At 40.4% G+C, this 57,671-nt stretch carries 51 protein-coding genes (2 of these 51 cut by a window edge); 7 read left to right on the top strand and 44 right to left on the bottom strand.

The genetic code is table 11. From position 1 onward, the window contains the following. The 12 genes from AC0VZ9_RS24915 to AC0VZ9_RS24970 all read right to left on the bottom strand — a co-directional run. Window positions 1-202, bottom strand: the beginning of a protein-coding gene (locus tag AC0VZ9_RS24915) for a glycosyltransferase family 2 protein (protein ID WP_475396848.1). It extends 716 nt beyond the left edge of the window; the window shows 202 of its 918 coding nt (coding positions 1-202); the start codon lies at window positions 200-202; the stop codon falls past the left edge of the window. Window positions 203-306: 104 nt separating this feature from the next. Next, on the bottom strand, window positions 307-1,089 hold the full coding sequence (locus tag AC0VZ9_RS24920) for a glycosyltransferase family A protein (RefSeq protein ID WP_475396849.1): 783 nt from the start codon (window positions 1,087-1,089) through the stop codon (window positions 307-309). Between the two features lie 33 nt (window positions 1,090-1,122). Next, window positions 1,123-2,478, bottom strand: a complete 1,356-nt coding sequence (locus tag AC0VZ9_RS24925) for a phenylacetate--CoA ligase family protein (RefSeq protein ID WP_475396850.1) — start codon at window positions 2,476-2,478, stop codon at window positions 1,123-1,125. 64 nt (window positions 2,479-2,542) lie between these two features. After that, entirely contained in the window at window positions 2,543-3,709 is a 1,167-nt protein-coding gene (locus AC0VZ9_RS24930) for a glycosyltransferase family 2 protein (protein ID WP_475396851.1), read from the bottom strand. Window positions 3,710-3,752: 43 nt separating this feature from the next. After that, window positions 3,753-4,376: an acetyltransferase gene (locus AC0VZ9_RS24935; protein ID WP_475396852.1), complete on the bottom strand. Its 624-nt coding sequence runs from the start codon at window positions 4,374-4,376 to the stop codon at window positions 3,753-3,755. After that, the gene (locus tag AC0VZ9_RS24940; RefSeq protein WP_475396853.1) at window positions 4,373-5,017 is read right to left on the bottom strand and encodes a sugar transferase; all 645 of its coding nucleotides are present in this window, start codon (window positions 5,015-5,017) and stop codon (window positions 4,373-4,375) included. The genes AC0VZ9_RS24935 and AC0VZ9_RS24940 overlap by 4 nt, the downstream gene beginning before the upstream one ends. Next, a complete protein-coding gene (locus AC0VZ9_RS24945; RefSeq protein ID WP_475397525.1) occupies window positions 5,017-6,132 on the bottom strand; it encodes a DegT/DnrJ/EryC1/StrS family aminotransferase in 1,116 nt (371 codons plus the stop codon). The genes AC0VZ9_RS24940 and AC0VZ9_RS24945 overlap by 1 nt, the downstream gene beginning before the upstream one ends. Before the next feature lie 749 nt (window positions 6,133-6,881). Then, window positions 6,882-7,766 carry a UTP--glucose-1-phosphate uridylyltransferase GalU gene (gene galU, locus AC0VZ9_RS24950; protein WP_475396854.1) on the bottom strand — a complete coding sequence of 295 codons (885 nt, stop codon included), beginning with the start codon at window positions 7,764-7,766 and terminating at the stop codon, window positions 6,882-6,884. A 15-nt stretch (window positions 7,767-7,781) separates the two neighbouring features. Then, complete coding sequence (locus tag AC0VZ9_RS24955) at window positions 7,782-9,602, bottom strand: polysaccharide biosynthesis protein (protein WP_475396855.1); 1,821 nt, start codon at window positions 9,600-9,602, stop codon at window positions 7,782-7,784. A gap of 319 nt (window positions 9,603-9,921) precedes the next feature. Next, window positions 9,922-10,683, bottom strand: coding sequence for a tyrosine-protein phosphatase (locus tag AC0VZ9_RS24960; RefSeq protein WP_475396856.1), 762 nt, complete (start codon window positions 10,681-10,683; stop codon window positions 9,922-9,924). Window positions 10,684-10,780: 97 nt separating this feature from the next. Beyond that, entirely contained in the window at window positions 10,781-11,452 is a 672-nt protein-coding gene (locus AC0VZ9_RS24965; protein WP_475397526.1) for a CpsD/CapB family tyrosine-protein kinase, read from the bottom strand. Between the two features lie 22 nt (window positions 11,453-11,474). Continuing rightward, a complete protein-coding gene (locus tag AC0VZ9_RS24970) occupies window positions 11,475-12,215 on the bottom strand; it encodes a YveK family protein (protein WP_475396857.1) in 741 nt (246 codons plus the stop codon). A 213-nt stretch (window positions 12,216-12,428) separates the two neighbouring features. Between AC0VZ9_RS24970 and AC0VZ9_RS24975 the strand changes: the two genes are divergently transcribed. Then, on the top strand, window positions 12,429-13,229 hold the full coding sequence (locus AC0VZ9_RS24975) for an SGNH/GDSL hydrolase family protein (RefSeq protein WP_475396858.1): 801 nt from the start codon (window positions 12,429-12,431) through the stop codon (window positions 13,227-13,229). Between the two features lie 48 nt (window positions 13,230-13,277). Here the strand turns inward: AC0VZ9_RS24975 and AC0VZ9_RS24980 are convergent, their stop codons facing one another. The 5 genes from AC0VZ9_RS24980 to AC0VZ9_RS25000 all read right to left on the bottom strand — a co-directional run bounded on the left by AC0VZ9_RS24980 (window position 13,278) and on the right by AC0VZ9_RS25000 (window position 22,421). Further along, window positions 13,278-15,326, bottom strand: coding sequence for a hypothetical protein (locus AC0VZ9_RS24980; RefSeq protein WP_475396859.1), 2,049 nt, complete (start codon window positions 15,324-15,326; stop codon window positions 13,278-13,280). Window positions 15,327-15,508: 182 nt separating this feature from the next. Next, entirely contained in the window at window positions 15,509-17,248 is a 1,740-nt protein-coding gene (locus AC0VZ9_RS24985; RefSeq protein ID WP_475396860.1) for a glycoside hydrolase family 26 protein, read from the bottom strand. A 245-nt stretch (window positions 17,249-17,493) separates the two neighbouring features. Next, a complete protein-coding gene (locus AC0VZ9_RS24990) occupies window positions 17,494-20,571 on the bottom strand; it encodes an Ig-like domain-containing protein (RefSeq protein ID WP_475396861.1) in 3,078 nt (1,025 codons plus the stop codon). Between the two features lie 166 nt (window positions 20,572-20,737). Next, a complete protein-coding gene (locus tag AC0VZ9_RS24995) occupies window positions 20,738-21,391 on the bottom strand; it encodes a class D sortase (protein WP_251174214.1) in 654 nt (217 codons plus the stop codon). A 1-nt stretch (window position 21,392) separates the two neighbouring features. Beyond that, complete coding sequence (locus AC0VZ9_RS25000) at window positions 21,393-22,421, bottom strand: processed acidic surface protein (protein ID WP_475396862.1); 1,029 nt, start codon at window positions 22,419-22,421, stop codon at window positions 21,393-21,395. A gap of 204 nt (window positions 22,422-22,625) precedes the next feature. On the opposite strand from AC0VZ9_RS25000, the gene AC0VZ9_RS25005 reads away from it, so the two are divergent. After that, the gene (locus AC0VZ9_RS25005; RefSeq protein ID WP_374940689.1) at window positions 22,626-22,844 is read left to right on the top strand and encodes an excalibur calcium-binding domain-containing protein; all 219 of its coding nucleotides are present in this window, start codon (window positions 22,626-22,628) and stop codon (window positions 22,842-22,844) included. Window positions 22,845-22,887: 43 nt separating this feature from the next. Here the strand turns inward: AC0VZ9_RS25005 and AC0VZ9_RS25010 are convergent, their stop codons facing one another. Both AC0VZ9_RS25010 and AC0VZ9_RS25015 read right to left on the bottom strand, forming a co-directional pair. Further along, the gene (locus tag AC0VZ9_RS25010; RefSeq protein WP_475396863.1) at window positions 22,888-24,900 is read right to left on the bottom strand and encodes a penicillin-binding transpeptidase domain-containing protein; all 2,013 of its coding nucleotides are present in this window, start codon (window positions 24,898-24,900) and stop codon (window positions 22,888-22,890) included. Between the two features lie 310 nt (window positions 24,901-25,210). Then, on the bottom strand, window positions 25,211-25,432 hold the full coding sequence (locus tag AC0VZ9_RS25015; RefSeq protein ID WP_251174218.1) for a hypothetical protein: 222 nt from the start codon (window positions 25,430-25,432) through the stop codon (window positions 25,211-25,213). Window positions 25,433-26,551: 1,119 nt separating this feature from the next. Between AC0VZ9_RS25015 and AC0VZ9_RS25020 the strand changes: the two genes are divergently transcribed. Both AC0VZ9_RS25020 and AC0VZ9_RS25025 read left to right on the top strand, forming a co-directional pair. Beyond that, window positions 26,552-27,601 (top strand): tetratricopeptide repeat protein, encoded by a 1,050-nt coding sequence (locus tag AC0VZ9_RS25020; protein WP_251174219.1) that lies wholly within the window; start codon window positions 26,552-26,554, stop codon window positions 27,599-27,601. Window positions 27,602-27,612: 11 nt separating this feature from the next. After that, window positions 27,613-28,509, top strand: coding sequence for a hypothetical protein (locus AC0VZ9_RS25025; protein WP_251174220.1), 897 nt, complete (start codon window positions 27,613-27,615; stop codon window positions 28,507-28,509). A 223-nt stretch (window positions 28,510-28,732) separates the two neighbouring features. Here AC0VZ9_RS25025 and AC0VZ9_RS25030 read toward each other — a convergent pair whose 3' ends face one another. The 3 genes from AC0VZ9_RS25030 to AC0VZ9_RS25040 all read right to left on the bottom strand — a co-directional run bounded on the left by AC0VZ9_RS25030 (window position 28,733) and on the right by AC0VZ9_RS25040 (window position 30,405). After that, window positions 28,733-28,963 (bottom strand): hypothetical protein, encoded by a 231-nt coding sequence (locus tag AC0VZ9_RS25030; RefSeq protein ID WP_251174221.1) that lies wholly within the window; start codon window positions 28,961-28,963, stop codon window positions 28,733-28,735. A gap of 46 nt (window positions 28,964-29,009) precedes the next feature. Next, the gene (locus AC0VZ9_RS25035) at window positions 29,010-29,897 is read right to left on the bottom strand and encodes a helix-turn-helix domain-containing protein (protein WP_475396864.1); all 888 of its coding nucleotides are present in this window, start codon (window positions 29,895-29,897) and stop codon (window positions 29,010-29,012) included. A 352-nt stretch (window positions 29,898-30,249) separates the two neighbouring features. Then, window positions 30,250-30,405 carry a YwzD family small protein gene (locus tag AC0VZ9_RS25040; protein ID WP_251174223.1) on the bottom strand — a complete coding sequence of 52 codons (156 nt, stop codon included), beginning with the start codon at window positions 30,403-30,405 and terminating at the stop codon, window positions 30,250-30,252. A gap of 327 nt (window positions 30,406-30,732) precedes the next feature. Between AC0VZ9_RS25040 and AC0VZ9_RS25045 the strand changes: the two genes are divergently transcribed. The 3 genes from AC0VZ9_RS25045 (at window position 30,733) to AC0VZ9_RS25055 (ending at window position 33,214) form a co-directional block, all read left to right on the top strand. Beyond that, entirely contained in the window at window positions 30,733-31,614 is an 882-nt protein-coding gene (locus AC0VZ9_RS25045) for a helix-turn-helix domain-containing protein (RefSeq protein ID WP_475396865.1), read from the top strand. 141 nt (window positions 31,615-31,755) lie between these two features. Then, complete coding sequence (locus AC0VZ9_RS25050; RefSeq protein ID WP_217026283.1) at window positions 31,756-32,817, top strand: C40 family peptidase; 1,062 nt, start codon at window positions 31,756-31,758, stop codon at window positions 32,815-32,817. A gap of 97 nt (window positions 32,818-32,914) precedes the next feature. After that, window positions 32,915-33,214, top strand: coding sequence for a hypothetical protein (locus AC0VZ9_RS25055; RefSeq protein ID WP_252245590.1), 300 nt, complete (start codon window positions 32,915-32,917; stop codon window positions 33,212-33,214). A 40-nt stretch (window positions 33,215-33,254) separates the two neighbouring features. On the opposite strand, the gene AC0VZ9_RS25060 is transcribed toward AC0VZ9_RS25055, so the two are convergent. The 22 genes from AC0VZ9_RS25060 to AC0VZ9_RS25165 all read right to left on the bottom strand — a co-directional run. Then, complete coding sequence (locus AC0VZ9_RS25060) at window positions 33,255-34,469, bottom strand: efflux RND transporter periplasmic adaptor subunit (protein ID WP_475396866.1); 1,215 nt, start codon at window positions 34,467-34,469, stop codon at window positions 33,255-33,257. A gap of 15 nt (window positions 34,470-34,484) precedes the next feature. Continuing rightward, on the bottom strand, window positions 34,485-35,147 hold the full coding sequence (locus AC0VZ9_RS25065) for a hypothetical protein (RefSeq protein ID WP_475396867.1): 663 nt from the start codon (window positions 35,145-35,147) through the stop codon (window positions 34,485-34,487). A gap of 502 nt (window positions 35,148-35,649) precedes the next feature. Further along, window positions 35,650-36,996: a hypothetical protein gene (locus AC0VZ9_RS25070; RefSeq protein ID WP_475396868.1), complete on the bottom strand. Its 1,347-nt coding sequence runs from the start codon at window positions 36,994-36,996 to the stop codon at window positions 35,650-35,652. Window positions 36,997-37,013: 17 nt separating this feature from the next. Next, a complete protein-coding gene (locus tag AC0VZ9_RS25075) occupies window positions 37,014-38,120 on the bottom strand; it encodes a tartrate dehydrogenase (RefSeq protein ID WP_475396869.1) in 1,107 nt (368 codons plus the stop codon). Between the two features lie 11 nt (window positions 38,121-38,131). After that, on the bottom strand, window positions 38,132-38,893 hold the full coding sequence (locus AC0VZ9_RS25080) for a beta-ketoacyl-ACP reductase (RefSeq protein WP_475396870.1): 762 nt from the start codon (window positions 38,891-38,893) through the stop codon (window positions 38,132-38,134). 11 nt (window positions 38,894-38,904) lie between these two features. After that, window positions 38,905-39,867: an NAD(P)H-dependent flavin oxidoreductase gene (locus tag AC0VZ9_RS25085; protein ID WP_475396871.1), complete on the bottom strand. Its 963-nt coding sequence runs from the start codon at window positions 39,865-39,867 to the stop codon at window positions 38,905-38,907. After that, the gene (locus AC0VZ9_RS25090) at window positions 39,864-40,277 is read right to left on the bottom strand and encodes a PaaI family thioesterase (protein ID WP_217026276.1); all 414 of its coding nucleotides are present in this window, start codon (window positions 40,275-40,277) and stop codon (window positions 39,864-39,866) included. Before AC0VZ9_RS25090 ends, AC0VZ9_RS25085 begins: the two co-directional genes overlap by 4 nt. Then, window positions 40,274-41,284 (bottom strand): NAD(P)-dependent oxidoreductase, encoded by a 1,011-nt coding sequence (locus AC0VZ9_RS25095; protein ID WP_217026275.1) that lies wholly within the window; start codon window positions 41,282-41,284, stop codon window positions 40,274-40,276. Before AC0VZ9_RS25095 ends, AC0VZ9_RS25090 begins: the two co-directional genes overlap by 4 nt. A gap of 25 nt (window positions 41,285-41,309) precedes the next feature. Further along, window positions 41,310-42,500 carry a thiolase family protein gene (locus AC0VZ9_RS25100; protein WP_217026274.1) on the bottom strand — a complete coding sequence of 397 codons (1,191 nt, stop codon included), beginning with the start codon at window positions 42,498-42,500 and terminating at the stop codon, window positions 41,310-41,312. A gap of 3 nt (window positions 42,501-42,503) precedes the next feature. Beyond that, window positions 42,504-43,664, bottom strand: a complete 1,161-nt coding sequence (locus AC0VZ9_RS25105; RefSeq protein WP_217026273.1) for an acyl-CoA dehydrogenase family protein — start codon at window positions 43,662-43,664, stop codon at window positions 42,504-42,506. A gap of 13 nt (window positions 43,665-43,677) precedes the next feature. Continuing rightward, window positions 43,678-44,457, bottom strand: a complete 780-nt coding sequence (locus AC0VZ9_RS25110; protein WP_217026272.1) for an enoyl-CoA hydratase/isomerase family protein — start codon at window positions 44,455-44,457, stop codon at window positions 43,678-43,680. An 11-nt stretch (window positions 44,458-44,468) separates the two neighbouring features. Further along, window positions 44,469-45,314: a 3-hydroxyacyl-CoA dehydrogenase gene (locus tag AC0VZ9_RS25115; RefSeq protein ID WP_251264650.1), complete on the bottom strand. Its 846-nt coding sequence runs from the start codon at window positions 45,312-45,314 to the stop codon at window positions 44,469-44,471. Window positions 45,315-45,325: 11 nt separating this feature from the next. Beyond that, window positions 45,326-47,293, bottom strand: coding sequence for a TRAP transporter permease (locus tag AC0VZ9_RS25120; RefSeq protein ID WP_252245601.1), 1,968 nt, complete (start codon window positions 47,291-47,293; stop codon window positions 45,326-45,328). A 32-nt stretch (window positions 47,294-47,325) separates the two neighbouring features. After that, the gene (locus AC0VZ9_RS25125; protein ID WP_033196513.1) at window positions 47,326-48,324 is read right to left on the bottom strand and encodes a TAXI family TRAP transporter solute-binding subunit; all 999 of its coding nucleotides are present in this window, start codon (window positions 48,322-48,324) and stop codon (window positions 47,326-47,328) included. A 13-nt stretch (window positions 48,325-48,337) separates the two neighbouring features. After that, window positions 48,338-48,994 (bottom strand): 3-oxoacid CoA-transferase subunit B, encoded by a 657-nt coding sequence (locus AC0VZ9_RS25130; protein WP_019380733.1) that lies wholly within the window; start codon window positions 48,992-48,994, stop codon window positions 48,338-48,340. Then, window positions 48,981-49,667 carry a CoA transferase subunit A gene (locus tag AC0VZ9_RS25135; protein WP_019380732.1) on the bottom strand — a complete coding sequence of 229 codons (687 nt, stop codon included), beginning with the start codon at window positions 49,665-49,667 and terminating at the stop codon, window positions 48,981-48,983. Before AC0VZ9_RS25135 ends, AC0VZ9_RS25130 begins: the two co-directional genes overlap by 14 nt. Beyond that, on the bottom strand, window positions 49,642-51,060 hold the full coding sequence (locus AC0VZ9_RS25140) for a CoA-binding protein (protein WP_019380731.1): 1,419 nt from the start codon (window positions 51,058-51,060) through the stop codon (window positions 49,642-49,644). Before AC0VZ9_RS25140 ends, AC0VZ9_RS25135 begins: the two co-directional genes overlap by 26 nt. After that, window positions 51,057-53,096 carry a sigma 54-interacting transcriptional regulator gene (locus AC0VZ9_RS25145; RefSeq protein ID WP_217026267.1) on the bottom strand — a complete coding sequence of 680 codons (2,040 nt, stop codon included), beginning with the start codon at window positions 53,094-53,096 and terminating at the stop codon, window positions 51,057-51,059. The genes AC0VZ9_RS25140 and AC0VZ9_RS25145 overlap by 4 nt, the downstream gene beginning before the upstream one ends. 368 nt (window positions 53,097-53,464) lie before the next feature. After that, window positions 53,465-54,727: a PTS ascorbate transporter subunit IIC gene (locus AC0VZ9_RS25150; protein ID WP_009332099.1), complete on the bottom strand. Its 1,263-nt coding sequence runs from the start codon at window positions 54,725-54,727 to the stop codon at window positions 53,465-53,467. Window positions 54,728-54,848: 121 nt separating this feature from the next. Further along, window positions 54,849-55,118 carry a PTS sugar transporter subunit IIB gene (locus tag AC0VZ9_RS25155; RefSeq protein ID WP_475396872.1) on the bottom strand — a complete coding sequence of 90 codons (270 nt, stop codon included), beginning with the start codon at window positions 55,116-55,118 and terminating at the stop codon, window positions 54,849-54,851. A 13-nt stretch (window positions 55,119-55,131) separates the two neighbouring features. Continuing rightward, the gene (locus tag AC0VZ9_RS25160; RefSeq protein ID WP_475396873.1) at window positions 55,132-57,249 is read right to left on the bottom strand and encodes a BglG family transcription antiterminator; all 2,118 of its coding nucleotides are present in this window, start codon (window positions 57,247-57,249) and stop codon (window positions 55,132-55,134) included. A gap of 215 nt (window positions 57,250-57,464) precedes the next feature. Next, window positions 57,465-57,671: the final stretch of a hypothetical protein gene (locus AC0VZ9_RS25165; protein ID WP_475396874.1), read on the bottom strand. It continues 357 nt past the right edge of the window; the window shows 207 of its 564 coding nt (coding positions 358-564); the start codon falls outside the window, past its right edge; the stop codon is at window positions 57,465-57,467.

Raw genomic sequence — 57,671 nt, forward strand, 5'->3', positions numbered from 1 at the left:
ATTTTACACGAGTTTCCTTCTTATACTTTTCCATAGTAGCCTCTGTCTTTTTTCTGTACTCTGTATCAGGATTGTTATCATCCACGACAATAACTTCCAGATTAGTATGTGACTGATTCAAAACTGAATCGATAGCTCTAGTTAAGTACTCAGCCCTTCTATATGTTGGAATAACAATACTAACTTTATCCTTATAATCCAATGATTTCACCCCTTCATTTACTAGCTAAGAAAATTCGTCTGTTTGAATTCAATTTTAAGTACTTCACTAAAATTGATTACTATATTAACAACTTTACCCTAATATTATTCTTTGTACTTTTTTATCCCTTGAACCATATAATCAAATGCCTCACGCAGATTCATTTGATTTTTATACAGTGAATGTTTTCTAATTGCAAATTGGAGAGCTAATATATATGAAAGTTTGGGCATAACTGCACTAAATAAGGCACCTTTATCAATAAAGAATTTTTTATTATATCCAGTAAACCAACTTGATTGATAATTGTAAACGTCAGCAATTTTTTGGGGACATGTATAGACCTTTAATCCCTTTTTTAGACAGTCTGTAAGAAAGATAGTATCTTCCCCAGAACCATACCTCGCACCGCCACCAAATAAAAGTGTAAAGTGAATATTAGACTTTAATATTGCCTCTCGTCTAAATGCGATTCTTACAGCTCCATATTTCAAAGAGTTAAAATATCTCACTCTTTTATTTTCTAATTTTTTAAATCTCTCACCCTTATTATCAATAATTGTTACACCAAATACAATTACATCTGCTTTAGGATTCTTTATAAATTCGTTCAGGATTATATCCTCATAATTATCCACATATACAACATCATCATCAGCCAATACACAAATATCAGCATTTGACCTCATCAATGCATTATTTCTACTTTTTCCAACACCTTTTTCATTAAAGCTATACATTCTAATCAGATTTTTTTTATTTTTAATCTCAGTATAATCATAATAATCACCTTGATTTATAATAATAACATCAGAAACAATATTCATCTTTTCTGCTATAGAGGTGTCCTTTTGATTCATAGTTGAAACTAGTAATTCTAATTTCATTATTTTGTTCCTTTCAATTGTTTAATAAAACTGTTAAAACTTTCGTATAACGTATCTCACTTTCCCGGATCTAGTTTTCTCTAGTTCATCAGTAAGTTCCCAAGTAATTTTCATATCTCCTAAATACTCTTTAGCTACTTTCAATACTTCATTCATTGAATCAGAAACGAAATCATTTGCTGGTTTAACTTTTATATCTAAGTACCCGGGCTTATATTGTATTAGTTGCATCCCCACTACTCCTCTTGCAGGTTTAGCAATATGGCTTAATCTACCGATCTTCCGCCCGCTTAGTGTTAATACATAGTCATCAATTCTTCCAATTAACTCCTTTATATATGTGGTTTTCCATCCACATCCACATTCACTATAACCTAAAATCCCTCTATCGCCTGTTTGATATCTGATAAATGGGGCATTGAATGAATATAAATCTGTTACTACAATTTCTCCCTCTTGACCCTTTTTGGCCAACTTTCCGTTATCATCAATGACTTCAATAATACATCTATCAGCAAATGAGTGATAATGGCCATTACTACATTGAATTGCCACCATTCCAACTTCTCCTAAGCCATAAGTCTGGTACACCGAACAGTTAAAGGCGTTTTCTACCTTTAGCTTATCCTCTTTTGAGAAACCTTCACTGTCAGTTACTATGACTTTTAGATTAGGAGGAATAAAACCCATATCTTGTGTATATTGTGCTAAAAACAACCATGAAGATGCGTATCCTGTTCCTAAGTCAACTTGATAGTTTCTTAGGGCATTAAGATATAGTTCACTAGTATTTTCATCAATATGATAGGCTGATAGTTGAAGTTGGTTATAAACTTTTATAAAATACCAAAAAGGAGGCTTGGTAGCATTTGCTTTTACAACATTAACGCCAGATAACCTAGCTTTTGTAAAGTTTTCAATACCGACTAAGAATTCATACATTTTATCATATAGTGCATACTCGAATTGCATGCTATTTTTATCTCTAAAATAACTAAATGGCATTCCAGTGGAACCACTAGTTGTTCCATTCCATAACTTTTTTACCATATTATTATCTATGAAATGATTTATATCATTTTTCATTATGTTCTTACTAGTTAATGGAATATTTTCCATTTCATTTAGAGTTTTAATATTATATGTTTTTAAGTTCTCTTGATAAAATGGAATATGTTCTTTTATATAAGTTAAAAGAGTATTCAACTTGATTACTTGATCCTTACGATTGTAATTTATAAGCATTTTAGAAACATCTAATTCATTATAATGGTCTTGATATCGACCACTTCTCCTATAAATATTTCTTCTAGTTGCTTCTATATTTGCAAATGCCCTTTTCATAACAAAAGGGGCATTTAAATACACTTTTTTTAGTATACTATTCATACTATTCTTCCTTTTTAGTCAATATATTGAAAGTAACTTCTTTTCTATTCGGGAACTTTAAAGTTTATCTTGTGCTCTCGGCTTTCTCCCAAAATGGCTTTGCCTTCCCAGTAAGTATATTATAGACCCCTGCCCATTGCGCAAGTATTGTTACACAGTAGTAATAAACTAAAGTCAAATATTTATTATTGGATTTAGTAATTACTCTCGCCAAGGCCAAAAGGAAAAACAATACCTGTCCTAGAAATGTAATTTTATAAAACAATGACTCTGGTAGTAGTAGGGCATTAGATATAAAAACTAATAGATGAGAAATCCATAATAAATATCTACATGTTCTATGTCCAAAGTAAAAATAAGAGAACCACTTATATTTAAATACATTTAGTATCCTTACATCCGGTAATATATATTTCAGAATAATTCTATTCATTCTTACTTTTCGACCGAATTCATCTTCAATTACTTCCCCGGCCTTCTCGTATGCTACCGCATCATGATTTGCTATTGCTCTTTTGCCTCGAAGTGCATACATTGGAGGCATTGCACTATCATGACATTCTATAGGGTCAAAGTCATAGTAATCCTTTGTCCTACATGCATATAATGCCCCATTACCAGCAGTTATAGTGTATATTTTCCCCTCTATTTCACGGATAGCTAAATCACTATCCCAGTAACTTGCTTCAGCACTACTTATATCGCTTGAATCTTGATTTATGATAGACAATCTCCCTGAAACATAAGAAATGTCTTCTGATACAAATGCAGCCATTAATTCTTTGACAGATTCCTTATCCATAATAGAGTTAGCATCTGTCATAACAAGATACTCTGTTGTTACAGTCTTTTGTGCTTCATTTTGTGCATTTGTTTTACCCTTACGAGCCTTGACCTCATAGAGTTGCATCTTTCGATCATGGTGTTTTTCTATAAACTGTTTTACGATTTCATTAGTTCTATCAGTACTATTATCTGATGCAATTAAGAATTCTATTTTCTCTTTAGGATAGTTTAACCCAATAATGTTATTAAGTTTTTCTAAAATTACTTTTTCTTCATTATGAGCAACCACCATAACCGTCACCGTAGGTTGATGAGAATAGTCTTTCTCTAGTTGTCGATTTTTATATAATTTTCCAATTATCCTTAAAGATATTGGATAACCAATCATCGCCCACACTATAAGAAATCCACTTATATAAAACAAAATTTCATACAGTAACTCCATTGCATTTTCTCCCTCAAATCATTTATTATGATTCTAACTTTTATTATGATTCTAACTTAGTTACTGGTACTCCAACATAAGTTCCAGACTCACTTATATCCTTAACCACTACAGCTCCTGCACCAATTTTACATTCACTAACAATATTTATATTATTACTTACTACACTGCCGATACCTAACCAAGTCCCTTTTCCAACTTTGACCGTGCCTGCTAAATGTGATCCAGGTGATATATGAACAAAATCCTCAATAAAATTATCATGGTCTATTGTAGAACCAGTATTAATGATGCAGCCCTTTCCTATTTTGGTACAGCAGTTAATAATTGCTCCCGCCATAACAGCTGTACCAATTCCTATATCTACTTGTGAACCTATGACTGCGTTTGGGTGAATTAAAACTGGAATACTAGCCCCAAATTTTTCAAGCATTTCATGAATCCTTTGTCTCGTAGTATTATTACCAATACCGACAAATACTTCGTACTCATCTATATGTGTAACAACATCATCTGAACTCCCGATGACTGTTAATCCCATTAAGGTTTTAATAACTTTGTTGTCATCTAAAAAAACAATGCTCTGCCATCTATTCATTTTCAATGCAATATCAGCAACAACTTTTCCGTGGCCACTAGCACCAATTATTAAAAGTTTGTTTTTCATATTTCCATTCTATCCTTTTTAGTTCCCTTAAAAGGTTCAATTGTAGCAGCAGTTTCTGAATTAATGCCCTCTCTGACGAAAACCTTTTTTATGGTTAAGAAGATTATCTTCCAATCCTCAATGAATCTTACATTGTCCACATACTCTACATCGAGATTAAATTTATCTTCCCAACTAATCGCATTTCTACCACTAACCTGTGCCAAACCAGATAAACCTGGTCTTACTTCATGACGTCGTTTTTGATGATTATTAAACAATGGCAAATATTGTACCAATAGTGGCCTAGGGCCGATTATGGACATATCACCCTTCAAAATATTAAATAGTTCCGGTAGTTCATCAAGAGATGTCGAACGTAGTAACTTACCAAACTTGGTCAACCTAATACTATCAGGAAGTAGATTTCCATTTTCGTCTCTCTCATCCGTCATAGTCCTAAACTTATACATCATAAATACTTTTTCATTTAACCCTGGTCGTTTCTGCTTAAATAGCACAGGGCTACCTAACTTCGTCCTTACAAGTAAAGCAACTATAAAAAATACCGGACAAAGAACAATAATAGCTAATAAAGAAAGTATAAAATCCATTGGCCTTTTTACAAAACTTCTATAAATACCACCTTTGGGATTCTTCATTATTCTAACCACAACCCTTTAATAGTCTTAACGACTCTTTCTAAGTCCTCATCCGTCATCTTCGTATCAGACGGCAAACATACGCCATTCTCAAACAATTTCTCCGATACACCTTCACCAACAAAATCATATTTTTCAAAGAACGGCTGCATATGCATTGGCTTCCATACTGGTCTTGACTCGATGTTCTCAACCTCTAATGCTTCAAATATATCAATAGGCCTTACTTTACCTATCAATCTGATCGAACTTAGCCAGTAATTCGGTTCATCCCAATCATTGCTAGGCATGAATTCAACACCATCAAGGTCACCAAGCTCTCTTTTATAGAACTCAAAAATGTAGTTCTTCTTGGTAACTCTTTGGTCTAACACTTTAAGCTGTCCTCTACCAATTCCTGCAATAACATTACTCATTCGATAATTAAATCCTAATTCACTATGTTGATAATGCCTTGCTGAATCTCGGGATTGAGTGGCCCAAAATCTTACCTTAGCAATTCTCTCTTCATTATTAGAAACAAGCATTCCACCCCCGGAAGTTGTGATAATCTTGTTTCCATTAAAAGAGAAGATGCCATAGTCACCAAAAGTCCCAGTATGCTTACCTTTATAGTAAGTGCCCAATGACTCCGCTGCATCTTCTATAACCGCAACATTATTTTTTTTACATATCTCCATTATCTTATCCATATCAGCTGATAGACCATATAGATGAACAACCAGTACTGCCTTTACTTCTGGATACTTTTCAAAAGCTTCTTCTAATGCTTTTGGGCTCATATTCCAAGTTTCATAATCACTATCGATAAATACAGGAATAGCATTTTGATAGATGATTGGATTTGCAGTAGCTGAGAAAGTAAGCGTTGGACAGAAAACAATATCCCCTTCTCCAACCCCTGCTGCTATAAGGGCTAAATGAATAGCAGCTGTTCCTGAAGACAATGCCGCAGCCGCTTTAGATCCAACCTTATCAGCCAGTTCCTTTTCGAATCCATTTACGTTTTCACCAAGGGGCGCAATCCAGTTTGTATCAAAAGCTTCCTTAACATATTGCATTTCATAACCTTCATCACTCATATGTGGTGAAGAGAGAAATATTCTTTCTTTCACTTTTGTCGACTTCATTTTCTAGTTACCTTCCCTTGTCAAGTTATTATTTTAGTAGATTAGGACTTAATTAGAAGACTACCTCTAGCCAACTACTAAACCACTAAAATTGTTATCTACTTCTGATAGTGAACTCGTATTATCCATTCAATCCACCACGCAAATCCGAAATAAATATTAACTCCATAATCACTCTAAACCGAGTTTCTTCTTATTATAAATACCATTTAATCAATCTACTAATATCACCTTATTTGTAGGAGCTGTACTTAATTGGATTGAATAGGTATAAGAAACTGAGTATCGTAGTTAGGTTGAACGCTAGAAACCTTTCGGGATAAGGGGGCTTCATCCCCATTACTATCAACGATATTCTTGAACACAAACTACATCGAACCCTCTCACATAACTCCAACGCCAGGACAAACATCACCGTCATAATATTTTCCAATATCCCCCCAATCCCCATCACCAGATAAAGTTTTTTTACTTCCTTTACACATACCTTAAATAAGCCTTTTTCCAACCAAAAAACTAGTAATAAAATAACACCCAGGGCATCTAGTCCCCGTCTCACGGTACACTATTGACAACCAATCGTGTCTAAGGCCATCCACCCACATTATATAGCCGAGTTTCTTTGATATAGGCTAGAATACATCGCCTTTGTACAAAACATAAAAACTCTAGATACACCTGATAAAAAAGGCATATCTAGATTTCCCCATAATCTTTTTGAATGTGTTTCTGTATTAACTTTCAATAATTTTTAACTCACTTAGCCTCTCATCCATAAACCGAATTAGTGCATCCTTCAAATCTTCATCTTTCAAAGCCATCTCAATCGTCGTTTTAATAAAGCCAAACTTCTCTCCAACATCATAGCGTACACCTTCAAAGTCATAAGCAAATACACGCTGAATCTGGTTCAGCTTCTGAATCGCATCAGTCAGCTGTACTTCCCCACCGGCACCTAGCTCTTGCTGCTCTAAAAACATGAAAATCTCTGGAGTCAGAATATAACGGCCCATAATAGCCAAGTTTGATGGAGCAGTGCCTTGCTTTGGTTTTTCTACAAAAGTATTCACCTGGTACCTGCGACCACTATGTTCAGAAGGATCAATAATCCCATATCTGTGTGTTTCTTCAAGAGGCACTGTCTGCACCCCGATCACCGAAGAAAGCGTCCTCTCATATTCATCCATAAGCTGTCGCAAGCAAGGGGTGTCACTCTGAACAATATCATCCCCAAGCAACACCGCAAAAGGCTCATCACCAATAAATTTTCTTGCACACCAAACAGCATGGCCAAGCCCTTTAGGTTCCTTTTGTCGAATATAATGAATATCAACTTTAGAAGGCTCTTTTACCTTTTCAAGCAAATCAAACTTTTGCTTTTGAATCAGGTTTTCTTCGAGCTCGAAAGAGAAATCAAAGTGATCCTCTATAGCCCTTTTCCCTTTACCAGTAACGATAATAATATCCTCAATCCCTGATGCCACAGCCTCTTCCACTATATATTGGATAGTCGGCTTATCCACAATCGGTAGCATTTCCTTTGGCATCGCCTTTGTAGCAGGCAAAAATCTTGTCCCTAATCCAGCTGCAGGAATAATCGCTTTCCTTACTTTTTTCATTCTGAATTTTCCCCCTCACTTAGCAATTGAAAGAACTTTATTTTTTCTCCTATTTGCCAAATTCAACACAAACTCACTAATTTCATTAGTAGACATCCCATCAAACTTATCTATCAAATATTGAACCTCATCCTCTTGTTCCAAAACAGCCTTACCAATAAATATCTTCGGAAACACCGCTTCCTTATGAACTTCCTTCTCCCCAAGCAGTTCCTCGTACATCTTTTCCCCTGGGCGTATTCCTGAAAACCGGATCCCTATTTCTTCCTCTTTATATCCTGATAGCGTGATTAAGTTCTTTGCCAAATCAACAATCTTTACTGGTTCTCCCATATCAAGTACAAATATCTCCCCTCCACGAGCAAGAGCACCTGCTTGCATAACTAGTCTTGATGCTTCAGGAATGGTCATAAAATATCTCGTCATATCTGGGTGGGTAACCGTAACTGGTCCGCCAGCCTGAATCTGCTTCTTAAACAGCGGGATTACACTGCCCCGGCTGCCAAGAACATTCCCAAACCTTACGGCTACAAACTTAGTAATACTCTGCTTATCCAGCTCCTGAATAACCATCTCTGCAATACGCTTCGTCGACCCCATCACATTCGTAGGGTTAACAGCTTTATCCGAAGACACCAAAACAAATGTACCAACACAGAAGGTATCAGCAGCTTCCGCAACATTCTTCGTTCCAAGTACATTGTTCTTCACTGCTTCCTTAGGATTGTACTCCATTAAAGGCACATGCTTATGTGCAGCAGCATGATATACAACATCCGGCCTATGTGTTTCCATCACTTCAAAAATCCGATCCCTGTCCTGAATATCCGCAATAACCGGCACAATTTCCATTTCGTTTTTATACTTATTCTTTAACTCCATATCAATCAGGTAAATGGAGTTCTCTCCATGGCCTAAAAGAAGGACCTTCTCTGGTTTGAATTTGCATACCTGCCGGCAGATTTCTGATCCAATTGACCCGCCTGCACCAGTTACTAAAACGGTCTTTCCAGTCAACTTTTCCGAAATACTGTCAATATCCAATTTAACAGGTTCACGCCCCAGCAGGTCTTCTACCTGCACGTCCCTAAATTGATTAACAGACACCTTCCCAAGCATCACATCCTCAATCATTGGCATGATGACTGTTTTGGCTTTTGTTCCGGCACACTCTTCAAATATTCTTTGCATTTCTTTTTTATTTAGAGAAGGGATGGCAATGACAATTTTATCGATATTGAGAGTTTCCACTGTCTTCGAAATATGTTTAGAACCTCCAACAACGGGTAAACCATGTATATGTAATCTATACTTTTTCGGGTCATCATCGATAAATGCAACTGGTTTAATTTCAGTTTCTTGATTTTTGAGGAGCTGCCTCGCAAGCATTGTCCCGGCCGCACCCGCTCCTACGATTAAGGCACGCTTTTGTTCTATAGTTGATTTAATATATCGATCCCGGTAGACACGCCAGGAGAAACGTGAACCTCCTATTAAAAGAACGTGCATCATCCAGGCAAGCATTAAAGCCCGGAAATAAACATCCCCTATTAACAGCTGCTGCATTATTCCTGTCGTCATGATAGATAGAGATACTGCCTTTACAATCGCTACCAGTTCTCCAACACTCGCATATTCCCATGCCTTGTTATAAAGCCTGTAAGCAGATGCAAAGAAATGATGGCTAAGAAGCAGTGTAATAGAGCTAACAAGCAATGTTTCGGACTTAATCCACGCCAACGTTGGGTGAAGCGTCAAAACACTCACATATATAGCTGATAAAACAATCAATGAGTCCAATAAAACCAACAGTGTCAGCCGCTTTTGGTACGTCAAACAAATAGCCCCCTTCTAAAATTTAGTTCATATTACCTATTTCGATTCCATAATTGTCCGTTTTCAGGCAAAAATAAATATCTAATGGGAACACAGGAATGGTCCTGTACTTTCATTAGATATCTAGGATCTAACAATATAATGTAAGCGGATTCCATATGGAAATTTTAAATATTCAAATTGGGGCATTTAACCCCACCTCACACCATGCTAGTGACAACTGTGTGTCTAAGGTGATTTGATTCACCCACAGCATGGCCGAGTGCCTCCATTGATAAAGGCCAGGAGGCATCGCCTAGTTCTATACAACATGCAATGGTTAAAAAATGCCAAGAAACTTTTTGCGTTTAATTCTCTCAGGCAGTTCTTTCATTATATTGCTGTTCTCAACTAGGAGCTCTGCATTCTCTTTAAAAAGATAAACCATATCGGGTCCATATTTAGAATCGACTAAGTCCAATGCTTCAGCCATTTTAAACGTGCGGTTCTTCACATTATGAGCATCAGAGGCGATAAAATGGGTTAAGTTAAACTCTATCAATTGCTCAGAGAACTTTTTAATATTCTTTCCGAAATACCCGCAAAGACTGGAGGCCGTTACCTGGGTTAACGCGCCTTTTTCAACAAATTGATATAATAGATCCGGCTGTTCCATTAACTGCTTATTCCGCTCGGGATGAACAATAATCGGAATCAATCCCTGCAGCTGAATATCAAACAGGAGTTTTTCAGCATATCTCGGCACATGGTTAGAAGGAAATTCAATAAACATATACTGTGATTGACTAAGAGAAAGAATCTCTCCATTACTTAAACCTTCTACTATTTCCCCATAAATTCGAACTTCCTGACCAGGAAGGATTTCCAATGGGATTGATGCCTCTTTCAAACTATTATTTAGATTGTTAACTGCAAAGATAATTTCATCTTTTGTATTATGATAAGACTGGCTATGATGAGGAGTGGCAATGATGGAGGAGATCCCCTCTCTAACCGCTTCTTTCGCCATGTCCAAACTGTCTTCTATTGTTTGGGCACCATCATCTATCCCCGGCAAGATATGACAATGTATGTCAATCATTCCTTCCACTCCTTTCAATATATGACAAAATATCCTTCTTCTGTCATGTTACCATTTTAACTTCAATACGGTAAAGGGTGTAATTTGTCGAATTTTGTTAATTCGCACCGTAATAATAGTAATGCTGTGATTCTTTCATTTTCTTGTTGTTTAATACGACTCCTAATAGTTTCCCTTGAGCTGCTTCTAATAGCTCTTTCGTTTTCACCAATTGGTCTTTTTCCGCTTTCCCGCTGCCTGCTACAAGAATGGTACCCTGGCATTTATTTGATAGAATTTGAGCATCTGTTACTGCTAATACTGGCGGAGTATCAAATAAGATAATGTCGAATTCCTCCAGGGCTGCCTTCATAAAGTAATCCATTGCTTTTGATCCCAGCAGTTCAGATGGATTAGGCGGAATCGGGCCGCTAGGAAGGATGAATAGGTTTTTCATATCAATAGCCTTAACAGATTCCATAAGCGTCATCTGGTTTGTGAGCACACTCGTTAATCCGCTCGTATTCATAAGGTTAAACGTATAATGCACTGTCGGTTTCCGCAGATCAGCATCTACCAGGAGCACCCTTTTGCCTTGCTGGGCAAAGACAACTGCAAGATTGGCTGTTGTAGTTGATTTACCCTCTCCAGGACCTGACGAAGTAACCATTATAGTACGGATCTCTTCATCTACTGAAGAAAATTGAATATTTGTCCGGATAGTACGGTACTGTTCAGAAATCGGAGACTTTGGATCATTCTTTGTAACAAGCTTTCGTTTATGCTCCATCACTTTCTTCTTTTCTCCCTTTTTAAGAACCAACAGTCTCACCTCTTAACCTTGTTTTGCGGTCGGAACGGCTCCCGTTTTCAGCAGTGTCATCCATTTGAGCAATCACACCAAGGACTGGAAGGCCAATCGTTTTTTCAATATCTTCTTCGTTCTTAATTGTATTATCAAGATATTCAAGCAGGAACGCTAATCCTACACCAGCCATTAAGCCAACAACTAAAGCAATGGCGATATTTAAAAGAGGCTGCGGTTTAACTGGAGCCTGATTCTCTCCTACTTCCGCCTTCGCTAGAATGGTTACGTTATTAACGTTCATAATTTCCACGATCTCTTTCTGAAACACTTCTGCTGTAGTATTGGCGATATCAGCTGCTCTTTTTGGATCTCCATCCTGAACAGAAATATTTACGACCTGAGAGTTTTGTTCACTCTGAACGGTAATTTTCTGATTCAACTCGCCAGGTGTCATATTAAGCTTGAGCTCTTCTTTTACTAATTCAAGAATGGCAGCACTCTTAATAATGACATTATATGTATTAATCAGCTGCAGGTTTGCTTGAACTTCACCTGTACTATATAAACTTTGTTCATCTTTTGCCTGGTTCACGAGAATCTGTGTAGAAGATTGATATATTGGTGTTAGAAAAAAATAACTGACTATTCCGCTGATCATGACTGCCAAAATTGTTACTGACAGGATAAGAGTCACTCTTTTTTTCAGTGTATGGAATAGTTCTTTTAGACTAATTGTTTCTTCCATGATATCCTCCTAAGGAAAAATAAATAACAAAACTCAAAATATTATATCATAGCAAGTTGCCATTTTTGTGATTTTTTGTCATAATTTTAATGAAAATGTAACTTTTTTGTTATCACTATTCCTATTTAACTATAAAATGGCATTTTTTGATAGACAAAATTTTCAATTGGGAAATTTTACATTTGTAATATTAATCCTATGCTGGAGGTATTTATGAAGAATTTTTTTATTTTATTGCTGGCCATCTCCTGTGGGGTGGTCCTATACTGGGGCAATTCCCATTGGAAGGAAAGAACTGTCCTTTCTACAGATGCAACTACTCAAGAGACAAAGAAAACTGCAGAACCAGCCGAAGTGGCGGAAGTGACTGACAAAAGAATAGATATAGAGGAATTTCAAAAGATATCAGCTAACTGGCCTGCCGAAGCCAAAAGAAGATTTGAACAAACACTCTTAGAAGGCATCCCTTATAAAATCCTTCTTGCAGGATCTACAGCTTTAGGAAGTAATGAAGATGGATGGGCGTCCTCAGCAAAGAAAAAGCTAGAAGAGACCTTCGGGAAGGGCAGCATTGAGGTTGACATTCAAGTCTTTAACGGCACTTCAATGGAGTTCAGCGATCAGGATAAAGTTTCCGATATAATTGATGCAGAAGCAGATCTTATCGTTTTAGAGCCGTTCACTTTGCAGGATAACAGTTTCGTTCGGATTGAAGACTCCCATGCTCATATTACTAATTGGATTTCAGCAGTAAAAGAAAAAAATCCTGACACCGTGTTCATTCTTCAGCCTCCAAATCCAATTTATGATGCAAACTATTACCTTGTACAGATTGAAGAATTAGAGAAATTCGCTGAAACAAACGGTATTCCTTATCTTAACCACTGGTCTGCATGGCCCTCTACAGATTCAGAGGAAATCATACCGTATCTGAACGAAGAGAATGAAGCTCCTAGTGAGAAAGGTCATGAACTGTGGAGTAAATATGTAACTGACTTTTTTATTAGCAAATAAAGAAAAAATGCAAACCAGCCCAGCCGGTTTGCATTTTTTCTGATTCCCTTACTTCTCCCCTTTATAACTTACCTTCACACGGGCGCTTTCCTTCATCCCTTCACTTTGTACCGTTATATAAACACTGCCTGCTTTTTTGCCAAGCTGGCTGATGCTGATAGCAGCAGATGTTTTTGTCACTTTGCCTGACTTAGCCAAAAGTTTGCCGCCTTTGGAAGCATTATAAACTTTGACAACATCCCCTTTTTTAAGCTTGCTTACGGTAATGACATCTTTTTTAGATTTATTGTTTGTAATTTTCACCTGGCTTGATTTCACTGCATTCGTCTGCTCACCAGTGAAAGATACAGCTGTCCTTTTACTTTCCGTCATACTTGGCGAGGTAACAGTGACGTAGATCTTCCCTGCTTTTTCACCAATCTGATTCACACTGATGGTATCAGCGGATCCTGTGCTCGTTTTTTGGGCAATCAGCTTTCCTTTTGTTGAAGCATTGTATACCTTGATCACATCCCCCTTTTTGATGCCGGAGATGCGAATGGAATCTTTCTTTCCTTTATTATTGGTCACTGTTACTTTACTTGAAGTGAGTCCTGGGGTTTGCATATAAAGCTTAAAGGAATAAGGGATATCAATACTGCCATAATAATTCTTGATCTGCAGATAATAGGTTCCTTTTTTCAGGGAAACCTGCAGTGCTGCATTGCCCTTTACGGCTTCACTTCCATTTGTGTATAGGTCTTTATAAACCTTGCCGGAGCTGTTCTGGATATGTGCATATAACTCCATTCCAGCCTTCTGAGGAATCTGCAGATTTACCAGACCATCCTTTGGTACTGAAAACTTATAGAAGTCGATATCGTTATAATCTTGAAGATTCCCTTTGTAGGTTTGGTTTAAGTTAACCGCTGTTGCGTTTGTTAAATTATTATTAAATTCCTGCTCATAATAATTACTTGATGTATATTTCACCTGAAACTCGTAAGGTTTATCTATTCCATATGAATAATTACTTATTAAAACATAGTAAGTTCCTTTAGGTAATCCAACTTCCCTTGCCACATTACCTTCGATCATTTCACTGTCATCTGTGTAAATTTTTGTGTATATGTTCCCCTTAGTATCCTGTATATGGACATACCATATGGTTCCCGGACTTTGCTTTATAGATAAGGCGACATTTCCTGGCTTTGTAAGGGTAAATTTAAAGAAATCCTTATCATCCGAATTCTGCAGGTTTCCCTTATAGATTTTATTGAGGGTTAATCCGTTTGCAGTTGTAATGGAATTATTAAACTCCTTTTCATAATAATCTGTTGCTGTATATTGAACTTTCATTTGGTAAGGTGTTTCAAAACCATCCGAATAATTTTCAATCTTTACGTAATAGGTGCCTGCCGGAAGCCCTACTTCTGCCGTTTCATATCCGGAGACCATTTCACTGTCATCCGTATAAATATAATTATAGATATTCCCTTTGGTATCCTGTATATGCCCATACCACTCGATACCAGGCTGGTTCTTAATTAATAGCTTAATATTTCCTGGCTTTGTTAGAGTAAATTTGTAAAAATCTTTATCATCATATCTTCTAAGCATTCCAGCATAAATCTTATTTAACTCTATCGCATTTGCTGCTGTAAGAGAATCATTGAACTCTTTTTCATAATAATTGGATTGTGTATATTGAACCTTAAATTCATAATTCACTCCTATTGCACCGGAGTAGTTTTCAATTTTTATGAAGTAGGTGCCCGCCGGCAGGCCAACAGCTCTTGATGCATCTCCGCTCACCATTTCACTGTCATCCGTTATGAACGACTCAAACACCTGGCCTGAACTGTTCATAATCTCTCCATCCCAAGTAGAATTGTGTTTTTGTTTTATTGCCAGTGTAATATTCCCTGGTGCCGAAATGGTAAATTTATAGAAATCCTTCTGGTCATAATCTTTAAGTACACCTTTATAGGTCTGATTAAGATTAATAGCCTTCGCATCTGAAATGGATGCAGCCGCCTTTTCTGTCCCCCACATTAAAAATGCACAACATGCAAGAAGTGCAAAGAGGAAACTTTTCATCGTTTTAGTTGCTATCAAGTGTATCTCTCCTTTAATAAAATTAAGAATATTTTATCCCAAATTACTTATTTTGGATATATTTTATTTCCATTTAACCATAACTTTTTTACTATATCGTGAGAAACAAAAAAAGAGAAAAGGCATTTGCCTCTTCTCTTTTTATTCAATTATGGGCTAGGCGAGTTATATAAACTAAAGACTCAATAATAAATATGCAAATTTCCATCTTTAAATTCATACTTCATATCAAAACCCTTTAGGATTTCCATAAGTGGAAGGCCTGTTATTTCTCTTTTTTCAAAAAAGGCAGCTTTGTCTATCTTCAAAGTCTCCTGCTTTACTTTTAGGCTTTCTCCTTTATAGGCTACTTCAAATGTTTGTTTATTTTCTTCTTTTACATCCATGTCTAGATAATCCCGTACAAACTGAAAATCAACGCATAATTGTCCACCATAATAAAAGAAGAAATCTCTGTACGAATAAGTCTCATTCTTAGCTGGACTCTCCTCTACTTTTGATAAATAACGATTTGTTTTTATATTGTTTGAGTATGCATTGAGAATGCTCTTTTTCTCTGTAATGGCATAATTATTGATTTTCCTTCCTTCAGGCGCATTAACAAGATTATTCACATCAAAGTAGTAAATAAATTTAACACGCGGATATAGTTCAGAAAGGTATTTATACATCCGGGTTATCTTTTCAACAGCGAAGTCGTCATGATGCTTCCCATCTGTCACGGTGTAATTGGTTGCCCCGAATTCACCAATGACAATAGGTTTTTTATGGCTGTAAGTGTTATATACATAGTCCAATAAACGCAGCGGATCTTCAAAATCCGATTTTGCTTCGATATTATCATTATGATAGAAAACGTTATAAATATTGACGCCAACATAGTCGACATATTCATCACCGGGATAGAATTCATCAATCGTTGATTCCGGCATCGTGAAGACATTCCAGAGCATCATGACGTTAGGGGCTTCTTCCTCCATCACTTCATGCACCAATTTCCATTTCTCAATGTATTGCTCGGAATGACCCGAATAAAAGGTCCAGGTTCCGTTCATTTCACTTGCGTAGCGTAAAAGGATCGGGACCTTTAATTCACCAGCATCCTTTGCGAATTGCCTCAAATACTCATCATCCTTCACTTCATCCAGTCCATTATTCGGCTCCCATGCTACCTGCGGGAAGCCGCCTGCCGCGATGACATCTTCAGCCCACTCCTTCGGAAATGGCTTTCCATACCCGACGTATCTGAAATAGGAGGCATGTGTTTTTCCAGTAAGCTTGTTGAATGTGTTCATGCTCGTATTTATATATTCATCCTGCAAAACATAGCCACCCAGGTATATGCCGCTTCTCGGTTCATATTTTTCACCCGGAACATTTTCCTTATGTACAAAAATCGTAGAGCCTAGTTCCTGATCATAAGGCTTTTTGGTTTGCTCCTCAGGACTTTTAATAGAGACAGTGTTCGTTTGCTTATCATAAAAGAAGTCCATTTGAAACCCCAAGTATTTTTCGACAGACTGATCGGGGACATAGATAATACCGTCTATTATTTCATATCCGCACATTTCATCCTTAGCCAAATTGCAATTTTGAATTAATCCATTGTTATAAGTAACACTTCTATCTTTATAACTAATCGTTAGCTTATCTTCATTTTCCTCTGTTTCCACTAACGTGATGGCTTTTAAATCAGGCAGGGATATATAGAGCGAACCATTCTTTTCACCAATAGGATGAAGTAATTTATAATGATTTCCGTCATAAACAACATTGTCAGAATACCCAACAACATTCATTTTTTCACTGTTATGTTTAATTCTATTCCAGATTTCAGCAGGCTCTATAATGATGATTCCAAATAGGCAGATAAGGAAAAACGCAGTCACAACAGAGAGTACTAGCTTTTGTTTCGACATCATATTAAATCCTTTCTTTACAAGTAATTGTCCATAGGACTGTTTTGGGCATATATTTTTATTCTAACAATGTGCCTGATGGACAGCTGTAAAGATTCTGTTAATTTATAGCAAATGTTTGTAAATAGGATGTTTCATTGCTGTTATCATTATTCACAAAGAGTCGTACCGGAAACCTCTTTCAGGGATTTCCCTATCAATGTGTCATAAAAAAAGAGAAAAGGCCGCAGCCTTTCCCCCTCAATTTATTATCGCTTCTTCACAGTTATTTTTGCGGACTTCCCGGTATTGCCTGCCTTATCTTTGGCATAAACATAAAGGATTTTTCCTGTTTTCTGTTTAGCTATCTTTACTGAAAAACTGCCTGATTTAGCGGCTTTAGCAGACCCAATTACCTTAGTGCCAGCTTTTACATATACCGTAGAATAAGCTTCAGCTTTTCCGGTTACTTTTGTTGATGATGATGTCACCTTGTTAACGGAAGGCGTTTTAGGCGGCGTTTTGTCCTTCACCGTGATTTTTGCTGCCTTGCTTGTATTGCCTGCCTTATCCTTTGCCGTTACATATAAAACGGTGCCAGCCTTTTGAGCTGATTTGATTGTGACAGTGAACTTTCCATCTTTAGCTGCTGTAGTTGTACCGAGTATTGTGCTTCCTCTTTTCACAGTAACTCTGGACCCGGCTTCTGCTGTTCCTGTAATTTTTTTATCAGTGTCTTTCATCGAATTTACTTTTGGTGCGGCCGGAGCTGTTTTATCTATTACTGTTACTTTAGCCATTTTGCTTACATTGCCGGCTTTATCTGCCGCTGTCAAACTCAGTACAGTGCCGGCTTTTTGTGCAGATTTCAAGCTTATAGTGAACTTCCCATACTTATCAGCAGTAGCCGAACCGAGTGTACTGCTTCCTTTCTTGACTGTCACTTTTGACCCCGCTTCTGCCTGCCCCGTTACCTTTTTATCATAATCTTTTACAGGGTCAGCCTTTGGCGATGTAGGAGCAGTTTTGTCTATTACCGTAACATTAGTTGCTTTACTCACATTCCCAGCCTTATCAGTGGCGGTAATCGTTAAGACCGTTCCTGCTTTTTCAGCAGCCTTTAATGCTACACTAAACTTTCCGTCTGTTCCTGCTGCAGCCGTGCCAAGAACAGACGAGCCTTTTTTCACTGTCACTGTAGAGCCCGCTTCTGCCTGGCCTGTTACCTTTTTATCATAGTCTCTTACAGGATCTGCTTTAGGTGCTGCAGGAGCAGTTTTATCTAGTACCGTAACCTCGGTCTCAGGACTTTTATTTCCGGAGCTATCTTCCGCCGTCACCGATAAAACTGTTCCTGCCTTTTGCTTTGCTATTGCAGCACTGAAATTCCCGCTGCTGTCAGCAGTTGCAGTACTCAGCAGAGTATTTCCAGCTTTCACTGTTATTTTACTGCCTTCTTCTGCTTTTCCTGTTACAGTGCTATCCTGGTCACTGACCGGATTAACTGTTGGAGCAGCAGGCGGAGTTGTATCCTCTTCCTCACCAACAAAGGTATATGTAATATCCGCCCCTTTGTCCACTGGAATCTCATTTGATGCCTGCGTAACAATGGCACCTCCGCCCCTTAAATTGGTGGATGCTCCTGTATATAGTCTCGGCTGCAGAGCATTAAAAGCCTGCTCACCTTTAAATCCATATTGCCCGTCGTGCTGCTTCAACAAAAGTGCTCCACGGAAATTTGTCATCGTCTTCCCAAATGTAAGTGACGGATCCACATACTTCTTCATGACATTTTCTACTGCCCTATAGTCATTATTGGAATCCTTCAGGATCTCTTTAAAAATGGCATTGCCTTTGTTTGCCTGGAGTTTTACATACTGTCCAAATAAATAGGATAGGGAATAGTTAGCAAGCGTGTCGCCATCATAGTCCCAATACAGGAGTGAGTGTCCTCTGGCAATTGAATTGGAATAGTTGTAATAATCGATTCTGTCAGTCAGCGGCTGCCCTGTGTACACTTGTTCTGCCGCCATGGCCAAGGCTTCATCAAGCCAGATATCCATGCCGTCTTCATCGCCTTCAATAAAGACATTCTGGTTGAAGTTGACCATATGCTGAAATTCGTGAGCCAGCGTTTCATAGGATGCTGAAGGATCTTTTGCTGCACCGGTCCCCATTAGCGGATAGGTATCCACATAGAAGATCTCTGATTGGTTTGAATACTGAATATTATACAGGTCCCCCGGATAGAAATACCCGGCTATATAACCTCCGCTCCCATTAAATCCATCCTGGATATCATAAGCAAGAATATTAACTTTTCCGTCACCATCCACATCCGATTCATTAGCGAAATGGTTTGTAATAATCGGATGAATGCCTGCATCAAACTCTTTGCCAAGGTCTTCAGCCTGCTTTTGTGTCAGCTGGCTATTATTTACCCACACATTCGCTTTTGACCCGGAATAGAGGAGTGTTGCGTTTATTTGATAATCCGCATAGGTGTAAAAATCGTACACCCAGAAATACTTTGATTGGCCCAGCTGATAAGCTGCTCTTTTGCTTTTATAGCTCCCCAGCTGCTTCCCTTTATTTTTCCTCACATCAAAGGGCTTCTTTACATCTAGTCTGTATGCATCTTGCTTAAGCTTTTTATTGGAAGCATACTTGTCATTGTTGATAGAGAACTGCCCAGTGCTTTGATAGGAATCCCCTAAAACGGATTCATTGCTGATGATGGTATATTTGTTCGATGGTCCTTCCTCTTCACCTTTATAAAAAGGATTTTTCACTTTTAACAAGAAGGCATCTGAATAATATTCTGAATAAACACTTTCTGAAACACCCAGACGCATATAAATGTATGGCTGTTCTGCAAAATAGGATTTATCAATATATGACTCCAAATAAGCGCTCTGGATACCGTACAAATCATAGTCCACAGACCCCAGGAACGCAAAGCTGTCATTTTCTTCTTCATAAAATTCAAGGGTGACAATGGAATCTTTTGAATAATACGCAGATGATTGATAATAGAATTCAAGCATCATTCTGGAATCGGTATATTCCAAAACATCTTCAAACCATAAATGATGATATGAATTCCAGCTATCCAGTAATGTACCAGCAAAATCACCAGGTTCCATTAAAGGAAAGTCATCTTTAGTTACAGTCCTAATATCTTTTGTGGCCTCTTGAACCTTTTTGGGAGCCCCCTCCTTATGGATGGTTTCCTTCAGACGGCTGGCTTTGGCCGTATTCTCTTTCTCCACTCCCAAAACTGTGATGGGCTGGACTGCAAGAAGCAATACCAGAAACAAGCATATTACCCTTTTGAACTGACTCATCTCTTTTCCTCCGCTATTCAAATTCCTATCACTCTACTCACTTTTGAAATTAGTAGAATATGTATATTATATAGGGATATTTATCTAATGGTTGTCGAAAATAGTAATACAAAAATTTTTTTCTATAAAAAAAGTCCCCCTTATTAAGGAGACTCTGTTAATCTCTTTACTTCTTGGATATGAGATGGGCAACCAGAATGTATCTTTGTGGTGCATCACCAATAAAATCAAATGGGTAGCAGGTCGTAACCGTCAGCATGGCACGCGGTTTAGGGACAATTACCGTCCTGTCGTCCGCATCCACAATCCGCACTTTATTGACCCGGTACTCAAAGGTTCCGGCCTTTGTCGTTACTTCCAGAATATCTCCTTCGCCTACTTCACCCAGCCTTCTGAAGACCGTATCTCTATGACCGGAAAGGACAGAGTTATCTTTTTCCCCTGGCATTACACTGCCGGCATAATGCCCTACGCCTTTTTCAAGCTCATCTTCATCTGTGCCATGGATAATCGGCAGCACGGATTTGATTTTCGGGATGTACAGCTCACCGATTTCCTCGCCTACTTCCGGCTTATCCGGGTATAAAACTTCCTTTTCTTCTTCCTCTTCCACTTTTCCTGCTGCAGAGACTTCTTTCTTTAGCTCCATTTCTCTTTCAGGCGCATTCATCTTATAAGAGATATACCCTTTTCCAACTTTATAGACGCTTGTCGTAGTAAACCAAAGCCCCAGCACAATTAAGCTTAAACTAAAGAAAAGAAGAAGCAGCCGCTTTCTGTGGCTGACTTCTCTATTCCTTCGGCTTTTCTCTTGCCTCATATTATCTTTCCCTTACTCTGCGGAATAATGTCATGCCGACCATAATCCCGAGCAGTCCAAGAACCCCATATATAAGATTGTTGGAAGCTGTATTTGGGAGCTTTCCGCCTTTTACTGTTTTATTTTCAGAGGAAGGCTTTTTCACCTTTTCCACTTTTTCCGCTGCATTTGTAATATCCTTGCCTGTTTCTTTAATTAAATCTGAATCAAACATTTCACCTGTGATGATGATATCTGCCAGGAAATCGCCTGCCAGATTATAAATACTGATTTTCAGCTTGGCATTGATCAATTCCTTCATATTTACTAATTCAAGAAGAGTCAGGTTCTTTTCAGTACCTTTAGTGATAAGAGTATACTCTGCTTTTACCTGATAAATGGAAAGCAGTTCATCAAAAATTGACAGCAATTCCTCTACTTGTTCTGAACTCAGTTCCCCTGTCTCATCGAACTCTCCAATAGCCATCATCCGATAAGATAATTCCTCCATCCGGGCCATGGTTTCAGGGCTCAAAAGGTCATCCTCTATCGAAATGAGATGATTCTTCAATCTCTCAATCTCTTCATCTGTTAAATCAAATTCAGCTTTAAACACCTCTAATAGTTCCAGAATCATATCTTCATCGACAATCTCATCTGAAGTATAAAAAAATACGCTCTCCTCAAGATCACCGACAAAAATGTAATCCTCCAGTTCTTCACCAAATTCTGCAAGCAAGCTTCTTAAAGACTCCTCATTCAACTCATAATCATCATAGATATATTGAATGTTGCTTAAATCAGCTTTAATTACTTCACCAAGGGACTCACTAAGCTCTTGTACAGAATCATAATCTTCAATAGTTTCATCATACATGGAAAGAACCATTTCAATGTCTTCCTTCGTAACTTCAAAACCCCTGATTGCGCTAATGTCACTTAAATACTGCTTAAATTCTTCCTCAAATTCCGGACTCTGAGCTGAAGCGGCAGGGCTGAACAAACTGAAAATTAAGACTAAAACTGATAGAACAACGCCTAATTTCCTCATAATCTTCCTCATTTCACCATTTTTTCAATACTTCTATATTATATTTCCTGTTCCTATTTTTTACAATAAACAATTTAAGAGATTTAAATTATCATTGATCTGTTATAGAAGATGAATTATATTTATTACATATTTAGGAAAATAGGAGGAGTTATTTTGAGAAAATTGCTTTCAGCCATCATTACCCTATGCCTTTTAGCCTCATTGTCTTTTAGCCCGGCAGCTTCCGCAAAAACTGCCAAAATCAAAACATATAAAAACTGCACAGAGCTTAATAAAGACTATAAAGGAGGAGTAGCACGATCAGCCGGCATTAAGAATAAAGGCGGAAAAACCAAATATAAACCATATGTATCCGCTAAACTCTATGATGCGAACAAGTCAAAAGACAGGGACAAGGACAAAATTGCCTGTGAAAGATAACTGAATCAAAAAAGGGAAGCAGCCATCTGCCTCCCTTTTCTATTTAAAATCGATCTTTATTTTTTTCAAATACCTTCTTTACCTTTTCCACAACAACCTTTGAACCGCCTTTATCTTCAACGCCTTCTATCATCATTGCAATCAGCAGTTTAGGTGCCCCTGGATTATAGGCAACAAACAGGCCGTTTTCCTGTCCTTTTTCCTCTGCACTTCTTTTCAGCTCGGCTGTGCCTGTTTTTCCGGCAAGCGGGTAATCCTTCATATTCGCAGAGTGAGCTGTTCCGGAAGGCTCCTGAACCACTTTGGTGATGGCCGTTTCTACAGTATTGGCTGTTTCCTCACTGATAATATTTTCTTTCCACACCTGATTCTTTTCTTCCTCTCCCATTAATACCGGCTTTATGAGAGAGCCTTTATTGACAATAGGCGTATAGGATGCTGCCAGATGAAGGATGCTCATCTCCACTTCTCCCTGTCCATAGCCTGAATCTGCCAGTTTGATTTCACTGTCCAGACCGCCAATCTGGGATTGTTCGATCGGGAATGGGAAAGGAACCTCTTCTTCAAAGCCAAACTTCTTTAAGCCCGCAGAGAATTTCTCTTTTCCAAGATCAAGTGCCTCTTTAGCGAAATAGATGTTATCTGAGTACATCATGGCTTTTTCAAAATCAACAGGCCCGTTCGGATCCTTAACACGTGTTACCTGATAGCTGCCCCATGATTTGCTCTTTTGCCATTTAAGTCCTTTCACTTGAATGGTTTCATCAAGTGTCAGTGTCCCTTCGGATAGTCCAACAGCTCCTGTGATTGGCTTCATCACAGAACCTGGAGCATAGGTTTGCTTGAATCGGTTCATGAGTGGCATATCCTTGTTCTCTTCAAGCTGCTTCCACTCCTCAGCGGTAAAGCCCAGCGAAGCCTCATTCGGGTCGAAACTTGGACTGCTGACTAAAGCAAGCGTATCACCTGTAACCGGATCAATTGCAGCAGAAGTTCCCGGACTTCCCTTCAGTTCTTCATATAGATGCTTCTGGAGAGTGATGTCGATTGTCAGCTCAATTGTTTCGCCATTTTCCACAGGTTTTTCTGATAACACAACCTCAGAACCATCTTTCTTTGTGATGCCAATTTTGACACCGTTTGTTCCCTTCAGCCGTTCTTCAAGTACTTGTTCCAGTCCTCTTTTTCCAATGATATCAGTGGAGGAATATCCTTTCCCTTCATTCTTCTTTAGTTCATCAGCTGTAATGGGGCCTACATAGCCAACCAAATGAGCTGATGCCTCACCGAAAGGATAGATTCTTCCTTTTACATCCTGTTTCACAACACCTTTCAGAGCAAACGCTTTATCTAGTGTTGCCTTGTCATCCGGGGAGACTTTTTTAATTGGAACAAAGTATCCTGGCTGTACCCAGTCTGCATTCAGGCTCTTGTTGATTTGCTCTTCTGAGATGCCCAAGGCGGATGAGAGACCTTTAATTGTCTGCTCCTTTTGGCCTTCCATCTGCTCAGGAACAACACCAATTTCATATAAAGTTCCGTTTAAAGCCAGCGGGTCACCTGTGCGGTCTACTATATCCCCCCGCTGTGCCGGAACGGTGCTGTAGCTGATTTTATCCTCAGGTCCAAGCTCCGGGAAAATATAAGTTGTATCCCAAGCAACAAACCAGCTCTTCTCATCCTCTTTTTCTTCCTTCACCAGGCTGGCGTCATGAGTGAATTCAATTTTTCCTGCTGCGCTATCCATGGAAGCTGAAAATGGAAGAGCAGCCTTTTCTTCCTTCTTATATTCTTTTTCCATATCTGGTTTATATGTAACTTTCAACTTGCTAATCTCTAAATCTTTATATACCTTCTCATAGCGGTTTACAAAGTCCTTCTTGCTGATAGACTCTTTAGCGCTTTTTGACAGAAACTCATACATTTTATCGAACTCTTGCTTATTCCAATGCTCAACATACTGGGCAAAACGGTCTTGAGGCTTAACATCTTTATTGCAGCCGCTCAGCAATGCCAGGAATAGAATAGAAATAAGTAAAACCAACCATCTTTTCATGGAAATCCCTCCTTCCTACATTTTACCATTTATATTGGGAGCGATTCCATTAGAATCCCTTAAATTTTCAGGTTGCAAGCAATTTATTTAATCAAAATATTTATGGCTGGATAAGAAGCTTTTCGAGATTTGGGGTAAACATTTATGAGGCACTAGTTTTTATATAATAAGAATTGTTCTGAACCGCCACATAATCTTGGCAGACTATCATTTCATTGAGGAAAGTGTAAAATCGCGGCGAAACAGAACAGAATAGAAATTTTTTAAGGAATCCTTTATGTGCTTATTAAATTACCGAGTTTTTATATGATTAATGTAGTGCTGATGATGCTTTATTGGAAACTTTATAGAGGTTTTCGAGGCATTCTTTTTTGATGCGATCATGGCAAGTAAAGTCATTGCGGATTTCTGCTTCCAGTTGTGAAACGATTATTGAAAGGTGCTCATCTTTCCTTCTTATAATTTGCTTACAAGATATATAATTTTCAATCTTTTGTTCATAATATTCAATAGTTCCAAATAATGGGCTCAAACAAGTTTCCTCTTTTATTTTATTTCCCGCTTATTAAGCCATTTCCCCCCTACTGCATAATCAAACTATAATTTTCAGAATTTTTCATCTGAAAGGGTTTATCAGGCATACGATTCTAAGATAGTCGTATAAATGCATAAGAGATTATTCTGAACAGCAAAGCCACCTGATTATCCCACACTGTTCACTGCCAAATAAAAAAGAGCCTAATAGGCTCCCGAATTTTCTCAAAGGTATTGTATTAATTTTGTATGGTGATATTTTGATTTTCTATAGAGGTTAATAAAAAGGGTTGAAGATGAAGTTGCGCCTAAGATCGTGTTATAAGCAAGGAACCAAAACTTATGCCATTTAATCTTTAATTTCTTGACCATTTTCATCACTCCTTATTAACTTTCCTCCAGCTTAACAAAGGATTATTAAGTCTTCATTAAGTGAATGTAAATTATGGGGTGTATATATATATATTTTGATCCATAGTAAAGGGTGCATAGAGTAACATCAATTCCTTTTATCCAACGATTTCAAAATTCTAGGCCCCTATAAAAAAAAGCAAATTAGTCTCAAAGGACTTTTAGTAAAAATAATGTCTGTCCTCAATTTCTTCTTTGTAATCATACTCTTCATATTCGTCTTCTTGGTTCTCTGTCATATTTGGTGAAGTAACATTTATTATATTTCTTATCATCATTTATCACCTCAGTAATATAATTACTCCTGATATCATTGTATAAACTCTTGTTTGTGTAAAATTAGAGAACCTTTTGAACATCTTATGCTTCTTATACGCAATCCGAAAATAAAAAGGAGATAGCGCAGATGCCTACCTCCCTTATATCGCACATCGGTGGTTCAAGTATTCATTTATTAACTTAAACTACTCTTCGAATTTCTTTTCAATTTCAAGAGTGGCATTTTGATAGCTTTCCTCAAAAAGTATTTGATTGCGCTATTTTTATATTTATAGTAGATACATAATGCATATAGTAAAATAGTTTTAGGAAATATTAAACGTTAGCCATTTTATGCTTGTAATAGTTATCAGCATCTATCTTGCCTTTCCCAGCATAATATAATACTAGTGTCTGTGTCTAAAAAGTTAACTAAAGGGTGACAAAAATGGAAGCAAATGCTCTCATCCAGCCCACTTTTGCCGAGCGATTTACCGGTCTTCCTCCCCATACAACAAGGGAGTATGAACTTAAGCTCACAAAGGTGGCTGAAACATTGAGTGAAACCGAATACAATGAATGGACTTTATATCTTGAAAACAGCATGAACTCGGAGCAGAATCCCTCCATACTTTTTTCCATATTTGTCGTTTTATCTACATATGCACGAAGAATGAAAAACATAAGCCACTTTAAGGAAATCGTCGACAGGTTTGGCGAAAGATTTATTGAGTATCCTTTATACCCGCATATTCTTTCCCTTTTATATAAGGAAATCGGAACCGCTGAAGCGATCGAACAGGCTGTGACTTTTGCCAAAGAAGCCTCACAAAAGTTGCCGAATCAGGTAGGCGTCCTTCATAATTATGCTGAGGCCATTATTCATGCGAGAGAGAACGGAATGATGATTACCGAGGAAGAATTACAGGATGCAGGACAAATCATCAATCGTGTTATTCATTTAACGCCACGATATGCCAAGTTCTATTGTACAAGAGGAAGAATACTTGCTGCGATGGGAAGGTTCAGCGAAGCAAAGGAAGCGATCCGAAGAGCCATAGATATGGAGGAATCCGAAAAAAAAGATTATGCCATTCGGATTAATGACTACCTATTCCATCTAAATAAGGTTCAGACAAACGAATTCTCTCAGGTCTTCTCTGACAAAATTGCCATCACTGAAAAGAGTTTTGATGTAGCTAAGCAGGAAATCGATCAATCCATTTCTAAGTTAAAATCGGAAAACCTGCAAATGCTTGGCTTTTTCACTGCCATCATCAGCTTTACCATCGGCTCTTTAAATATTCTTGGCAATCGGGACTTCCTCGAGAGCGCCTTGCTTATATTAATTCTTTCAGGTTCACTCGTTTTAGCTTTCGTTGGATTCGGATTGCTTTTTCAAACGAAAATACAGCACCCCTGGAGAACGGTGTCTATAAGCTTAACATCAGCATTGGTTATTATCGGTTCTCTTATCGCTTATTACTTTATAAAATAGGTGGTTTTCATATGCAAATCAAGACGGTTTTCACAATAGGAGATAGAGATATTAACGAAGACGCAATTGTTGTTGATCCTCAACAGAACATTTTTGCGGTAATTGACGGGGCAACCGGCCTTGGCGGTCTGCCAGGCTCACTGGCATCCGGGCTGATAAAAAAAGCTTTGGAAAAAGAAGCATTCTCACCGCTAAGGGATAAGATCATTGAAGGCAATACAGATCTGAGGGAGACAACGGAGAGCTCAAATAAAGAGCAGCATCTCCTAGAGCAAATCCCTAAGCATGAAAGAAGCTCTTGCGGTCTGGCTGCCATTCAGATTCATAAAAATGAAGATGGAACAGCCGCTTCAATGGATTGGGCATCAGCTGGCGATTGCATGCTTTTCCTGCAGTTTAAGGATCAATCCATCCGGCAGGTCACCTTCGACCATATCGACCGGCTCGACAATGAAGCGATCATGCTCATGCAAAAAGAATGGGACAATTATTTAAATGGTATTTCCACAATAGAGGATGTTTCAATAGAGGAGCTGAAGAGGAAGCACCAACTTTTTAGGAAGAATGTTCAGGAATTGCTCCAGGCGAACCGGAATAAGCTGAACACCCCTGAGGGCTATGGGATTATTGACGGTTCCCATGAAGCTGCAGATTTTCTGGAATATGGGCATATTCCGCTTATAGCTGTAAATAAGATCCTTTTGCTGTCTGATGGTTTAAAGCTGCATTCCCGCCGAGGTTCGGACCAGGAGGAAACCTGGCTTACAACAGCAAAGATGGCCTTTGAAAAAGGGCTGGATGAATTGGAGAAGTATATTCTGCAGCTGGAAGAATCCGATCCTGCCTGCTTATTTTATCCAAGGTTAAAACAGCACGATGATAAATCAGGCATATTGATAGAGTTGTAAACAAAGCCGTCCGATTGATTGGGCGGCTCTTTTTCCAGGATTAACAGAACCACTACTTCGAAACTTCATGGCACTTCCTCATATAGGATTTTCGTGTCTATTACTTAAGATAGGACCGCGAACACTTACTTTCTCAATATCTATTTAATATAGGGTATCTGGCAATCCTTTAGCCAAAATAAAAAAACGGGAAAATTCCCGTTTTTAATAGAAGACTGATATATTAATGCTCTGATGGAATCCCGTATGTTGAAAATGCCGGACTGTGTTCTGAAGGAATACCAGCTAGTTCGAAAGTTTTGCCAACACTATGTTCTGATGGAATGCCGGCTAACTCTACCGGTTTGACAACACTATGCTCTGATGGAATGCCTGCCTCCTGGTTCCCCGCGAAGGAAGCTCCAACCCCAATTACACCTAATGCCAATGCTCCTGCTAAAATTAATTTTTTCACGACATTGACTCCTCTCTTTTTCATAATTTATTGAATTATTTATATATTAACATCTATTGAGTAATTTTTCCATTTCCGATTCAACAATTTGGATGAATTTATCATTTTTCTGCAGCTGCAGGATATAAATAGCTTTTTGAAGAAACTCAATTCCCTTTTCTTTATTGCCAAGTTTTATATGATTCTCTCCGCTTTGATAGTGCAGGTTGGCAAACAAATATTGGATTTCTTCATGTATGCAAATATCAATTCCCTTTTGGCAATACACCAGCGATTCCTGGAATTCACGGACCTCTGTCAAGGCCTGGGATAAGCCGAATAGAATCCTGACTTTCCCTCTGCTCTCAAGGATATGCGGCAGCTTTTCCAAATCATTAAGTGCCTTTTTGAACAACGATATGGCTTCCTTATAATGATTCATATCTTTATATAAAATAGCGATGCTTGCTAGTATTTCGACTTCTCTTTCCGTTAAGTTGACCCTTTTTTCATTTGTAAGATCTAAAGCGCCATGCAATATTTGGATCGCTTTATCAAAATCATTTTCAAGATAAAAAACACAGATCCCCTGATGCCAGACTAGGAATTGCTTCAGCATGACAGGCTGAAAAATGGGATTATGCAGTTCCTTTTGCACAATTTCATAGATGGCCTGATAATTCCAATTCCGCTTGTGCTTATTAATAATTTGCATAACAGCTGTAGAATAATTTATGGTAGACTTCGAGGCAATATTAAAGAAGTACGTAAGATCAATATTCATTTTATTTGCTAATTGATTCAGCGTTTCCAGACTTGGATACGCTTTCTCTCTCTCAAAAGAAATAAGTTCTTCCTCTGAACATATTCCCTCTGCAAGCTCCTTAACACTTAACCCTTTATACTGACGAAAAGATTGTAAGCTGTCGCCAATTAAATACTCACTTAAATTCATCAGCTTTCCCTCACTTAGTATGATTAATAGTATTATTTTACCACAAAAGGTATAATATCGTTTAATATAGATTCAGGTGTGTTCAGAAACTGCATCAGTCTATATGCTGTTTGTGGAGTGCATGCTTTAAAGATGAACTGATATGGAGAAAAACTCTTCGCAGCTTATTTAAAATTAGCCCCACTATAATATTATTCGATATTCCCTGCAAATATCCTTTCATTAATTAAAAATTTTATAAATGACTGCCTTCAAAGTGATGGAAGCTTTATTCACTTTTTAATACAAAATAAAAACCCTTCTATAAAGAGGGTTAAGTATGCATCCATATTCTATGTCCCAGTTGATATCGTTAATTCCCCACTATTTTTCTCAGGTCATTTTCAATCTCTGAAAGAAGCTGGTTTACGCTCATTTCCTTTTCCCCAACTCCGATTTCATATACTTTTGTAAGCATCTCGAAAAAAAGCTCATTTATCGTTTTGTGATCCTCATTATTTTCCAGCACCTTTTTGCTCCTCCTATTTTCCTAGCAATCTATGACAACATTCTATTTCTTTTTTGGTTATTTGACAATATTTTTCCAATTAAAAAAATAAAAAGAACCGCTTCCTCTTGTGGAACCGGCTAAAATTGGAGATTTAAAAGGATGTTCCTTCAGTTGCAGTTAGGATTTCCTCCTAAAAGCAATTCACATTTTTATTAAAACATTAATATGCAATTCATGTATCATTGATAATTATTCATTTTTTATGGGTTTCAGGGAGAAACCTCTTGTTTATATGGATTTTCAATAGTAAATATAACTATAAGAATATTTTTAGGAGGGTATTGTTTGGACTTTTCTGCGATTGGAAAAAAAATCAAAGAGTTAAGAAAAGCAGCAGGGCTTTCCCAAAAAGACCTGGCAAAGGATATATGTACACAGGCGCAAATCAGCAAAATTGAAAAAGGCGATGTCCTTCCTTTGGCATCCACTTTATATTTCATTTCACAGAGGCTGGGTGTAGATATCAATTATTTCTTTGAGCACGGAACGACCCCTAGGCTTGATTATGTTCAGGAGGTTAATAACCAGCTTAGAATAGCCAGGCGCAACCTTGATTACCCCCTCATAAAAGAGATTGTGGAATCAGAAGAAAGGAATCCCCTCTTTACATCCAACAAGAGAAATTTCCAGATTCTTCTCTGGCATAAAGGGATTTACAAATACCATGTCGATCACCAGTTAGAAGAAGCACTTCTATTCATCGATAGAGCCATCGATTTGACATTCGAGAAAGTGTGGAGTGAAAGGGAAATCGAGATTCTCAATAGCAAAGGAATATTTTTATATGAAGCAGGGAGATACACAGAGGCCCTTTCTATCTATCTTCAAGCAATGAATCATTTAGAAGGAATCCTATATTTAAATGATGAAACCGTCCGAAGCAGGCTTCTTTATAATACGGCCAAAACCTATACAGACTTAAAGGATTTTGATCGCTCTACCAAGCTTTGCAATGAGGCTATTGAAAGCTGCTTAGAGAAGGATCAGCTATTTCTATTAGGGCATCTTCATTATCATATTGGATTTAATTATGAACTCCAAGAACAGCTTGTTTTGGCAAAAAAATATATGGAGCAGGCTCTTGATATCTTTCGCCTTCAAAGAGATGAACGATATAATGACTTTATACTTGGAAAAGTGGCAATTTTCGACAGAAATATTCAGTAGGAAGCACGACATAAGTCGACAGTCCTTTATTATTGTAAAATAATAGTTAGTTTTTTGTATAATCATGTAAAAATATGATCTTTTTGGACGATATATGTGATAAAATGGTACCAAAATATGTCCAAGGAGTGATTCGGAAAAGTGAAAAAACAGATGGTTTCAATTGCTGCTGCAGCAATGCTTTCTTCTGCCTTTGCCTCTCAGGCTTCCGCCGATACATACACAGTTAAAAAAGGAGATACCCTGTATCATCTGGCTATTAAATACAAAACGACTGTTACGGATATTAAAAAAGCCAATAACTTAAGTTCTGATTTTCTATCAATCAATCAAAAACTCGAAATACCAGGGGCAGCAGAGAAGCCTGAATCCAATCAGCCATCAGGCGGAAACACAGCACCTGCACCAGCTAATACAGCCAAAAGCTATACCGTTAAAAGCGGGGATACTCTATCTAAAATTGCCTTAAATCATAATATTAGTCTAAAAGATTTAATGAGCTGGAATGGCCTTAGCACACACTTAATCTACCCAGGACAAGTCTTTAAGGTTTCAAAGTCTGCTGGTAACACTTCAGGAGACTCCCAAGGGCAGACAGGTTCAGCACCTGCACCGTCAAGCCCTGCAAATGGCGGCAGTTCTGAGGTATATGTAGTTAAAAAAGGGGATACTCTAGGCGGCATTGCTGCTAGGTATAAAACTACTGTTCAACAGATTAAAGCGTGGAATAAACTAAGTTCTGATTTAATTCTGATCGGACAAAAGCTAAACTTAAGTGCAGACAAGGATTCAAATGAATCTGTTTCCAGCGGGAAGCCAGGAAATAATGAGCAGACAAGCGGAGCAGCAGCATCGGTTCTTGCCGAAGCCCAAAAGCATGTAGGTGTTCCATACCAATGGGGCGGCCAAACACCTTCAGGCTTTGACTGCAGCGGATTCATCTATTATGTCCTAAAACAGACAGGCTCCAAAATGGGACGCTACTCTTCAGAAGGCTACTACAGCCGCTCCTTTTATGTGAATACGCCTCAGCCTGGCGATTTAGTATTTTTCGAGAATACATATAAGAAAGGCATTTCTCACTTAGGTTTCTATGTAGGAAATAATAAATTTATCCACGCTGGCTCATCAGGCGTTGAAGTTTCCAGTCTGGATAATTCGTATTGGAAGAGCCATTTTGATGGATTTAAACGTTTTTACTAGGACACCTTTTTACAGGTGTCTTTTTTCATATTTTGGAAGGAGTATACATATATTTTGAAGAATGATATAGATAGCGGGGTCTAAAGGAGGAGATCAAATGAACATCGTAGGCATTATTACATTTTTGTCCTTATCTTTATTATTAACGAGTCTTCTTTTAATTTATTCCAAGCTTCAGCATCAGACGCCAGGAAAGCTGGCTGCCATTATTGTTTTTTTCCTTTTGAATGCAGTACCCCTTGTGTATATCGTGTATACTGAGCAAAGCATGAACTATGCGAGTAACTCTTTTTCACTTGGCTCGGCCTTTATGATTGTATGGCTGATTACAGCCGTGATTATGTTTATCGGCATCCTGTTTAGATCCCGATCTGGTAACGAAGATCCTTATTATTAGGCATAAAAGAACCAGCAGCATATATGGCTGCTGGTTTTCTCTATCTGGAAAGAAGTCCTCTGGCTGCATATTTCAGCATATCTTTCTTTCTTAAATCCTTTAAGTCTTTCTTTTTAAGCTTTGCCACTTCTAATGGTGTGATAAATGGAAAGTCCGTTTTAAGAAATGGCGGCCGTTCGAGAAGCACGAGTTCCCCCGTCTCCACCCCTTCCTTCACTTCCTGGGTCTGTCCGATTTTCAGCCCTGTTTCAATTGTCTTTCGTTCAAGCCTGCCGTTTTGCTGGATTGCATATGTATACGAGCCCTCTTTCACCTTCTTCACCGCTTCAGCAGGAACAGTCAGGGTATCTTCCACTTCATTCGTAACAATACGCAAATCGACATGCTCTCCATGGAAACTTTCAAACTCAGGTGCTTCGTTCATAGCAATCGTAAATTCATAGCGGCTTTCTGTTTCCGCGTGTGGTTCTGATGTTGGATACTTTAAGACTTTTTCAAGGGTTCCGTCTATTTTTTTGTTGCTGCCTTTTGGAATGATGAATACCTTCATTCCTTCTGCCGCTTTATGAATTTCCTGCTCTGTAAAAATCCCCTCGACCTTTTGCTCATTCGAAATGATGGTTACAACTGGATTGGTAAGGTCATTCTTAATGCTTTTGACCGTTCCCGCTACTTCACTTTCCACAGTCAGATTAGACAGGCTTTCGTCCGCAGCATCCATCAAATCCTCGTACTTTTGGATTTCACTTTCAAGCCTGCTGACCTGCAGCTCCTTTTCAGCAATATCCCGCTCAACCGTTTGAATCATATATGCATTTGGATTGGGTTCATCTTCTTCTGCAGGTGTGAGGGCTAGCGTTCTCTGCATGCTTTCCAAATCTCTGATATGACTTTCTATGCTGGTTTGTTCACGTTTCAGTTTTTCTATTTCTATTTGGAAATTCTCCTTCGTCAGGGCTATATCATCCGGTGAGTATTCGAATAAGCCTGTACCCGGCTGGACTTCATCCCCTTTTTCTACAAGGAAGCCCTTGAATGTGCCGGTTGTATTCTCATAGTATAGGTGATGCTCTTCCTTTGGAGCCAGGACACCCTTTGCCGGCATGGTCTCAAGGAGGTCCTGTTTTTTCACAGCCGTCCATTCATCAATATAGTAGGTTCTGCTGATCCTATCGCTTTTTAAGAAAATCAGGGCAATATTGCAAGCCAGGAACAGCGTCACACCGATAAGCAGCAATCTCACTTTCCACGTCATAGAAGAATCCCTCACTTAAATTAGCTTTTCCAATTGAATGGATGAGAGTAAAGCCGAGACAATCACAAAAAACAGATGCGTTCCGATCAGCATGAATATCAGGAAGCGAGGGCTTCTTTCGGAAACGACTTTTAAGTACTTATATTGCAGGACAAATGTCCAGATTTTAAAGAGTGTAATCACGGAAAAGGTATAGATTAAAAGCTCCGGAAATGAGGCCGCCTGAGCGATGATGCCGAGTGAAAATAGCGATGATTCACTGTTTAATCCCAGAATAAGAAAGAGTGGAATGTTTATTGCTTTTTCCATTAAGAGAATCAGCATCACCATCAGCTGAATGCTGATCAGCTTTCGGTATTCAACATCAACTAGCGTCCAAAAAAGCAGCGAGGGCACGAAAATGATCATGGCAGCATAAATAATGCCAAAAACAATTTGTCCGCCGCCAAAGAACAGCTTGTACAGCTCATACTCGCTTCTGGACATATCCGTCAAGCTTCTTGATGTCTGCTCGCTCCCAATGCCGAAGTAGGCACTTAGCCCGTACACTAGCGCGCTCAGCAGCATGACCAGCAGAACCTGCTTCCATAAACCTGATAGTCTCTCCTCTTTCCTCAGCTGATGTGAAATCAAATAAGGTTCCTTTAACCCTCTAAGCAGCGGTACCCGATAGCCCATAAAGTATCCCCCAAAAAATTATCTATTATTCTTTCATTTTAACTTAAAATCAAAATATTGGGAAATAGGTAGAATTGTGGAGAAATAGGTCCAAGATAGGCTCAAATTATAGCAAAAGACCTTCAAGAGCACATTTTTCCTGATGGTTAGTCCTTATTTTACAAAAACAAGTGTCGGAATTTGCAAAAACTTTTGTTGTTTCAGATTAATGGAATGGCGGTATAGATAAGTAAGAATTTTACAACCATGTCCTTGTCACGAGAGAATGAAAAATCGAGGAGGGCTTACTAATGAAAATAAAAGCTGGAAACTGGAGAATGCTGAGTGAGCAGGAGAAGTTATTTATTTTGGAGGCTGTCAGCTTTTTTCAATCTAGAACGAAGAAGAAGTCATAAGTCTTATGGGTTTCAGTCATTTATCAATAAATAGCAGTTAAAAAGGCACCTTTGTATGGAATACGAAAGGTGCCTGCTTATGTCCGGCTCCGCACGCCACGCCCCTGTTAAAACCAATTCAGTATATAAACATACAAAAAGGCCATCCCTGTAACAGAGATAAAGTATACACCATTCCATCTGAATGCAACGGTCAGCCCGTTTTTTTGAACACATTGGCTGATGATGATATTCAGGGCGTTAAGTGGTGAAATGGAAGAAGAAAGCATCCAGGTGAAAATGCACATAAATGCCACACTGACTACCGTAATACCAGGCATTTCGGCAAAGTTCAGCGAGGTTAGGATCAGCGGAATGACGATAATTTGATGGACTCCAAGAAAGGCCATTAACGTAACAAACAGGATGATGAACGAGAACAAAGTTCCGATAGACTGCTGTGCTGACCATTGCATGGACTTCTCCAGTAGCTGTTTTACAGGTGTGTGTGAAACAGCGTTGCCAAAAAGACCCGCGCTTAGAAAAAGGCAAATTTCCATCCTCTGTGCCAGTATCTTGCTCTTATAGAGGGAGACTTCTTCCTTTACGGCCTTTTTTTGCTTCCGCAGGACCATCCAGCCTGCTGGCACAATGAAGCAGACCATGCTTACCAGCAATAGCATTGATTTGTGGGAAACCTGCTCCATGACAATCAAGAGGAGCACCAGGCCAAGTACAAAGCCGGCCAGCGTGTACAAATCCTTTTTTCTGCCTTTATCAGCTGCCGCGTCTCCAGTTTCCTCCTCAAGTGCAGCTGCCGTCTCCACAGCTCCAGCCGGTCGGAACAGAATCATTCCTGCTGCCATCTGCAATATGGCAAAAACCACACCAAACGCTACATAAGAAAGATACGTGATCTCTAAATAAAACAAAACAATTCCTACTGAAGCAAAGAATGGCGACCAAATAACAGCCGGTGTAAATCCTACATAGTACGACCTTGATAATAACTTGGATGGAATTTTGATGTTTTCCACAAAGCCGTGTACAATCCTTAAGGCCCCCATGTTCAATATAGGAGCCAGAGTCAGCATAAATGAGCTTATGCCATAAAAAGTATGGGCAGGGCTGTTTTTCAGTTCATTTAAATACGTTATAACTGTATCAATAATTCCTTCCCTTCTTAAGGGAATGGACAGAAGCGGAGCCAGAATGAGAATGGCCAACAGGGCCATATTCTGAGTGATGCCCTCGATCAGCAGCAGGCCCCTATCCCCGACTGCATAATGAATGAAAATCCCCGCAGAGAATAGGCCCAGTGTAAATATCCTGCCCTTCCTATCCAATAACGGCACCATGGTGAAAAAGACCGCTGCAGCCGCCATATTAAAAATAAAGCTAATGTACATATTCGGCACAAATGCCTCAAGAATATAAAGAAAACACATGCCTAATACGAGAGAAAACCGTATCATAGGAACCCTTCTCTCTATTATTTAACTCCACTGGTAGGACTTTTAACCTTAGCCGGAGCATAACTGCTTAAAAGCTCCATAAATTCATTGCCAAGCTGATCCGTTGAAGCTTTTCCGCCCAGATCCGGAGTTACTGAACTCTTATGCTGAAGCAGGTATTTCATCGTTTTCAGGATGGCGCTTCCCCAGGCCGGTTCTCCAAAATGATCCATCATCTGGCTGACGGACCAGATGGCAGCCAGCGGGTTGGCAAGACCTTTCCCTGCAATGTCCGGTGCGGATCCATGAGTAGGTTCGAACATGGATGGAAACTCCCTCTCAGGATTGATATTTGCTCCCGCAGCCAGCCCGAGTCCTCCTGTAATCGCAGCCCCCAGATCGGTCAGAATGTCCCCGAATAAATTGGAGGTAACGACAATCTCAAATCTTTCCGGCTGCAGAACAAAGTAGAGGCTTGCAGCATCCACCAAATAGGAGTAAGTTTTGACATCCGGATATTCTTTCCCCACTTCATTAAATACTTCATCCCAGAATACCATGGAGTAATTCAGTGCATTTGCTTTACTGATGCTTGTTAATGTCTTTTTCTGTTTGCGGGCTTCTTCATATGCATAGCGAATAATGCGTTCTGTTCCTTTCCTTGAAAACACACCGGTCTGCAGGACTACTTCTTCAGGCTTTCCTTTGAAGAGCCAATCCCCTGCTCCGGCGTATTCCCCTTCGCTATTCTCTCGTATCACCAGAAAGTCGATCTCTTTTTCCCCTTTGTATTTAAGCGGTGTCAGCTCCGGGTGCAGAAGTTTAATAGGACGAATGTTTACATACTGATCAAATTCCTTCCTGATCTTCAGGAGCAGGTCCCACAATGAAATGTGGTCCGGCACACCAGGATAGCCTACTGCCCCTAAATAGATGGAATCGAATTCCTTTAATTGTTCGATTCCATCATCAGCCATCATCTTTCCTTTATCCAAATAATATTGGCAGCCCCACGGGAACTCTGTAAAAGAAAAGGATAGACCAGGATCCAGTTCCTCTATTTTTTTTAATACTTTTACTCCTTCTGCCACAACCTCCGGGCCTATTCCATCCCCAGGGATCAGAGCAATTTTCCAATGCTTCATATCATAACCTCCTATGCTTTTGGGCCTCCGGCAACATATAAGACCTGACCGCTAATAAACGAGGATGCCGGACTTGCAAAAAAACTTGCCGCCTGTGCGATATCCTCTGGAGTGCCTGCTCTATTTACCGGAATTTGCTCTACTTTGGATTCAATTAATTCATGAAAGGAAATGCCAAGCCGTTCTGCAACTGCTTTTGTCATATCTGTCTTAATAAACCCAGGTGCAATGGCATTAACGGTAATATTGTATTTTCCCAGTTCAATAGCCAATGTTTTCGTAAAACCCTGGATACCCGCTTTTGCCGCTGCGTAATTGGCCTGCCCCCTGCTTCCCAGCGCTGATACGGAAGATAGATTGATGATTCTTCCATATTTATTCTGAACCATTAATTTCTGGGCATATTTACTGCAGAGGAAAGTTCCCTTCAAGTGAACATTCATGACACTGTCCCAATCATCGGCATTCATCTTAAATAACAGGTTATCCCGGATGATCCCGGCATTATTGACTAAAATGTCCGCCCTTCCATGCCTTTCCTCTATATAGGAAAAAAACCTTTCCACTTCCTGTTCATTGGTGATATCAGCCTTGAGCATTTCTGCATCAAAGCCTTTTTCCAGCAGTTCATGTCGGGTATCAGCTAAGGCTTCTTCATTAATGTCGACTAAATAGACATATGCACCTTCCGAGGCCAGTCTTCTGGATATTTCCTTTCCTATCCCCCTGCTTGCGCCAGTAACAACAGCCACCTGGTTTTCTTGATTAAACAATGACTTCGCTCCTATCTATTCAAATTCCTGTACAAACATTCAAGCTGCTGTTCGTATTCCTGCACAATATCCTTGATAATCTCTTCTGTCTTTTTTATTTCATCTATTAATCCGATGGTCTGCCCTAATGAGATGACACCGGAATGTTCATTGCCATTTTTAATTAATTCCATATAGGATTCACCGCTTATATATGGAAAGATCTCCTCTAAAACTGCTCCGTCTTCTTCCTTTTTCAGCAGCTCCAGCGCACGGTCTGTTTTCATCACTCTCATGGCTTTCCCGATTGATTTTTTCACAAGCAGGGTATCTGTTTCCTGAAGCTTTATCAATTTGTCTTTGATCGACTCATGGAGTGCTGTTTCCCTGGAAGCCAAAAACCTTGTTCCCATCTGCACACCTTGTGCCCCTAAAGCAAAAGCAGCAAGAGCAGATTTTCCTGTTGAAAACCCTCCTGCTGCAATGACAGGTATCGAAAGCTCCTTTACAGCCTTTTGAATCAAGGTAAGGCTGGTTACATCCTCTTTGCCCGGATGGCCCCCGCACTCATATCCAACCACGACCACTGCGTCGCAGCCAATTGATTCTGCTTTTTTGGCAAATCTTACTGAAGGCACGACATGAACGACTTTTATTCCGTTTGCTTTAAGGCTCTCCATATACTTCTCGGGGTTATTTCCTGAGGTGAAAACAACGGGAACACGGGCTTCGATTGCCCCTTCCACATAGTCATCCATTGGCTTGCGGATTCCAAGAGCGATATTTACACCAAATGGTTTGGAGGTGAGCTTTCTTGCCGACTCAATATCCTCCAGCATTTCTTCCTTGGACGAAAAGCTTCCAGCTGTTATCAGGCCGAGTCCGCCTGCATTCGATACGGCGGACACAAGCGGGGATGTTCCAAGTCCTTGAAGCCCCCCCTGGATAATGGGATAGCGGATGTTAAACATCTCTGTAATAGCTGTGTGCATCATCCCTTTTCACCTTTTGATAGCTTAAAGGTTCCGGTGCAATGTCCAATCAGTTCACCGTCTTCATTCTTTAGCCTGCCTTCAATCAATACCGTGCTGCGATTTTGATGAACAATCTCTGCCTCGGAGTAAACCGTACCGTCCATCACAGACTTAAGATATTGAATGTTTAGATGGAGTGTCGCAACCTCATCATATCCCAGAGACCTGCCTGCCATGCCCATTGCTGTATCCAGTATGGATGCATAGATGCCGCCGTGGACAGAATTTCTTACATTTATGAACTCCTTCTGGAGGGGAAGGGCTAATAGAACATGCCCTTCTCTTAATTCCCTTAATTCCAATCCGATAAAGTTCCAGAATGGGCTGCTATCAAAATCTGTTATGACTTTCTTCAAATGTTCTGGTGTCATGAAAATAACCCCTTCCCTGCTTCGGTCAGTTCAGCTCGATTGGCTATTACAGAAAGGTTTTGACCTTGAATGGCACGAATTAAGTTCTCTGCAATCAGCATGGAGGTTTTCCTTGCCGCCTCAAGACTGATACCGCCAATGTGCGGACTCATGGTTACTTGTTTAAGCTGAAAAAACGGGTGATCAGAAGGCGGCGGCTCATCTGCAAAAACATCGATCCCTGCACCCAGAAGTCGATTCTGTTTCAATGCTTCTGCCAAATCTTCCTCGTTGATCACGCCGCCCCTGGCAGTGTTTATCAGTACAGCCGTTTCTTTCATAAGCGACAGTAATTGATAATCTACTAGTTTGTCTGTTTCTATGGTTAATGGAATATGTAGGCTTACAACATCACTTTTAGTAAAAACATTTTCTATAGACGTAGTTAGTTCCACTCCTATTCGGTCAGCCGCTTGCTGTTTTTCTGCATTGACTGTTCTGACATACGCCACAGCTTTCATGCCGAAGCCATGGACTAAAATCCTGGCCGCTTTTTGCGCTATACTCCCAAAGCCAACAAGCCCCAGCTGCTTTCCTTCCAATTCAAGTGTAAAATCCCCATCCCTTGACTGAAAGTTCCCACTCCTGGTTTCCCTGTTAAAATAAGCCGTTTTTTTCATCACCGCTAAAAGCAGGCTCACTGCATGTTCTGCCGTGGCGGTACTGTTGAGCTTTGGTGCATGCAAAACGGGTATTCCCTTTTTCGTCGCATATCCGACATCAATATTATCAAGTCCGACTCCCGCACCCGAAATGGCTTTTACCTGCCGGCAGCAGTCCAGAATGGCAGGTGTGATCCTTGCCGGTGCTCGGAGAATGATTCCATCAACCTTATTATTCTGAAGGTAGCTGCAAATCACTGATTCATTATATTCGGTGAATTTCTTCACATCAGCATGTTTGTTCAGCAGATTCTCCCCATCCGCATGATACATGGGGAGAATCTGAACAATATGTGGCCTGTTCATCACAACACTTCCTTCATGAATATTATTAAACTTGAAGGTTTTCGATTATGGTGGTAATTCCCTGCCCGCCGCCAATACATAGAGTGACCAGTCCATATTTTTCGCCTCTTCGTTCCATCTCGTGCAGCAGCTTTGTCATCAAAATCGCTCCTGTAGCCCCTATCGGATGGCCTAAAGCAATGGCACCGCCATTAACATTCACCTTATTCATATCCATTCCGGATTCACGGATGACTGAAAGTGCCTGAGCTGCAAATGCTTCATTCAGCTCAATCAATCCAATGTCATCCATCGATAAACCACATTGCTTTAACGCTTTAAATGTCGAGGTGACAGGACCAATCCCCATAATCTCAGGAGATACTCCGCTCACAGCCTGGGCAATGATTTTCGCTTTTGGTCTTAAGCTATATTCATTGACCTTTGCTTCATTCATCATCAAAATGACGGAAGCACCGTCATTGCGGCCGCTGGCATTTCCTGCTGTCACGGTTCCATTTTCCTTAAAAACCGCCTTAAGCTTAGAGAGCTTCTCAATATTTGTACTGCGCGGATGCTCATCCACACTAAAAAGCTTTGTTTCTCTTTTTTGCTTATATTCAACCGGGATGATTTCCTTTTCGAAACGGCCAGATTCAATGGCAGCATGCGCAAGCTCCTGGCTGCGAAGCGCAAATTCATCCTGTTCTTCCCTTGAAATAGCATACTTTTCTGCCAGATTTTCAGCGGTTAATCCCATTGTCAGGTTTCCGTATTTTTCGATTGGCTGGGAACAAGGCTGGCTTTCGGTATTCGGGTCCAGAATTTGTGCATTTCCGGCCTGGAAGCCATAACGGGCGTTCCGGATATAGTAAGGCGCTGTGCTCATGCTTTCAGCTCCTCCCGCCACGACTACATCAGAATAGCCGAGCCTGATTTGCATATCCGCATTATTGATGGCCTGAAGACCGGATCCGCATTGGCGGTGAACTGTATAGCCTGTAACCTCAATAGGCAGCTCCGCTCTTAAGGCGGCCAGACGTGCAAGATTGGATGTATCCGCACTTTGCTTAGCCTGGCCAAGAATCACCTCATCCACTTGTACATCCCTATGAGAGCGGTTTAATACTTCCCGAATGACCTTCTCTGCAAGATGATCTACTGGGACGTCTTTTATCGTTCCTCCCATTCTGCCAATAGCTGTCCGGACAGATTCCACAATATAGGGCTGATTCATGCCTTACACCCCCACATAGGAAGATTCCCGCTTAAGCTCATTCGCAATGATATTGCGCTGAATCTCAGAGGTTCCTTCGTAGATTTTTGTAATTCTCGCATCCCTGTAGTAGCGTTCAATTGGATAGTCTCTCATATATCCGATTCCGCCATGGATCTGCACAGCTAAGTCTGCCACTTTGTTATAAACCTCTGAAGCAAATAGCTTCGCAATAGCAGCCTCTTTCACTACCCTCATTTTTTGATCGGTCATCCAGGCAACTCTGAAAGTCATGGATCTAAGCACTTCGATTTGCATGCTGATTTCCGCCAGCATATGCTGAACAGCCTGGACTTCAATGATCGGCTTGCCGAATTGCTCCCGTTCCTGGGTATATTGCAGGCAATGCTCCAGAAGCTTTTCGCAGGAGCCAAGGTTTCTGGCAGCCAGGCCAGCTCGGCCATTGGCGAGGATTTTCAGTGCATTGATATATCCCTGTCCTTCTGTACCAAGAACGTTCTCGGCGGGAACCTCCATGTTTTCAAAGAAAAGCTCTGCCGAATGGGAGCCTCTTAACCCCATTTTTTGTTCAACACTCCCAAGGACAAAGCCGGGGAAATCTTTTTCAACTATAAAGGAAGTAATTCCTTTCGCTCCTTTTGCCCGATCTGTTACGGCCATCACGGTAAAGACATGGCCGTCAACTGCATTAGTAATATAATGCTTGGATCCATTTAAAATATATTTGTCCCCTTTTCTGACAGCAGTCGTTTTCAGTGCCGCAGCGTTCGAGCCGGCGCTCGGTTCCGTTAAGGCAAAAGCGCCAATCCATTCCCCCGTGGCCATTTTCGGCAAATATTTTTGCTTTTGCTCTTCTGTACCAAGCTCCACTATTCCGACAGAGCCGATTCCCGTATGCGCCCCTATTAAAGTGGTATAGCCATTATGTGTTTTGCCAAGCTCTTCATAAATGGCGCACTTTCCGACCATGTCAAGCCCGAGCCCGCCATATTCTTCCGGAATGCTTAATCCGAATAAACCCATTTCCTTGGACATCTCCACAAGCTTTTCCGGTATCATATCCTTCTCTTCAATTTCCATCGCCAAAGGCTCTGCTTCTTCTTTTACAAATTTACGCACATTTTCTCTTAAAAAATTTATATCTTCAGAAAAATTAAAGTCCATTTCTGTCTCTCCCTTATTGGTTAGTAAACTCCGCCGTTCTTTTTTCCAGGAATGCTGCTGTACCCTCTCTTTTATCCTCTGTTCCAAAAACTACTGCCTGTGAAAGCTTCTCAATCAGCATGGCTGTCTCCAGATCAACATCAAAGCCTTTATGTACGGCAAGCTTTGCCAGCTTGATTGCAACCGGGCCTTTTTTAAGAATCTGAGAGGCAATCTCTTGTGCTTTCCTTTCCAACCCATCATCGGCTGTAAGGTAAGATACAAGGCCGATTCTTTCGGCTTCTTCTCCATCAATGATTTTGCCGGTAAGAATCATATCAAGCGCCCTTCCCTTGCCAACCACTCTGGACAGGCGCTGTGTCCCGCCTGCACCAGGAATGATGCCCAGGTTAAGCTCCGGCAAGCCGAATTTTGCTCCCTTCGCTGCAATTCGAATATCGCAGGCAAGGGCCAGCTCGCACCCTCCGCCCAGTGCATACCCCTTTACAGCCGCAATCGTTACTTTGCTGGATTGTTCAATTTTTTTGTAGAGCCCCTGCATGCCCGGAATCAATGCCTCAAGCATTTTTCTTTCATGAAGCTGCTTTATGTCAGCACCTGCTGCAAAGGACTTTTCCCCTGCTCCCTGGATAATGATACATTTGACCTCATCATTTGCATCTGCCCAGCTAAAGGCATCACCGAGCTCCTGGAGAGTCTCCTGATTTAATGCATTACGCTGTTCAGGACGGTTTATGGTCAGCCACATAACTCCCTGTTCGATTTGTACAAGCAGATTTTCGTATTGATGCACGTTCTCACCCCTTAAGAATATTGATAGAATCCGCTGCCGCTCTTTTTCCCCAGCCGTCCGGCTTTTACATATTTGATAAGCAGCGGACAGGGGCGGTACTTTTCCCCAAGTGTCTGATATAAATACTCCATATTGCGCAGCCGGGTATCCAAGCCTACTAAATCCGCCAGAGCAAGAGGGCCCATCGGGTGATTAAGCCCCAGCTTCAGGGCTTTATCGATATCTTCAGCAGAGGCTACTCCTTCCATCAGCATGTTCATGGCTTCATTGCCGATCAGGCAATTCATCCGGGAAGTCACAAATCCCGGAAATTCATTCACTTCAACGGTTTCCTTCTTAAGCTTTTCACCGACTTCTTTCACCATGCGGACCGTATCATCAGATGTTTCCAGTCCACGGATAATTTCAATCAGCTTCATCTTGTGGACCGGATTAAAGAAGTGCATGGCCACCACTTTATCGGGCCGTGATGTTTGTGCCCCAATTTCCGTTGGACTCATTGTTGAAGTATTGGTGGCCAGAATGGTTTCCGGAGAACAGATGCTGTCCAGCTTTTTAAAAATATCAATCTTCAACTCTATCTTTTCCAGGACTGCTTCAATAACAAGGTCTGCATTTTTCGCAGCAGCCTCTAAATCTGTTTCAAAATGAAGCCGGTCTTTTGCCTTCCCATATTGGTCTTCTGAAATAAACCCTTTTTGAAGGCTGCCTTCCAATAAGCTATAAATATCGTTTTTGGCTTTATCTATTATTTCCAGATTAATGTCATTCAAGTAAACTTCAAATCCCGAAATGGCACAGGTATAAGCAATCCCTTTTCCCATAACACCTGAACCTACTACTGTGATGGTGTTCATTCTGTTCCCCCTTAGTTTGATAATGTATTGGCCACTGTATTTCTAGGTACAAACTTTTGATATAAAAACATTGCCGCCAGGATGGCAAAGCCGATGATGTCTGATAAAAATCCCGGGTTGACCATCAGAAGAGCCCCGATAAAAAGAACGGCTCTTTCATACCAATATGAATGGCGGAACAGCCATCCTTCTGCAGCCCAGGCAATCCCAATAATTCCAATGATGGAGGTTGCAACAGATAGAATAATATCCGGAACGTCTCCAACAAGAAGCAAGGTTTCCCCGTATACAAACATATAAGGGACAATAAATGCCGCGAGGCCAAGCTTTACTGCAGTTAAGCCTGTTTTCATCGGCTCGGAACCGGCAAGCCCTGCCGCCGCAAATGCAGCCAGTGCTACTGGCGGTGTTATGGCAGATAGTGCTGCAAAATAGAAAACAAACATATGGGCTGCAAGCGGGGATACACCTAGCTCGATTAATGCAGGGATGGTAAGCGGAACCTGTACGATGTATGCCGCAACAGTCGGGAGCCCCATTCCAAGAATGATGCTCGTGATCATCGTGAATACAAGCGTAATAATTAAAATGCCGCCAGATAAATCAATGATCAAACTGCTGAATTTAAGGCCAATCCCGGTAAGCCCAATAATTCCGATGATAAAACCGGATGCCGCACAGGCAATAGCTGTCTCAATGGCAGCTCTGGCTCCTAAGTCCAATGCCTTGAAAATCTTTGAAAAAGATAATCTTGTTGCCCCTTTTAAAGCTGCAACCAATATCGTCACGCCGATAGAGTAAAGACCAGCCTTCATTGGTGAAGAGCCGGATGCAAGCATGACCACAATCACTACTAAGGGGATAAAGAACATGAATCCGGTTTTCAAAACACTCGAAACCTTGGGAAGTTCTTCTTTCTTTAAACCAACAAGCCCCAAACGCCTTGCCCTCATATCGACCTGGAAATACAGGCAGCAGTAATAAAGGACGGCTGGAATCAAAGCAGCGATGGCTACTTCCATATAAGGAACACCTAAATAGGAAGCAATGATAAAAGCCGAAGCCCCCATGATTGGCGGCATGATCTGGCCTCCAGTAGAGGAAACCGCTTCAACCGCAGCTGCAAAGTGGCTTCTATAGCCGGTTTTCTTCATTAATGGAATCGTAAAGGCACCCGTTGTGACGGTATTGGCAACCGCGCTTCCTGAAATCGTCCCCAAAATGGAGCTGGCCACAATCGCCGTTTTAGCAGGACCTCCACGGTATTTCCCCATCCCAGCCACTGATAAATCGATAAAAAATTGACCTGCTCCCGAAACCTCCAGGAACTTTCCGAAGAGGATAAATAGGAAAATAAAAGTTGCAGATACCCCCAAAGGAGTACTGAAAATACCAGTTACCGTATAAAAGAGGTGATCAATAATCCACATCATGGTAAATTCTCGGTGGGAAAGAGACCCCGTAATCAGATGACCCCAAACTCCGTAAACGATGCAGATGAAAATAATAATCACCAGTGTATTTCCAATCACGCGGCGTGTTGCCTCAATCAGCAGCAAACCGGATATGATTCCTATGGCAATTTCCAATACTGTCAGCGGCTCTATATAACTCATCCGCGATGAAATGACCTGGGAATTCATCACATAATAGGAATAACAAGCAATCGACAAAACCATAAACAGCCAATCATACCAGGGGATGCTTTCATTTTTTGCCGCTTTCTTGGAAGGCTTATAAATGGCAAATGTTAAAGCCAGAGCAAATGCAAGGTGTGCCGACCGCTGCAGGATGGATTCAAATACCCCAAAGAAAGCTGTATACAAATGAAAAAGAGACATTAAGACGGCAATAATGGAAATGATTTTGCCAGCCGCGCCCTTTAATAGGCGCAGCTTGCTGTTCAGATTACCATCTTCATCATATTCCGCTATCATTTTTGAAGCTTCCGCTTCCGTTACGTCGTGTTTAGACATCATTTCACCTTCTTTTTAAAAGGATTATTTTGGTTTTATTTAAGTGCCCCGACTTCCTTGTAATATTTCTCTGCTCCCGGGTGAAGCTTGCCCACATTGTTTTGCACTGAATACTCTGCATTAAAGTCTTTCATAATCGGGGATAATGTTGTCCATGTATCTTTTTCTTCTACCATCATTTTTGTAAGCTTATAAACTGACTCTTCGTCCATTAGATCATCATTAACCAGCAGAACCGTATAGCCGGCAACCGTTTTAACATCTTCTTTCACATTAGAATAAGTTCCGCCTTCAATGTCATATTCCAAATATCCTTCATTTAACTCATGCAGGCCTTTAACTGTTTCATCATCCAAAGGAATCAGGCGAATTCCGAGGGTTGTATCCAGCTCCTGGAAAGTGGAAACCGGCGCAGAAACCATTCCTACAATCGCATCGATATGTCCATCACGCAGAAGGTCGGCTCCATCTGCCGTTCCGATATATTCAATGCCGCCAAGATCGTCGTAGCTCATGTCATTCAGTTTTAAAATATCCAGGAATGCCAGCTCTCCGCTGTATCCTTTAATTCCCGGGCTAACCTTCTTGCCCTTTAAGTCCTTTACGGATTTAATATCAGAGTCTGCCCGAACAACGATATGGAATACATTTGGATACAGGGTTGCAACGGTGCTGACATTATCGACTTTTTCTTTAAATGCATTGATTCCATTCAATGCCTCAGGTACCGTTTGTCCATTACTGAATCCAAGAGCAAATGTGCCCTGGGCTAAGCCCAAAAGATTGGAAACAGAGCCGCCCTCCACTACCGTAACGGAGGATTCCGGGTAAACTTCCTTCATTTTCTCTCCCATCGCCCCTGACAATGTGTACCAGAAACCGCCAACTGTTGCAGATCCGAAGGCCATATCCCGCGGGGCTCCCTCTGCTCCTCCGCCTCCGCTTGCTTCACCGCTGCTTCCCGCCTCATCCGAAGAACAGGCTGCCAATACGACTAACATAAAAGCCATCAACACTGCCAATAATTTTTTCACCTTATTTTCCCCCTCAGTTTGTTTCCATTTTGGTTTTTTCCAGCACATGAAATTCAGCATCTGTCATCTCCCGCAACGCTTCGATCGAAACATCGGAGAGCCTTTCTATGAGGTACATTTTTCCTTCAAGAAACTTAAATACAGCATGTTCGGTGACAATCATATCTGCTTTTCTTGTACCGCTGCTTGGAAAGGATAATTTTTTCACAATTTTCGGACTACCGTCTTTAGACAAGTGCATGGAAGCAATAATCATCCGCCTGGCTCCCGCAACTAAATCCATGGCCCCTCCCACTCCAAGAATGGTTTTTCCGGGCACTGCCCAATTGGCGACTTCTCCCGTTTCATCGACCTGTAAAGCTCCCAATACAGCAGTATCGATATGTCCTCCGCGAATCATCAGGAAAGAATCCGAACTATCAAAGAGTGATGCCCCTGTGTCCATGGAAACGGGCTTCTTGCTGGCACTGATCAAATCCATATCAATATCGTCATCAGACGGAGTCGGACCCATCCCGAGGAGACCGTTTTCTGATTGAAGGTAAACCTTTTTGTCATCGAGGTAATCCGGAATAATGGTTGGAATGCCTACTCCCAGATTGACAATTTCTCCTTCCTTCAATTCCTGTGCTACCCTTTTGGCGATTTTAATTCTGTCAGATAGACTCAATGTATCTCCCTCCTTTTTTTACATATTGATTGATGACGACATAATCTACGTATAAGTGAGGGGTTACCACTTCTTCCGGTGCAAATGAACCAGCTTCCACAACCTCATCCACTTCAGCTATAACTACCTTCGCTGCCGTTGCCATAACCGGATTGAAGTTCCTCGCTGTTTTGTCATAAATCAGATTTCCCAGTGTATCAGCCTTAAGTGCTTTAATAATGGCTACATCCCCTTTAATTGCTTTTTCAAAAATGTAGGATTCGCCATCGATCACTTTCTCTTCCTTCCCTTCAGCAAGCTTGGTCCCGGCACCTGTCTTCGTATAGAAGCCGCCGATGCCTGCCCCGCCGCATCGGATGGCTTCTGCCAATGTGCCCTGAGGAATTAATTCAATCTCCAGTTCACCTTTTGACCAGGCCTTAACGGCATCTCGATTAGTGGTAAAATAAGAACCTTTCGCTTTTTTCAGCTTCCCTGCCACCAGCAGTTTTCCGAGCCCCTTCCCTTCCTCACCTAAATTGTTGCTGATGACTGTAAGGTTTTCTTTATCGGATTTCACCAGCTCATCAATTAAAGTAAGCGGTGTTCCCGATAGGCCGAATCCTCCTACAAGCAATGTGTCGCCGCTTTTAATGAACTGCAGTGCATCAGCAGGATTTAATTGTTTTTTCATTATGTTCCTCCTCTTGTCTCTGGGTTTCCGAGTAATTTATATAAGCAGACAATGATTTGATGGCTGTATTTTCATGAAAGAAGTAAGGTTTCTTTGTTTCCTTTAATATGTCAATGGCCAGCTCCCCCTGGTATCCCTGCGACATGAAAATCGGAATAAAAATACTATCTCCTTCCTCCATCAGCTTTTTCATTTGTTCCGAAAGAATTTCATTTTGATAGTCTACCTGGAAAGGGAAAGGAACAATGATATTATCAAAGTCACCGGATTTATGAAGCACCTCCAGACAGGTTGTCAATTTTGACAGATCATCGTATACAATGGTGGTCAAATCTATAGGATTCATGAATGACTTCTCTATGCCTGTAATCGTTTTCATTTTCTGCTGAAGTTCTGATGACAGGGGCTGAAGCGGAATCCCGTACTTATCGCATAAATCCGCCAGATAAATGGAAGTAGCCCCTGCCCAGGAAAAGATAGCCGTACGCTTTCCTGCTGCCTTTTGGTATGTATCAAACAGCCATGAAAGAGCAACCACTTCATCAATGCTTTCGGCTTTTACCAGTCCTGGGTGATTGACCATATCCCAGGGAATGGAGTAATCATTGTTTCTTCCAAGGTGATATTTAACGGCAATTCTTGAAATCTCCGAATGGCCGATTGGCAGCAGGATCACCGGCTTCTGTTCGATATAGGCCTGGTGCAGCAGCCGGAAAAAACGCTCCTCCTCAGAAATAGATTCAATGATTAATAGAATGGTTTCTGTTGATGGGTCACTAATTAAAAATTCAAAGCAGTCATTAATCGTGATATCCATCTCATTTCCAGGTGACAGCCAATAGGAAAAACCGAGGCCTTTTTCATTGGCATCAAGTACAGCCCGGCCTAAACTTCCTCCATGACTGATCAATCCAACAGATCCCTTATGAAAATTCTTAGGTTCAAAACGGGGTGAAAAAGAGATTCCCCAGTTTCCTATAAAATGATAAAATCCGGGTGAGTTTGGCCCATAAACCGCCGTTTCTGTACCTTTAACAATTTCCTTCAGCTCTTCTTCCCTGTAAATTCCATCCGGCCCGCTTTCAGAAAAGCCGGAGCTGATGATGATGACACTCTTCACTTGTTTTTTTACACATTCTCTTAGGATGTCAGGGGTATGTTTGAAAGGAACAATTACACATGCCAAATCGACTTCTTCACTGATCTCCAGCACACTCGGATAGCAGTGAATTCCTGAAATGGTGTCATGGTTTGGGTTTACAAGATAAATCTCCCCGGAAAACTTTGATTTTTGAAGATTGACCATGACACGTCCCGCATTTTGATGGAACCTTTCCGAAGCTCCTATTATGGCAATGCTTTTAGGGGAAACAAGCGTCTGCAATGATCTCATGATTTTAATAATCCCCCTTCTAATTTTTTTACCTTTCGAACAATGGTAGAAGGATTCACTTCCAGCACACGGGCAATGCCCCGATAGGATTTCTCTGACTGTGACGCCTTATAGATCAGCTCTCTTTCAAGCAGATCTACAGCTTCTTTTAGCGGTAATAACTGATTTACGACAATGGCTTGATCCTGACTCATTCCTTGGTTATCGCCTTTGCTAAATAAAGAAAGAACCTCCTGCTCCCCCACTTCGGGATTCGAAGCTGTTACGTATATTCTTTCAATCATATTGACGAGTTCCCTTACATTCCCTGGCCACTGATAATTAGTCAGAACCTGTATGGCTTTCTTGGTGAATTTGAGATGTTTGTGGTATTTTGCTGCAAACATCCTTGCATACGCATCAATTAGGATTGGAATATCTTCGACCCTTCTTCTTAATGGCGGAATTGCTATGGGGATAACATTCAGCCTGTAAAATAAGTCCTCCCGAAAACTTCCTTCCACAACCAATTCTTTAAGATCCCTGTTGGTAGCTGCTATTACCCGCACATCAATCTTTGTCGTTTTGGATGATCCTACCCTGTTAATCTCCATTTCCTGCAATACCCGCAGCAGCTTGACCTGCAGGTGGTTTGGGATTTCCCCAATCTCGTCCAGAAAGATGGTTCCATTATCTGCTTGTTCAAATAAACCGGCTTTTCCCTTTTTTAAGGCACCTGTAAAGGCACCGCCTTCGTATCCAAAAAGCTCAGACTCCATCAGTGATTCAGGAATAGCCCCACAATTCACCTTAATAAATGGCCCTTCCGACCTCGGACTCGACTGCTGGATCAGCTTGGCGATTTCCTCTTTCCCCACTCCCGATTCACCTGATAATAGAACCGTTACATCCACCTTTGCCACCTGCTGAACGGTCTCAAGCAGCCTTTCCATTTCAGGTGATTTGGCTATGAACGTCTCCGATCTCTCGGAAAGATGCATATGCTCCAATATTGACTTTGTTTTTGCCAGCTCACTTCTGAGCGCATCGAATTCAGTCATGTCCTTCACATTGATAACAACTCTATCAATTTGATTGCTGCTGTTCTTAATGGGATTTGCCGTTATAATTAATGAATTTTTATTGTCTTTGCTTGTTTCCATGATGTTATGCGATCTGCCCTTAGCTTCTACCTGCCGGGCGATATCTTTTATGTAGTCAGGACTCTCATTTCTTACATCAAAAAGCTGCCTGAAGCTCTGGTTGCATTTAATAATGGCTCCTTCCCCATCGGTAATGCAGATTCCGTCTGTAGAGTTATCCAGTATCGTTTCCTGTTCTTTCAAGAGCTGCTTGACGGATTCAAGCTCACTCGAGACAAATTCGATTTCTGAAATATCCTGAAAGACACCAACCGCTCCCACAAGAGTTTTGCCATCATAGAGCGGTGTTCGATGGGTTAAATATTTTCTTTTTCCTACCCGGTATTTTTCTGTATGTCCCTTACCTGTACGGATAACATTCAATAACCCGCTTGGAGTGACAACATCTGTCAAAAACTTGCCAAGGGCTTTCTCCTTAGTTGTCATAGCCATCTTTTCTGCCGGAGGATTCATTGAGGTAATCCTTCCCTCCAAATCGATGGATAGAATCCCATTATGTGCCGAATTAAAAATAGCATCCATGCGGCTGAGCTCCACCTGAGAAGTTCTGGCATAGGCCGCCAGATACTGTTCTTTTGTCAGGAAGCCTGTGATCTGCCTGCTTTTATTAAGGATTGGCCAGATTTCCTGATCATTGAGCTTTATATTGTTTAATTCATCCATTTCGTTAAGGAAACAAAAGTCAGTCTGGTAAATTTCTGATAGTACCTTATGTTGATTTAACAAACCTTCTAATAGATTATGCTCTGTAAAACATCCCGCTAACTCATCTCTAACGTTATAGACCAGCCCGCCTTTCATATGGGATTCAAGTAAGGTTTTTGCAGCTCTATCGATGTAATCGTTTTCAAAAAATTTAATAGAAGTACGAGTCATCGCGTCTTTTACTAACAATTTTCCCGCTCCCTCTGAGTGATTCACTCATAAATTATTAATGCAAGAAGTATGCCAACATTAGAAAATTAATAAAATGCTGATATTTCTCACATTTTGTAATATTTAAACTATATATCCACTAAAAAAATGTTGCAATACCGCAACAGGTGTTGCGGCAACGCATTAAAGGTTGAATAAAACAAGTTCGCAAAAGGGAAAAGCACCTATTTATCCTGTTTATCCTTTTAATTTCGTTGCGTTTTAGCAACACTACTTGAATTTAATAAATAGAAAGGAGAGCCTCGTTGGCGACAGGCCTGGTACAATTTTTTCAAAAAAAACAAAAAGGGACTCCACATCAAAGTGAAGTCCCCATAATAACTAGATTAAGAAAATAGTTTAATAAGGAAGCTCAATAAAATCCCCACAACCCCAAAGTCCGAGTCTCCAAAAGTAGTTCCTTCAAACCCTAGTGATCCCAGAACCGGCAGCAATAAGGCCGGAAGGAATGAGATTAATAGACCGTTGGCAAATGCTCCGATCATTGCTCCTCGTCTGCCTCCAGTGGCATTTCCGAAAACCCCTGCCGCTGCACCTGTGAAGAAGTGCGGAATCAGGCCTGGCACAATTATTTTCAGGCCGAATAATGGAAGAAGGAACATGGAAAGCAAACCAGCTACGAAGCTGAATAGGAATCCGATAATAACTGCATTTGGAGCAAAAGGGAACACTGCCGGGCAATCAAGGGCAGGCTTCGCATCTTTAACCACTTTATCAGCGATTCCTTTAAAAGCTGGAACGATTTCTGCAATCAGCATCCGCACACCGGCAAGGACTACATATACACCAGCTGCAAACGTAATGGCCTGCATGAGCGAGAATACAAGGAAGTTAACTCCGCCGCTCAATTCAGATTCTACATAGCCTTTTCCGGCGATCGGCGCCACAACCAGGAAGAGAATCGTCATTGTGAGAGACATCGCAACAGATGTATCGCGCAGGAATCCAAGTGATTTTGGCACTTTGATATCCTCCGTCGATTTGGATTTATCCCCTACACGCTTTCCAATAAAGCCGGAAACAAAGTAGCCGAAAGATCCAAAGTGGCCGACAGCTATGCTGTCATTGCCAGTGATTTCGCGTACATACGGCTGGACAAGCGCAGGCATGAATACCATTAATAATCCCAGAATAATAGACCCGATAATGATCAGCGGAAGCCCTGTTACTCCGCCAGTTGCAAATACAGCTGAGATCAGGCAAGCCATGAATAAAGTATGATGGCCGGTAAGGAAAATATATTTAAACGGTGTAAAACGGGCAATTATTATGTTCATGACCATCCCGAAAAGCATGATCATCGCAGTTTCTTTCCCAAATGTCTGCTGGGCAATCGCTACGATGGCTTCGTTGTTCGGAATAACGCCCTGGATATGAAAAGCCTTTTCAAACATTTTTCCGAAAATATCAAGTGAGCCTATTAAGATGCTTGCTCCTCCATTCAGGATGAGAAAGCCCATAATCGTTTTAAGCGTACCTGATATAACATCGGCAATGCCCTTCTTCTGCAGAAGCAAGCCAAACAAGGCGAATAAACCAACCAGGATGGCGGGCGTGCCCAGTATATCATTCATGATAAAATCAAACATGTTTACCCCTCCTTTTAAATCCTCTGTATCTATCTTTCATCTAACAGTTTTTCAGGTTATACTGTATTTGTTCTTTTTATTTTTCAGCGGGCGAGTCTATCGCCTGCTCTTTTTTTCTCTATTATGATAAATGGGATTCCAATGCAGCTTTTAGCTCGTTTTGGTCAAGGATGTTTGTCAAACCAATGATCGTTCTTGTTCCGTCATCCAAAGTGGAAATCAGGTCTTTAGATCCCAGGTAGATATCCGCTTTTTCAGATTTAGCCGTAGTTAAATCAGTATGTGAAACATCTGCTCCCACTCCCAGTTGGCTTAAAACTGTTTTCACGTTCATTTCTACGATAAAGCTGCTTCCAAGTCCGTTTCCGCACACTACCAGAATTTTTTTCATTTTTATTTCCTCCTTAGTCTTGTGAATATTGGTTAATAATTTCTAATACGTCAGCTTGAGTATCAGCATTCTGCAGTTTTTCAAGGTTATCGCTGTCAGACAGCATTTTAGACAGCTGGGATAATGCTTTTAAATGGGTTTCATTATCGATGGCTGCCAGCACAAAGAATAATCTTACCTGATGCTCCGGCTTTTCCGAAAAAGCACAGCTTTCCTTTAATTGCAGGAAGCTCATTCCCAGCTTGTTCACGCCAGCTTCAGGGCGGGCATGAGGAAGGGCTATTCCCGGCGCGATGACAATATATGGTCCCATTTCATTCACGTTTTCAATCATGGCATCAATATAATGCTGGCTGATGGATTGATCGGCCAATAGCGGCTGTGATGCCATTTGCAGTGCTTCCTGCCAGCTTGCAGCCGAATCTGCAAATTCAATTTTATCGGCGGTTAGAACTTCATTTAACATTGGCTTTTGATCCACCTCACTTTTTGCTTCTTTATTTGATTGATAGTAGACTTTTAATTCCTGGATCAGCATGCTTTCGTCATTTATATCTGCATGCTTCCGGATAATGTCCATCAATGCGTCTATGTTTTCTGATTTCGGCCTTTTTTCTGATGCCTGAACCTGCTTAAGCAGAGATTCCTTCTCAGACGGGTTAAGAATCGGATTTACAATAAACACCGGTACATGTTTCCGGGATACTGGCGTGGTCGAAATGACAAAGTCCAAATCAGCCAGGGAAGCTTTCTCATATTCACGGACGGTGTATACATTCGCCACATCGACAAACGGCATGAGATCTTCAATTTGTTTCTGAAGTATTCGTGACGTGCCGATTCCGCTGGCACACACCACAGCCGCTTTTTTGCGGGCTTCCACCCTGACGCCTTCTTTATCAATCCAGCCTCCAAAGTGCATCGCAATATAGGCCGCTTCATCATCAGATACTTTTTTGCCAAGCACGTATTCAAAATGATGAACCACTTTTTGGGTTAGAATAAACAGATCCTGATAAGACTCCTGTACAGATTTGGATAATGGATTCTCCAGTTCGATCCCATATTTGATTCGGAAGTAAGCGGGCTTTAAATGAATCAATAAATTCCGTTCAAGCTCCTTCCGATTTTGGAAAAATACGCACGCATATTTTTGAAAATCATCGACCATTCTTACTGCCATTGATTTAAGGATATCAAGGTCCTGGTTTTCCAGCTCATGTGTATCATAGTCGCTTATTTTCGCACCCAACAGGTAGGTTGCAAGATAACAGGCTTCATCATCAGGAACTTCAAGCTGGAAACCGCTTTCAATTTTCCGGCAAATAAATCGAGCAGCGGTGTACTCTTTTGTTTCTTTAATGACCTGTTTTTCAACAGGATCCATCTTGATGTATTTTTCCTGGTTAAACCTTTTGATCAGCATAAATATATGGGCACTCAGCGTCTCCATTACTTCATCTGTGTAATGAACACCGGAAAATGATTCACTTTCATTTAGAATCTCATAGATCGTTTCTAAATCAGTACGCTGAAACATTTCAGGTGACAGTTCAGGCGTGTCCTGGATGGTTAACTGAACTTCGGATAATAGATCATTCCAGCCGCGATTGGTTAAAACCTGTGATAGGCAGTAAATCAGCATTTTCCGCTTATCCTGCTCCTCACCGGCAATAAAGTAGCCTGAAGATTTATGGAAATTCAACTGAACCTGGAACTGGTTAAGCTGCTTTTTTAATTCCTTGATATCTGCCAGAAGCGTACTTCTGCTGACACCCAGCTTATCCATCAGATCCTGCAGATAAATGGTTTTCTCGCGGGTCAGGATGAGTATGGCAGTCCAGGCCATTCTTTCTTTTCGTGAAAACTCATAACCGGCAGCTTTATCAAACGAATGCAGCCGCTGTTTAACCTGCTGCTTTTCTTCTTCATCAAGAAAAAATCCAGCAGCACGGATATACTTCAGCTCATCTAAACCCTGGTCTTTGAGCCAGCTATTAATTTTGTCAACATCATAATAAACGGTCCGCTTGGAAATCTGTAATTCTTCCATAAGCTCCTGCGGAGAAACATGTGTAGGCGCATGGACCATTTTCGTCAAAATCGTCATGCAGCGCTGGTCAAGAATCATCGGGAGCGCTCCCTCCTTTACCTGATTCTATAATAGTAAGTTTGCAAAAAGTCAGACTCTAAATTCATCGAATTGTCTGCTTACTACGTATTATACTCCTGTATTACACAAATTGAAGTCCGAATTCTGTAAGGTGGTTTTTGCAAGGATTGGACTCATGGATAATCAGCGGAAATAAAAAAACTTCCTGATTGAATAGGAAGTGGAGGATATGCTTATTCATTTCCCTTAACAATGTGTCCATCTGCATCATAAACTGTAACCTCAACCGGCAATTTAATTTCATCTTTCTCGAAAACAGCATACCAAACCCACAAGTTATCCCGAACAAGAAAGCGGGTTGGCTGGATATTTCCTTCACTGTTAATTATGATGGTTTTGGCATCATCCTCAGCAAATCCATATAGGATGGCAAAATCCTT

The sequence above is a fragment of the Cytobacillus sp. QJM3NY_8 genome (genome assembly GCF_056173585.1).

What these genes read in the sequence shown, in the direction of transcription:
- AC0VZ9_RS24920 (WP_475396849.1), bottom strand. Translation starts at nt 1,089, where the DNA reads ATGAAATTAGAATTACTAGTTTCAACTATGAATCAAAAGGACACCTCT.
- AC0VZ9_RS24925 (WP_475396850.1), bottom strand. Translation starts at nt 2,478, where the DNA reads ATGAATAGTATACTAAAAAAAGTGTATTTAAATGCCCCTTTTGTTATG.
- AC0VZ9_RS24930 (WP_475396851.1), bottom strand. Translation starts at nt 3,709, where the DNA reads ATGGAGTTACTGTATGAAATTTTGTTTTATATAAGTGGATTTCTTATA.
- AC0VZ9_RS24935 (WP_475396852.1), bottom strand. Translation starts at nt 4,376, where the DNA reads ATGAAAAACAAACTTTTAATAATTGGTGCTAGTGGCCACGGAAAAGTT.
- AC0VZ9_RS24940 (WP_475396853.1), bottom strand. Translation starts at nt 5,017, where the DNA reads ATGAAGAATCCCAAAGGTGGTATTTATAGAAGTTTTGTAAAAAGGCCA.
- galU (WP_475396854.1), bottom strand. Translation starts at nt 7,766, where the DNA reads ATGAAAAAAGTAAGGAAAGCGATTATTCCTGCAGCTGGATTAGGGACA.
- AC0VZ9_RS24960 (WP_475396856.1), bottom strand. Translation starts at nt 10,683, where the DNA reads ATGATTGACATACATTGTCATATCTTGCCGGGGATAGATGATGGTGCC.
- AC0VZ9_RS24965 (WP_475397526.1), bottom strand. Translation starts at nt 11,452, where the DNA reads ATGGAGCATAAACGAAAGCTTGTTACAAAGAATGATCCAAAGTCTCCG.
- AC0VZ9_RS24970 (WP_475396857.1), bottom strand. Translation starts at nt 12,215, where the DNA reads ATGGAAGAAACAATTAGTCTAAAAGAACTATTCCATACACTGAAAAAA.
- AC0VZ9_RS24975 (WP_475396858.1), top strand. Translation starts at nt 12,429, where the DNA reads ATGAAGAATTTTTTTATTTTATTGCTGGCCATCTCCTGTGGGGTGGTC.
- AC0VZ9_RS24985 (WP_475396860.1), bottom strand. Translation starts at nt 17,248, where the DNA reads ATGATGTCGAAACAAAAGCTAGTACTCTCTGTTGTGACTGCGTTTTTC.
- AC0VZ9_RS24990 (WP_475396861.1), bottom strand. Translation starts at nt 20,571, where the DNA reads ATGAGTCAGTTCAAAAGGGTAATATGCTTGTTTCTGGTATTGCTTCTT.
- AC0VZ9_RS24995 (WP_251174214.1), bottom strand. Translation starts at nt 21,391, where the DNA reads ATGAGGCAAGAGAAAAGCCGAAGGAATAGAGAAGTCAGCCACAGAAAG.
- AC0VZ9_RS25000 (WP_475396862.1), bottom strand. Translation starts at nt 22,421, where the DNA reads ATGAGGAAATTAGGCGTTGTTCTATCAGTTTTAGTCTTAATTTTCAGT.
- AC0VZ9_RS25010 (WP_475396863.1), bottom strand. Translation starts at nt 24,900, where the DNA reads ATGAAAAGATGGTTGGTTTTACTTATTTCTATTCTATTCCTGGCATTG.
- AC0VZ9_RS25020 (WP_251174219.1), top strand. Translation starts at nt 26,552, where the DNA reads ATGGAAGCAAATGCTCTCATCCAGCCCACTTTTGCCGAGCGATTTACC.
- AC0VZ9_RS25025 (WP_251174220.1), top strand. Translation starts at nt 27,613, where the DNA reads ATGCAAATCAAGACGGTTTTCACAATAGGAGATAGAGATATTAACGAA.
- AC0VZ9_RS25035 (WP_475396864.1), bottom strand. Translation starts at nt 29,897, where the DNA reads ATGAATTTAAGTGAGTATTTAATTGGCGACAGCTTACAATCTTTTCGT.
- AC0VZ9_RS25055 (WP_252245590.1), top strand. Translation starts at nt 32,915, where the DNA reads ATGAACATCGTAGGCATTATTACATTTTTGTCCTTATCTTTATTATTA.
- AC0VZ9_RS25060 (WP_475396866.1), bottom strand. Translation starts at nt 34,469, where the DNA reads ATGACGTGGAAAGTGAGATTGCTGCTTATCGGTGTGACGCTGTTCCTG.
- AC0VZ9_RS25065 (WP_475396867.1), bottom strand. Translation starts at nt 35,147, where the DNA reads ATGGGCTATCGGGTACCGCTGCTTAGAGGGTTAAAGGAACCTTATTTG.
- AC0VZ9_RS25070 (WP_475396868.1), bottom strand. Translation starts at nt 36,996, where the DNA reads ATGATACGGTTTTCTCTCGTATTAGGCATGTGTTTTCTTTATATTCTT.
- AC0VZ9_RS25075 (WP_475396869.1), bottom strand. Translation starts at nt 38,120, where the DNA reads ATGAAGCATTGGAAAATTGCTCTGATCCCTGGGGATGGAATAGGCCCG.
- AC0VZ9_RS25085 (WP_475396871.1), bottom strand. Translation starts at nt 39,867, where the DNA reads ATGATGCACACAGCTATTACAGAGATGTTTAACATCCGCTATCCCATT.
- AC0VZ9_RS25090 (WP_217026276.1), bottom strand. Translation starts at nt 40,277, where the DNA reads ATGACACCAGAACATTTGAAGAAAGTCATAACAGATTTTGATAGCAGC.
- AC0VZ9_RS25095 (WP_217026275.1), bottom strand. Translation starts at nt 41,284, where the DNA reads ATGAACAGGCCACATATTGTTCAGATTCTCCCCATGTATCATGCGGAT.
- AC0VZ9_RS25100 (WP_217026274.1), bottom strand. Translation starts at nt 42,500, where the DNA reads ATGAATCAGCCCTATATTGTGGAATCTGTCCGGACAGCTATTGGCAGA.
- AC0VZ9_RS25105 (WP_217026273.1), bottom strand. Translation starts at nt 43,664, where the DNA reads ATGGACTTTAATTTTTCTGAAGATATAAATTTTTTAAGAGAAAATGTG.
- AC0VZ9_RS25115 (WP_251264650.1), bottom strand. Translation starts at nt 45,314, where the DNA reads ATGAACACCATCACAGTAGTAGGTTCAGGTGTTATGGGAAAAGGGATT.
- AC0VZ9_RS25120 (WP_252245601.1), bottom strand. Translation starts at nt 47,293, where the DNA reads ATGATGTCTAAACACGACGTAACGGAAGCGGAAGCTTCAAAAATGATA.
- AC0VZ9_RS25135 (WP_019380732.1), bottom strand. Translation starts at nt 49,667, where the DNA reads ATGAAAAAACAATTAAATCCTGCTGATGCACTGCAGTTCATTAAAAGC.
- AC0VZ9_RS25140 (WP_019380731.1), bottom strand. Translation starts at nt 51,060, where the DNA reads ATGAGATCATTGCAGACGCTTGTTTCCCCTAAAAGCATTGCCATAATA.
- AC0VZ9_RS25150 (WP_009332099.1), bottom strand. Translation starts at nt 54,727, where the DNA reads ATGTTTGATTTTATCATGAATGATATACTGGGCACGCCCGCCATCCTG.
- AC0VZ9_RS25155 (WP_475396872.1), bottom strand. Translation starts at nt 55,118, where the DNA reads ATGAAAAAAATTCTGGTAGTGTGCGGAAACGGACTTGGAAGCAGCTTT.
- AC0VZ9_RS25160 (WP_475396873.1), bottom strand. Translation starts at nt 57,249, where the DNA reads ATGATTCTTGACCAGCGCTGCATGACGATTTTGACGAAAATGGTCCAT.